This is a genomic window from Salinadaptatus halalkaliphilus (genome assembly GCF_006543045.1).
Classification (GTDB): domain Archaea; phylum Halobacteriota; class Halobacteria; order Halobacteriales; family Natrialbaceae; genus Salinadaptatus; species Salinadaptatus halalkaliphilus.
Window position 1 is genome coordinate 56,020 of sequence record NZ_RBZW01000011.1, and the last position, 55,517, is coordinate 111,536.

Sequence of the window (55,517 nt, forward strand, 5' to 3'; positions counted from 1 at the left end):
TTGGAGTCGACTGCGGACGAGCATCGCGCCGAAGTTGAACAGCCAGACGACGACGACCAGCATCAGGCCGACGAAGATCAGCGCCGACTGGGTCAGCGGCAAGCTCATCAGTTCGCCGAAGTCGTTGACGATCAGCGTCGGCAACGTCTGGCCCGTCGCGAACGGCGAGTCAGGCAGTTGGGTCTGGCCGCCGATAAGCATCGCCGGGACGATCGTTGCACCGAAGACCCGACCGAAGCCCAGCAAGATCGCCGAGAAGATCCCCGGGCCGGCCGCTCGCAGGAGCACGATCCTGATCGTCTCCCACTTCGTCGCGCCGACGCCGAGTGAGCTCTCCCGGAGTTCGTCGGGCAAGGCCTCGAGCGACTCTACTGACAACGAGATCATAAACGGCGTGACGACGATCGCCATCACCAGACTGACGGTAAAGATCCCGAGCCCGGTCGCACTCGAGCCGACCGCGGGCGCCAGATAGTCGCCGACGAATGGGACGACGACGATCAGCGCGACGAGTCCGAAGATGACGCTCGGAATCGCTGCGAGCACGTCGATAAACGAGCCGATGAGGGTCTTTGCCCGTCCCTCGGCGTACTCGGCGATGTAGATCGCGGCGAAGATTGCGATCGGCGTTCCCATCGCCATCGAGAGGACGGTGACGTAGATCGTGCCGACGATCGCCGGCATGAACCCGAACTCGTTCTGGGCCGGATCCCAGTTCGAGGAGGTCAGCATCTGGACGATGGAGTACTCCGACAGCAACGGTGCGGACTGATAGAGCAGTGTCAGGACGATCAGGACGAAGAGTGCGATCGCGAAGTAGCCGGCGCCGCCGAGCCAGTAACTACTCAGACGTTCGATACGAAGCCGACGACCGATCCGGGATCGCTTTGTGTTCGATTCCGTCGATTCTATCGATTCGCTCATCTGTCAGCTCAGGGGCCCTCCTCCAGGTTGTCCTGGGCTTCCTCGAGTCGATCGCCGTCGAGCGGGACGTAGCCGTTGTCGCGGACGTACTGCTGGCCGTCGGTGAGCACCCACTCGACGAATCCCTGTGCATCCGCCTCGAAGTCGCCGTTCGAAGCGAGGAACATCTCTCGAGCAGGCGGCGCGGGGTAGATCCCCGCCTCGACGGCCTCGAGGAACTCCGCTCGCGTCTCGTAGAAGTCCTCGTCCTCGGAGAGCCCGTCGCCATCGATGTCGAGTGGTACCGGACGAATGTTCCCCTCGAGTTCGCCGCTCGAGAGATCGTAGACGTAGTTGATGTTGTTCAGCGAGATGGCATTTTCGTTGCTGCCGACGGCTTCTGCGACCGGCTGGTCGCCGTTGTGGTTGCCGTCCGAGAGATTTTCGAGTTCGGTTTCGGTGTAGGCGTCGCCCTCGCCGGCGAGGAAGTCGCCCCACTGCTTGTACGCCGCGGAGGCGTCCGATCGGCCGTAGACGGTGATCTCCTCGTCGACATCGGCGTCGACGACCTCGCCCCAGTTCGTGATCTCTTTCGTGAAGATCGCTTCCATCTCCTCGCGGCTCAGGCCAGTTTCCTGCAGCTCCTCGAGGACGGGGTTGTCGACGTTGACCGTCGCGACCACGGTGTCGATGAGCATCGGGACGGCGAACAGGCCCTGCTCGATCTCTTCGTCTTCGGGTTCCCGGCCCATCATCGCGATGTCGACCTGGTCGTTGAGCACGTCAGAGACGCCGACGCCGGTCCCCCCGCCGGAGATGTCGAACGACACGTCGGCGTCGTCTTCGTACATGTCCGCCCAGACCTCGACCATCGGCAGCGGACCGACCCCACCGGAGATGCGAACGGTCTCACCGCCATTACTCGACATACAGCCCGCAAGCGAAGCCACAGCACCTGCTCCCGCAACTCCCAAGACAGAACGACGCGAATAGTTCCGTTCCATTATCGAACATCCCTAGACGCTAGACCCTTGTAACGGCTCGTTAGCCTGCAAGTCTCCGTGTTTCAACCTGGATCCGGCAAAACTCTCGTCATCGCGTGTGATAAGCACAATCAATGGACACGGGCGCTTCCCGAACTCGAGGATATCGCCAAAATATCCACTCTTGGCACCTGTATCGGCCGCTCTATCGATACGTTCTCGAGTCGGCCAACCGATGTCGAAGCGCTCGTCACGGTTGTCGAGCCGTCTGTGGCCGGCAAACCCGCCGTTTGGCCGATGAACAGTCGCGTCAACCCCGTACCAGCAATTGTTGCGCCTACCTGCGTTGTACATATCAGTCTCGAGAACGACGGCCGATCAGAAGAGTGCTGTGAGCACAGCAAGCGACAGTATGCTCGCCAACAGCAACGACAGCAAGACGACGACAGCGGGTGTGATGCCGGTGTTCCGTAATTCCGCTAGCTTGATCTCGGTTCCGAGCCCGACGAATGCCAGCACGAACAGCCAGTTGTAGGCGTTCTCGATACCAGCCTGCTGGGCCGGGGAGAGCACGCCGAGACTACCGATCCCAACGAGCACGAGAAAACCGAGGATAAATTTGGGAAACTCGTCCCACAGCGTTCGAACCGACAGTCGACCACCAGTGGCGCCGCGAGCGTAATAACTCGCGTAGACGAGCACGACGACGCCGATCAGCGCATTTCGCGCGAGTTTCGTCATCGTCGCCCACTGGCCGGCGCCCTCCGAGTGAGCGAATCCGACCGCGACGACCGGCCCCGTCGAGAACATGCTCACGCCGGCCCAGACACCGAAGACCAGCGCCGAGAGGTCGAGCACGTCACCGACGATCGGATAGACGACGATCGTTATCGCATCGAACAGGAGCACCGTCGCCGCCGCGTACGCGATGTGGTCTTCCCGTGCGCGGATCGCCCCGGCGACCGCAACGACCGCCGAGACGCCACAGATGCCGGCTCCAGCCGCCAACAACGAACCGAGTCTCTCGCCCAGATCGAAGACCGTACGCGAGAGCAACTCGACGACCAGGATGGTCGCGCCGGCGACCGCGACGACGACTACCAGCACAAGTCCCCCGACCTCGAGTATCGTCTCGAGGGTCAACGACGCGCCCATGAGGACGATGCCGGCGCCGAGCCAGAGCTTGTGGGTTGCGATACCGGGCTCGAGTCGGTCGGGGACGCCGAGCCCGTTGGTCAGTACGAACCCGAGTGCGATGGCGACGAGCAGGTGGTTCAATCCGACACCGACCGCCGTCGCTCGTGCGAGAACGGCGCCAAGACAGAGAACGACGAGCCCTGGCAACAGCCGCGTGAGGCCCATTCGTCACCAGGGAATCCGTATTTCGAAGGCGACGATCAGCGCGACGATCACTGCCCCGACCACGACACTTTGCCAGTCGCGTTCGAGTGCGTGCCACTGGGCCAACACGGCTCCGACACGAGTGTGCCATCGATCGATCGGCATGTGTCCTGACTCGGGAACGGCGTTCCTAATGCCTGTCGATCCCGTCGCCGATAGCGGAATATATTACTTCTATCTGCGACGGAAAAGCCGTGATGAAGACATATATTGCCGGGTATATCGATTGGTGAGTGCCCACGCGTGGCTCGAGATCGAGTGGGAAGCCACCCGGCGACCGCTAGCGATCGACGCTCCCGAGAACGATGTCGAGACTCCCAAGCGAGGCGATCAGGTCGGGAACGTATTCGTCTTCGGCCATCTCGGGTAACGCCGCAAGGTTGTGGAAACACGGGCTGCGTATCTTGAACCGGGCGGGCGAGTTCGAGCCGTCAGAGCGGACGTAGATCCCTAACTCGCCTTTCGCCGACTCGACCGCGCGGTAGGTCTCGACGTCTGCGTCGGGTTTGAGCGTTCGGGGCACGTTGCTCTGGACGGTTCGTTCGTCTTCGGGCCACTCCTCGAGCAGGTCGAGACACTGCTGGACGATCTTGGCAGACTCCTCGACCTCTTGCATTCGGACGAGGACGCGCGCGTGATTGTCGCAGGTATCCTCAGTGACGACATCCCACTCGAGTTCCTCGTAGTAGCCGTAGGGGTCGTCACGCCGGAGATCGTAGTCGACACCCGAGCCGCGTGCGACCGGCCCGGTACAGCCGTAGGATTTGGCGACCTCGGGCTCGAGAACGCCGGTATCGACTGTTCGCAGGCGGAAAATCTCGTTGGTGACGACGAGGTCGTGGTACTCGTCGAGTTTTGCGGGGAGCTCGTCGAGGAAGTCCCGGCACTGTTCGATGAACGCCTCGCGGGGTTCGGGCAGATCCCAGCAGACGCCACCCAGCCGGAAGTAGTAGAACATCATCCGCTGGCCGGTCAGTTCCTCGAGAATGTCCTGGACGACCTCGCGGTCGCGGAACGTGTACTGGAAGATCGCCGTGAACTCGCCGTAGACATCGAGTGCGAACGTCCCGAGCGCGAGAAAGTGGCCGAGCATGCGTCCGAGTTCGGTCACCATCGTTCGCAGCACCTGGGCGTACTCGGGGACTTCGAGGCCGGCGATATCCTCGATCGCGCGGGCGACGGCCCACTCGTTGGGCAGGTTCGCCGTGTAATCCCATCGGTTCGAGTAGGGAATGATCTGGTGGCGATACGTGCCGTTCTGGCACATCTGCTCCTCACACCGGTGGAGATAGCCGACGTCGGGTTCGACGTCGACGACCGTTTCGCCGTCCAGTATCGCCTTCAGGTGGAGTACGCCGTGGGTCGCCGGGTGGTGGGGACCGATGTTGAGTAACATCGTGTCCGATTCCGGATCGTGTTGATCCTCCTGGAGCGGGTTCGCGTGTTCGGCGTACCGGACAACCTGTGGTTTCGTCTGGTCGTACTCGAGGGAAAGCGGATGTCCCTGCCAGGACTCGGGTAGCAGAATCCGGCGCAGGTCGGGATGGTCGTCGTACTCGATACCGACGAGGTCGAAGGCCTCTCGTTCGTGCCAGTCGGCGGTTCGAAACACCGGTTCGGCGCTCTGGCAAACCGGTTCGTCCCGCGGCATCTGGACGACGAGCGAGACTTCGTGGGTTCGACGGTCGTACTTCGTCAGGTGGAGGATCGACTCGTACCGATCGTCGTACTCCTGGGACGTGAGACACGAGAGATGGTCGAACCCCGCCTCCGCACGGAGCAGTTCGAGCACTGCTTGGACATCGTCGGGACGGATGACGAACGCCGGCGCGTTCTCGTGGTCGTCTCTACGGAGCGTATACTCGTCGAGTAACTCTGCGAGTGTGCCCTCGTCGACGCCGTCATCCCGCCGATGGTCGTACTCGGGGTCGATGCTCGGTCGCGTTCGTTGGGGTGTTTCGCTCATAGATTCTGATGGACGGGTCGCCAGTGGTTACGGCGGCGATATATGCTAATACACCACACAGGCGTTCGAGGAAGCTACAGCCGTGACGAAAATGAGGATTTTCCCGGCCAACGGTGAGACTCTCGAGGAACGGAACGAATCGAGGCGACGACCGCATCGAACACACGACAAAATACGACTGATACGGATTACTGTCCCGATGTCCCGGCCCAGCCGCCGCCCGGGTCGCGGCTGGGCCGGAACTGACGGACAGGAAACCGTATCACAGATCGACGGCCATCATCACTTCGTCGACGTAGTGGCCGTTTAGCTTGTAGTGATCCTCGCGAATCGCTTCGGTCGCCCAGTCGTGTTCCTCGAGGAAGGCGATCGCTTCCTCGTTGGTCGAGGGAACGCTCTGGTAAACCCGCTCGTAGCCGTTGACACCGGCCCACTCGAGGCCGCGAGCGAGCAGGTGCGAACCGATGCCGTGTCCGCGATACTCCTCGAGGACGCCGACGGTCAGTTCGGCGGTGTGGCTCAGTTTCTCGAGTTCGGGCGCGTAGAGATGGACCCAGCCGACCACCTCGTCCTCGACGGTCGCGACGAAGAACATCCGCGACTCGAGTTCGTTGTGCCGAAGAAGAGTGTCCTGGTGGTCGATCTCGTCGGCGACGCTCTCGGCTTCGATGTAGGTCTTTTCGCTTGCGACCTGGCGGATCGCGCCGACGATGCCCGTAAGGTCTTCCTGTCTGGCTGGCCGGATGTGAAACTCGAGGGATTCGGAGACGTACTCCTCTTCGGCGCCGGCGTCGATCGTTACTCGCAGCGTCCCCTCGCGCTCCTCGAGCTGACCGTCCCGTTTCAGAATCGCGACGTGATGTCTGAACCCGCTCGGATTGATTCCCAGGTGGTCTTGGGCGTCGTCCGGCTCGACCGCGCCGTGGCGCTCGACGTACTCGTAGATCGCCTGCCGATCCTCGTGACCGAACTCGAGCGTATCGGTGGACTCCATGGGACGACATACCATCCCACACTACTTAAGCGTTCGCTGAGATGTATGCTCGTCGCCACCGGCGGTCTCGAACAGCGCGACTCACCGACTGTCGACGCCGGCGACGGCCGTTCGCATCGGTTCACAGTCCGCTCGCCTTTGTTCGGCAGTCTGACCGACCCCTCTTCATAGCACGATACGTGAATCCGGCACGTCTCCCGTATCGGTCCGCTCGAGTCGGATGCGTTCGCAGAGATCGGCCGCGGACTGATACGGTTTACTGTAAGTCATTTCCGGCGCAACCGCGACCCGGACGGCGGTTGCGCCGGTAAATCGTTACAGCAATCCGTATGACCGACTGCGAAACGCCGAATCGGGTATGATCGGGATGGACGTGGTGGTTGCTGGTTGCGGGCTCGTGCTGGCCGTCGCGGTGGGATTGGTGGCACACGAGTGGTCACACGCCGTCGTACTTCGACTCGCCGGGATCGAGTATACGATCTCGTTCGCACCAGGACACGCCGGTGGGGTCGGCGGACTGCTCGCGAGCTATCCGTGGGCCGTCGTTCGACCGTATCCGACCGGCGAAGAGTCGCCGTGGGTGTTACGTGTGGGGGCGCTTGCACCCTTCGTTCTCGCGGTGCCGGTCTGGTGGGGGATCGGCGTCGGCGTCGTCACGACGGACGCCCCGCTGACGATGGCGATTGCGATAGGGTGGCTGGCCTGTTCGATTCCGAGTCCACAGGACTTTTCGGTCGCCTTCTATGCAGATCGACAGCTCACAGAATAGACAAGCGGATCGAGGCCATAGCAGGCCTCGAGAGCGGTCGGACAATGGCGGAGCGGTCACACAGCCACGAGTAACCGCAGACGCCTGTTGAGCACGAGTGATCCACCGGCACTCTTCGTAATTGTTCCAGCGTCGATACGTCGTCGAGTCGGTGTCACGACGACAGTTGATAGTCGGTACGTTCAATAATAAAAGTAACTGTGTCCGCAAATAGATCTATATTGACCATATACGGCTACATTTGGTCACCAATATGCGTTGATAATGCATTATAATTAAATCCATAAACGCCTGCCAGTCAATTTCGTGACAGTCGTCAGTTTGAGGGTGCTACTGATACGGATTGCTGTAACGATTTACCGGCGAAACCGCAGACGGGTCGCGGTTTCGGCGGTAACGACTTACAGTAAACCGTATGAGAGAGCAGTGGCGGACCGGTCGAACCAGCGACTGCGTAGCCGCCGTCGGGAGCGGAGAGTAACCCTTTTGCGGGACCCCCACACACGTCAGGGTATGAGCGACTGGCCACACGATCCCGACGGGGAGGAAGGCAGTGAAGGGATGCGTAAGTACGATATGCGGATCATCGCCGACAAAGTCGACGAGGAGGAGGACTTTCCGATGGATGTCGACGAGTTCGTTGGTGAACACGGCGACGACCCAATTCGGGTCAACCACCAGAAAGTCGTTGCCATGAGCGACATCTTTGAGTACGTCGACTCCGAGGAGTTCGAGACGATTCTGGACATGCACAAGGCCGTCGGCGCCGCGATGCGAGCGGGCGAGTTCTGGGACTACCACCCCAAAGGCGCAAACCCGGAAAAGAAACACGCCTGAGCTCGACTCTGTCGTTTCCCACTGTTTTTGCTGTGTGCGGATGAACAGCTAGCGGCAATACGAGGGTCCGACCGAGTCGCCAGCGTCCCGACGTGGACGGCCATCACGAATCTGGATTACGTATCACTTATACGACGGCGTTCGAAAGAGGCGGCTACCGTGACTACTACGCAGGTAACGCTCGTGCAGATCGACAACTACGGGCCATGGACGGTGACACCCGAACCGCGACGGGAAGCCGATCTCCAGACGATGCAATCTCGACTCTTCGCCGACATCTCTCAGTTCGTCGGCAATCACGGCGGCTACACCTTCTTTACACGGTTCGACAACATGATCGCCGTGACGAACGGTCTCACGCTCGAGGATCACGAACTCTTACAGGAGTCGGTTGGGAATCGCTATCCCGTCACGCTCAGTCTCGGCGTCGCAACCGACGCCAGTCCCGTACAGGCACTCGCCGACGCGACGACAGGAGTCCAGAACGCCGGAAGCGCCCAGGACGAGAACCGACGTGAGTGTCTCACGGGCGTGACAGTCGACGACGCCGACCGAACCGCCGAAGACGTCCAGATCGCACACTTCGACGTCATCAACGCGACGGGAACCTACACCGACGAACTCAACGCCTTCGATACGTTCATCGAGATCGAACAGGGGTACGCCGAACTGATGCGTCACATGCGGTATGCCCACGACAGCCTCTCGTTTTTCGTCGGCGGCGACAACGTCATCGTCGTCTGTCCGGACCTCGAAGCGGGCGACTACGAGGAAGCGATCTACCACGTCGAAGAGACCGTCGATGTCGAGCTACAGGTCGGCGTCGGTCGCGGGAAGACGGCTCACGACGCCGGCTACGACGCGAAACACGCGCTCGAGACCTGTCGCGCCGACGGCACGAGAGTCGAACTCGAGTGGTAACGGCTCCGAAAACTCGAAGTGGAAACATTCGCTACGGACTCGCTTAAGCATGGTGGGAGTAGTTTTTAGCCCGTCCGTGGGTATTGTTCACATATGGAATCAGAACTGTCGGTCAGGGACGTCCTGACGACCGAATACGTCGGTGTCAGTGAGTCAGACACCGTCCTCGACACCGTAGAGTTGATGCGCGAGGAACGGGCGAGTTGCGTCCTCGTCGTTCGAGGGTCGTCCCCCGTCGGAATCATGACCGAGTGGGATGTCCTCGGTGTCGTCGCCGAGGAAGCGGATCCGGCCGAAACGACCGTCGAATCGGTGATGACGACCCCAGTGATCACGGTCGAACCGAGTCGCTCGCTGACCGATGTCGCAACGACGATGTCTCGAGAGGCGATCCGCAACGTCGTCGTCGAGATCGACGACGAACTGGTTGGGGTGGTCACCCAGCGAGACATCATCGCTGCGGCCGGCTCGTTCCAGGCTGCGGTGAACCCCAATCGCGCGGATGAGCAACCGAGGAATCCGGAGCCGGCCGCCGGTGATGCCCTCTCGATGTCGACCGAACCTGTCGGGGATGCACGGTTGGTCACAAACGGGGGCGACGAGTACACCGCACAAGGTGTCTGTGAAACCTGTGGGTCACTCGCAGAGGAACTCCGGGACGCAAACGGTCAGCTGGTCTGTTCGGATTGTCGAACCGTCTAACCTCGAGTCCTGGGAGACCGTACTTTGCAGTCGGTCATCTCGTGTACCTGTGGCGTGCCAACAGCCAGCAGCCAGTATTCGTCCGATAGAAAGACCTTTCGGGTGTCGCGGTGGACTGACCGACAATGATCGAGACCCTCGACGATCTCGACGTCGACGGAGCGACCGTCGGTGTCCGCGTCGACGTCAACAGTCCGATCGCCGACGACGGGTCACTCGCCGACGACGCTCGATTGCGCGCTCACGTCGACACCCTCTCCGAACTCTGTGAACGTGGTGCTCGAGTCGCCGTCCTCGCCCATCAGGGCCGCCCCGGTGGCGACGAATTCGTCTCTCTCGAGTCTCACGCAGCCCGGCTCGCCGAGCTACTCGATCGGCCAGTCGACCACGTCGACGCAACGTTCAGCGACGCCGCTCGAGACGCCGTCCGGTCGCTCGAAGACGGCGACTGTGTCGTCCTCGAGAACACCCGCTTCTACAGCGAGGAGTACATGGAGTTCGACCCCGACCGGGCCGCACGAACCCACCTCGTCACCGGGCTCGCGCCGGTACTGGACGCCTACGTCAACGATGCCTTCGCCGCGGCACATCGGTCGCAGCCGTCTCTCGTGGGCTTTCCACGCGTCGTGCCGGGCTATGCAGGCCGTGTCATGGAGGCCGAACTCGACGTCCTCGGGTCGATCGAGGAGACCCCCGAACCGCGGATCTACGCCCTCGGCGGTGCGAAAGTATCGGACTCGATCGACGTCGCCTGGTCCGTCCTCGAGAAAGGGTTGGCCGATCAGATCCTCACGACTGGCGTCGTCGGCAACGTCTTTCTCATCGCCGACGGCGTCGATCTCGGCGACGACAGCTCCGACTTCATCTACGACCAGGGCTACTGGGACGAGATCGACCGCGCCGCCGACTTGCTCGACGCCTACGGCGAACAGATCGCACTCCCCCGTGATGTCGCCGTCTCACGTGACGGTGATCGCCACGAGATCGGTATCAACACCTTGCCGCCACAGGACGGCGAGGCTGCCATGGATATCGGAACCTCGACGCTCGAGTACTACCGGCGACTCCTCGAGGACGCTGGGACGGTTATTCTCAACGGCCCGGCTGGCGTCTTCGAGGACGACACGTTCGCACACGGGACGCGGGAGTTGTACGAAGCAGCTACCGCGGTTCCGACGAGCATCGTCGGTGGCGGAGACACCGCCTCGGCGCTTCGCCACCTCGGCGTCGATGGATTCACACACATCTCCACGGGCGGCGGCGCAGCGTTGCGAATGCTAACCGCCGAACCGCTGCCAGCGGTCACCGTACTCGACGATGAGTCCGACACTAACGGTTGAACACGCCACGAGCGAGGACATCCCCACGATAACCGATCTCTGGGTCGACCTCGCTCGGGGCCAGCGAGCCCACGGATCGGTCGTCAAGCCCGAGTACAATCGGGAGACGATGAGCGAGACGCTTGGGGCCTATCAGGTTGCCGACGGACTCCTTGTCGCACGACTCGACGACACCATCGTCGGCTTTGCGTCCGTCTCGATCGAACGCGGCTCGCTGGAACTCGAGACGACGCGTGGGACACTCACCAATTTGTACGTCGTGCCGGACGCACGAAACGCTGGTGTCGGATCCGCCCTCCTCGAGACAGCCGAACGAACGCTGGCACGGAAGGGTGCCGAGACGATGGTGCTCGAGGTGATGGCAGCCAACGAGGCTGCCAGGCGGTTTTATCGCCGCCACGGGTACGAGACCCACCGGGTGACGATGGACCGCTCGCTCGCGGATCGATCGGAAAACGACACACACTCAAAGGAGGACCGGTAACGGTCTACACGCGCCAGGGGAGCATGGGTGGTTCATGCACTCGACTTGTAATCGGGATTTCGTGGGTTCAAATCCCACCCCTGGCTCTGCTGTTTTGAGGACGTGGATCGGAGACGGTGCGCTCCCCCACCCACTACCGGATTTTGTTGCCGTAATCTATCGTTCGACTACGTACAACAATACCTTTCGCCGAGAACGTCCTGCTTGAATTGATAAATTCCCGTTTTACTACTATAATACTACCATATATTTGCGACAACATAGCCACTAGTGGACGATAGTGGTCATTGTAGTACACAAACAATCTACAAGCACGGGTTGGGGCCAGAGGATTTATATCTGGCCGAAGAAACGGTCCGGCCAATGCTACTCTCAGCCGATCAGTCGGATGCAAATTCACTGGACTCACTCAGTTTCGAAGTAATTGCGGCCATCGCGGAAAAAGAAGGTGTGGACCCAACCGATATCGAACCGCCAAACTACGAAGCGCTGTACGACGTTATCAATCCCGAAGCACTCGATACACTCTTTGCGCCCCGAGAAGACGGCTCACCGCGAGCAACTGGCGAAGTCGAATTCGTCTACTGTGGCTATCAGGTCCTCGTCTCGAGCGAGGGCGATGTCGACGTAACAGAGAACGTCGACGCGTGATATCGGCTCCGGCGCAGCCGGGGAAAACAGTGCCACAACAGTTTCGCGTAGCCCGACGGCGCCGGAACGTGCGACGGCAGTTTGACGAAGCAGGTTCGACAGGATAACGGTCACGCGTCCGGACACGCCGCTTCGAAGACCTGTTCGTGGAGGCGATCCGTCACAATGTCCAGCAGCGGCTCCATGTTTCGCGTATCGGCCCGGTTGTACTCGACGAGCGTCTCGAGCGAGCCTTCGTCGCCGCGTTCGTACTCGTGCCAGAGTCGCACGGCGTCGCGGCCGCTGATGTCGGGCATATCGCGGTCGATGCCGAGCTCGCGCTCGATCGCTTTCAACCCGCCGGATAGCCCCAGTTTCTTGCAGGGATACATGAGATCGAGGTGTGGCGTCGAAACCTCGAGGTCGAAACACGTCTCGAGAAACGGCACGTCGAACCGCTGGCCGTTGAACGTCACGAGCAACGACGCCGCCTCGAGTTCGGACTCGAGACGCCCCGCGGTGAGGTCACGGCCGGCGACGAACGTCGTCGTGTCGCCATTGCGGTGGAGGCTCACGGTCGTGACGTCGTTGTGCGTCGCGTCGAGGCCGGTCGTCTCGATGTCCAGAAAGCAGGTTGACTTGCGGACGTTCTCGTAGAGGCGCCAGCGACTCGAGGCCGGTAGTGCCTCGGCGAAGACGGTAACGTCGCCGCGCTCTAAGTGAGTCCAGCCGTCGTCGATGAACGTCTCGATGCGCTGGCCGACGGTGTCGCCGACGACGCTGCCGTCGAACTCCTCCCAGTGGGTGATCCCGTGCTCCCAGAGGCGGCGCTCGGTCGTTTCGCCGACCCCCCGGACGGGAATGAAGCTATTCTCGATTCGCATACGACCAGTAGCTGTCGCCGCCGGACAAAAACGCTTGGTTACTGACCCGGACGGATCCGCCTCAGCCGCGATTGGACGCCTTGCATCATTGGATACGCGAGGTTGTAGACGCTCGTCGGTGTGTTCCGGGCACCCGCACGGAGCACCCGGTGTGAAAGCGGCGGATCGGCGTCGGCGACGAGTCCCTCGAGGTCGGCGGCGAGCAACCACTCGAAGAAGGCTCGTTCCCGCGGCGAATCGGGCTCGGTCTCGCGAACGCGATTGCGGATATCCGCCCACATGTAGCGTTCGTCCTCGCCGAGGTCCCAGGCGCCGGCCTCGAGCGACCGTCGAATACGATCGTAGTCCGCGTCGGCGAACGGGTAGCCGTGTGCGGTCGGATTCAGTCCGGCGAGTCGAAGGCCGACGGCGGTCCGATAGCACTTCTCGCACTCGCCGCAGTTGCCGTCCATGCGAACGTTACAGGTCTGGAGCTCGAGGGTCGGTGCCTCGCTGTCGACGTAGTCGGCGATGGCGTCGATCCGTTCCTGTCTGGTCCGGTCGTAGCCGTCGTGGTGACACTGCGTCCCGCTCCAGCGGACGTGATCGTCGATGTCCGGTCGCGACCCCCACTCGAGGTCGATTCCCTCCCAGTGGGTCGCTGCGACGTAGAGATCCTCGATCCCTCGTGTGTAGGCCATCGGTGCGCACAACCCGAGCAAGCCAAGCCCGTGACCGACGGAGCTGTACCAGGCGCCGTCGACGTAGCGTTTGTAGTGGGCCAGCAACATCGCGTGATCGAGCGCCGACAGCGCGTTCGTCTCGATGAAGGCCGTCTCGAGGTCGTGATCGGCGGCGAACGACGAGACGCGCTCACAAAGGTGGGCCCATTTCTCGTCGTCGGCGTGGTCGGGCGTGATCGTCCAGCCGCGAATGCTCACGAGCGTCGGATTCTCCGTACGATGGCTCACGTAGGCGTACGTCGAATCGACGCCGCCGGTAAACAGAAGCGCACTATCGGACCCACCGTCCGCAGTCGCGCCAGGCCCGGCGGGTGTCGTCGTGGTGCTTCCGTCGGTTGCACCAGTACTGTCACCGGCTCCGTCGGCCACCGGGGCTGAAGGCGCGTTCTCAAGCGGATCGATCGTTCGCCGGGCGTACAGCGTTCCACCCTCGAGAAAGTCGTGTAGCTCGAGTAACGACGCTTTGACGTCCTCGAGGGCGTGGGCGAACGTCCGGTCGACTTCGTCGACGTAGACATCGGCACCGTTGGCCCAGGCGACCGGACAGACGTTCGCGAGGACGGGAATCGCGAGGATACCGTCGGGAACGGCCTCGATCGAACGGTCGTACTCGACCCGAAACGGGGTGTTGGTCACGAAACGTCGAAGCTCGCGAGAGGGGCGCAGGTCACACTCGAGTGTCGATCCGTCGGCGGTGAGTCGGTCGATGGCGATCCAGGACATGAGAGACAACGGCGACGCCGTCGTGTGAGCGACCACGAACGACGATAAAAACGGGGCGAATCGTTGAACGGTCAACAACGGCGAAATCAGAGCATACAGGCGCGGTATGTCGGAAATAGACGATAGGAAATAGCGTCGCGAACACGGTCTCGTGACGGTACCGAACTAGGCTCTCTATAACAAACCCGACCATCGACGACGAATCGCCAAGAGATGCGTATCGACTCGCAATCGAACGGATTCGCGGCCACGACACCATGAAACGGGCGACACTGGAAGTAACGGCCGCTGTCGGGTATCTCGCCGTTGCGTTCGGACTCGCCATCGCGCGTGCGACCCCCGCGACCACCTACGAAGCGTCCGTCTATACCGGGACGCCGGCGGTCGTGTGGCTCGCGTTCGCCCTCGCGTTAGCGATCGCCGTCGGCACGACGCTCGCTGCGAGTGGCCGCCAACAGGGGTTCGCTATCGCGCTCGGCGCGATGGTCGTCACCTCGATCGTCAGTCTCCCCGTGGTCAGGAACTATCGGTTTTCGGGGATGGGCGACGCCTTGACCCACCTGGGCTGGACACAAGACCTGGTCTACGGTGAGTTACTGCCCCACGAGTTGTTCTATCCGGCCGTCCACTCGTTCGGCGCCGTCTTTCACTATCTCGGTGGTATCCCGATCGAACGCGCGCTGCTGGTGACGCTTCTCGCGTTGTTCGTCCCGTTTTTGGTGTTCGTGCCGCTGATCGTTCGGGACATGACCGGCAGTGCAACGGCAGTTGGGCTCGCGGCGATCGTCTCCTGGATGGTGTTGCCGGTCAACAACATCGCGACGCATATGGGTGTCCACACGAATTCGAACGCCCTGTTCGTCGTCCCGGCCGTGATCTTCGCCGTGGTCGCGTATCTCAGGCGACGACCGACGGGTGATCGACTCCCCCTCGGTCTCTCGCCCTTTAGCATACTCATTTATCTCACCAGCATACTCCTGTTGCTGATCCATCCTCAACAGATGATCAACGTCGTCGTCCTCGTCGGCGTCCTCGCCGGCGTGCAGTTGCTCGCTCGATTTCGATTCGACGACCATCCGATCGTCGACCATCCAACGACGTACACCCACGCCGTCGTCCTCGGTGCGCTGTTTACGCTCTGGGCAGCGAGTAACGCCCGATTTAGAGACGCCGTTTCCGGACTCGTCTACGGGTTGCTCACCGAAGATATCGGTGCCTCCGCCGAGGTCGACCAGCGCGGGGCGTCGCTCGCCGAAATTGGGGGCAGCCTCGGCGAACTGTTCGTCACGATGTTCCTCGAGGCGGCGATCATCGGGCTGATCGTCGGCCTGTTCGTGCTCGTAACGTGGCTCGGCTGGAGCAGCGTAACTCCGGAGACGAGTGCGTTCGTGACGTACTTCGGACTCGCGTTGGTGCCACTCGGTGGGATATTCCTCGTCTACTTCGTCGGGACACCGACGATGGCGTTTCGCCAGGTCGGGTTCATCTACGTCATCCTGACGATTCTCGCAGGCGTTGCGCTCGCACAACTGCTTGGCGGACTCTCGAGGGCTATTACCGTCCCCGGAGCGACTGCGGTACTGTCGTTGCTACTCGGCGTGTTGCTCGTTCTCGGGTTGGTCACGGTCTATGCGTCGCCGGTGATCTACAATCCGAGCCAGCACGTAACCGACCAACAACTGAGCGGCTACGAATCCAGCTTCGAGTACGAGAGCGGCGACCATCCCCACGTCGGCCTCGGGTACGACCCCTTCCGGTTCGATCACGGCCTCTACGGTCTCGAGGGCGAAGAGACGCTGAGCGGTGCCAGTGCCGCAAGCGGTGAAGTCGACCACGAAGCGTTCGAGGCGGGCAACTACAGCGGCGCGTACAACGATGTCGACCACTACCTCATCGTCACCGCCTTCGACGTCACCAGGGAGGTCGACGTCTACCAGGAACTGTACTACAGCCAAGCGGGCCTCGAGGGGCTCGAGTACGACCCTGCAGTGAACAAAGTTATCTCGAACGACGAGTTCCGGTTGTATGCTATCGATAGCGACAGGTGACGGGCAACCGTCGCTATCGCTACGGTGGGCTGTAGGTCCGTACGAAACGGCGGAAATTCGCGTTCGAGCGACCGTCAGGCCAGTCCGAGCGTCTCCTCGGCTTCCAGCAGTTCGTGATAGCGGTTCCGAATGGTGACTTCGGAGATGTCGGCGACGTCGGAGACGGCGGCCTGCGTGGTTTTTTCGTTGGTCAGCAGTGCAGCGGCGTAGACGGCCGCGGCGGCGAGGCCGACCGGCGACTTGCCGCTGTGAACGCCCTTTTCCTTGGCGTTTTGCAGCAGGCTCCGGGCGCGGTGTTCAGCTTCGTCGGAGAGTTCGAGGCCCGACGCGAAGCGTGGCACGTAGCTCTCGGGGTCGGCGGGCTGGACCTCGAGTCCCAGTTCCCGGACGACGTAGCGGTATGTGCGGGCGATCTCGTTTTTCTCGACGCGGGAGACGTCGGCGATCTCGTCGAGGCTGCGCGGGACGCCAGCCTGACGGGCGGCGGCGTAGACACAGGACGTCGAGACGCCTTCGATCGAGCGGCCGGGCAGGAGGTCTTCCTCGAGTGCACGGCGGTAGATGACGGAGGCGGTCTCGCGGACGTTGGTCGGGAGGCCGAGTGCGGAGGCCATCCGGTCGATCTCGCCGAGTGCCTGTTTCAGGTTGCGTTCCTTGGAGTCACGGGTGCGAAAGCGCTCGTTCCACTTGCGCAGGCGCTGCATCTTCTCGCGCTGTCGGGAGCCAAGCGAGTTGCCGTAGGCGTCTTTGTTGCGCCAGTCGATGTTCGTCGACAGCCCCTTGTCGTGCATCGTGTTCGTCGTCGGGGCACCGACGCGGGACTTCTCGTTTTTCTCGGCGGCGTCGAAGGCGCGCCACTCGGGGCCGCGGTCGACGGAGTCTTCCTCGACGACCAGTCCGCAGTCCTCACAGACCGTCTCGCCGTGTTCGTCGTCGACGACCAGATTCCCCGTACATTCGGGACAGGCCAGATCGTCGTGTTCGCGCTCGCTCGTTTCCTCGTCGGTCGTTTCGTGTTCGCTACGCCGTACTCTCGTGTTCGATGTTGCGTTGGTCATACGATGGCGAGTACTGCCCGGACAGGGTGGGTGAAAAGCCCGGACGGAGTCGTTACCTACTCCGTTCTGAGACACGAGGTTTAAAAGTTTCGGAATCCACATCACTCACCGTTCGAAAGCCGATAATTCGTCGGATCTGGTATGAAAAATCGGAACATTAAAGGATAGAATTCGGGCCCGAAACCGGGATATCCAAATAGAAACCAACTCAACGGCGGCTATGCACGTTGCAGTCGGGAGTACGAACCCGGTCAAACGCGAGGCCGTCGAACGAACGCTCGCGCAGTTTGAGCCCACGGTCACGGTCGTCGATGTCGATTCCGGCGTCCCCGAACAGCCCTGGTCCGTCGACGAAACCGTCGAGGGTGCGCGAAATCGAGCCCGTCGAGCCCTCGAGGAGACCGAAGCGGCCTACGGCGTCGGTCTCGAGGGTGGCGTCGCTGACTTCGACGGCGTCCCGGGACTGTCGTTGATCATGTGGGCTGCTGTGACCGACGGGACCCGAACGGAGTGTGGGGGCGGTCCGGCGATTCGACTCCCCGACCACGTCGCCGGTCGGCTCGAGGACGGTGGGGAGCTCGGGCCGATACTGGACGACCTGCTCGATACCGACGGGATCGCAGAAGACGATGGGGCGGCAGGGGTTTTCTCGGCTGGGTTGACGGACCGAACGCGAGCACTCGGCGAGGCACTCGCGTGTGCGTTCGGTCCGTTTCGGGTCCCTCACTACGAATCCGAGGGTGAGACCGAATCAGTAAACTGACCGAGACAGTCAGTCAACTGTGCGTGTAGCGCGCCCTTACCGACGACAATAGTCACGCTCGAGTGAGCGTCACCGACCCTGATGAATTAACCGGCCGTACCAACGATCCCTTTCCGACCGGGTATTGGTCTCTTACCAAGCGGAAAAACCGCAAGCAGGAGGCGGGTTAACTCGACGTACCAAACCCCCTAAGAGTATCCCTGGTGTCGTGTTCAGTATGAGCACTGCAATGGCCCCCGACCTCACGAGCAAACAACAGCAGATCCTCCAGTATCTTCGGTCCAACGCCGCGACGAAGACCTACTTCAAGTCGCGACTCATCGGCCAGGAGCTAGGGATGACGGCCAAAGAGGTTGGCTCGAACATCACCGCCCTGCAGGAGGGCGACTACGACATCGAGATCGAGAAGTGGGGCTACTCCTCGAGTACGACCTGGAAAGTCGACATATAGTGCCTTCCCAAGCGTCGGCACTCGAGCGGGAGCGACGCTCCTGTCGCCAGTACGGCCACCGACAAACGAGATTTCCGAGACGGTAGTTCTCTTGTGCGGGCAGGTGTAACACAGCGTCGATGAAGCCAGTGGTATTCGACATGGACGGCATCGTCCTCGAGGGGCCCGGAACCGACCCGCAGGTGTACGCCGACGCGGCCGACGCCGTGCTCGCAGAATTCGATGCCGACCCGACGCCGACACAGCGACGCGAGTTACGGCGACACGGCCTCGAGGGTGTCGTCGGTCGCTGTACCGAACTCGGTATCGATCCCGAGGAATTCTGGAAGCGCAAGGAACGCCACGCTTCAGCGGGCACCCACAAGCGCATCCGGGACGGCGAGCGAGGACGCTACGCCGACGCCGACGCCATCGCGACCCTCTCGGCACGGACGACGACGGCGCTCGTGAGCAACAACCGTCACGAAACCGCGACGTTCGTCGCCGACTACTACGATCTCGGATTCGAGTACGCCCGCGGTCGCGACCCGACGCTCGAGGGCTATCGTCGGCGAAAACCGGATCCGTACTACCTCGAGGATGCTCTCGAGGCGCTCGATATCGACGACGGCTACTACGTCGGTGACTCGCCGAAAGACATCGTCGCCGCCCGCGAGGCCGGTCTCGAGCCCGTCTTCGTTCGGCGGTCGCACAATCGGGACCTCGCGCGGCCGGACGGCGTCAGTGCCGAGGTCGACTCTCTCAGCGCGCTGGAGGCGATCCTCGAGGGCTAGCTAATCGTTTTGGTGCCGGACGAGCAGCGGTAATGCCGGTCTACACGGCGAAAATGGGTGCCTGCCAGCGAGGCTAGCGCTCCTCGGAGGACGAGCCGCTGTACTCGAGCAACTGATCCGCGTTACGAGCCAGCGCCGTCGCGCGCTCGCCGAACGAATCGGCGTGGCGCGCGACCAACAAGAGGACGGTTTCGGGGCGCTCGACCGTGTAGCCGTCCTCTCGGGAGAGCAGACCGGCGTCCTCGAGTTCGCCGGCGTACTTGCTCACCGTCGGTGCCGAGACCCCGAGTACGTCCGCGAGGTCGCCGCCGCTCGCGTCGGGGGTACGAAGGAGTTCGATCAACATCCCGCGTGGCGTCTCGCGTCGGAGATAGCCAAGCGCCTGTTTTTCGAACTCGTCGAAGCGATCGGCGGGAACGAACCGTTTGTAGTCGCCGTCGCGATAGCGTTCGATCCCCTCGAGCTCCTCGAGACGCCGCAGGTGGTGCTGAGTCTCGCCGGTACCGAGTTGGAGATCGTCTCGGATCTTCGAGAAGTGCGCGCCCGGCGTCGTCGAGAGGTAGCCCGCGATCGCGTCGCGAGCGTCGCTGTCGCCCGTTTCGGCCGCTGCCGATCCCGCGAACCCGGCGAGTGGAGACGCGGTCCCGAGGGCGGCAAAGCGACGCAGGGTCGATCGTTTGTCGTCGTCGACCCCGTCGGCCCCTGTCATGACTGTCTACAACCCGAAAGGAGACGGATGGTAAAACAGGTTTCGCTCCGATTCGAGTGTCGAATACCCCGACAGTTCGGGGCCAGTACTGTCGTCGTCTCGAGAACGGTATCCCGACGGGTTCATACGGATTGCTGTCCGTCGTCCCCGGAGACCGCAGGATCACCCCCGCTCACTCCATTGACATCCTCCTCCGCGTTCACGCGGAGGAATCCCGAGCGGACGGAAATAAATCGGTACAGTAACCCGTATCAGGCCTGCTCGAGGTCCTCGCGATAGTTTTCGGTCGCCTCGAGCGCCCGTTCGACGCGCTCTTTGGTGTCGCCCTCGATATCCTCGCGAACCTGTCGAAGCGTGTTCAGGTGTTCGTCGAGGATCGCGTGGTCGGGGTTGTGGTCGCCAACGACGTAGTCCCGGAACGCATCGCCCGTCTCGCGTATTTCCTCGCGGATATCGTCGTCGTCGGCTGTCTTCTCCGCCTGTGCGAGATCGTCGTGAGCCTGTTTGAGCGGGTCGGTCATAGAGAGGGTAACGACGACCGATCGGATAAGGATTGACCGGACATTGTCCACCTCGTGGCGTCCGGCGCGTTCGTCGCCCGTACGGGATCGATGGGTCCCGCTGTCGAGGGCCGGTTCGCGTGTAGTCCGTTCGTTCGTTCGGTATGGATCCTGTACGCAGTATCGACAGACAGAAATCCCAACAAAACCATCGCTACTGACTATCCAGTTTAAGTGGAACTACTCCTGGCTCACAGTCGCACTATGCCACTCTCACGACGCACGGCGATGAAGGCGATCGGTGCAGCGGGTGGGCTCACCGCGGCCAGCGGGACCGTCCTTGCAGTGGGTGACCACGAGGACGACGACCGAACGAAACCGGCGGACGACGCACACGATGACACCGCGCCGGATGGACCGACCGTCCCGGACGCTGCGATTCGCGTCGCTCACTTCGCGCCGGACGCGCCGGCCGTCGACGTCTTCGTCGACGGCGATCGAGTCCTGTCGGAATTTGCTTACGCCGACATCTCGCCGTACCTCGAGATCGCACCCGGCACGTACAGAATCACGATTACCGCCGCCGGAGACCCGCAGACCGTCGCGTTCGACGGAGACATCTCCGTTGGCAGCGGATTTTACACCGTCGCTGCTATCGGCGAACTCGGCGCGGATACCTTCCGACCGACGGTCCTCGTCGACGCCGGCTCCGCGTTGGTTCGTGTCGCTCACTTCGCGCCGGACGCGCCGGCCGTCGACGTGCTCGCCGACGGCGAGCCCCTGTTCGAAAACGTCGCGTTCGAGGAGTCGACGGACTACGTCGCAGTGCCCGCCGGGAGCTACGAACTGTCGATCACACCCGCCGGTGATCCCGAAACCGTCGTCGAATCCACGACGCTCGAGCTCGAGCTCGGGACGGCCTACACGGCGACTGCGATCGGCTACCTCGAGCCACCCCAGGGACTGGAGACTCGTCCCTTCGGCATCTTCCCGACGGTCGACGGCGAATTCGAGGCAGACGGCGACTGATACCGACTGCTGTCCGTCAGTGCCGGCGCACCCGCGAGTCGTCCTACGGTCGCGCCGGGACCGATGGACAGCACCCCGTTCGACGGGCCGTCCCCAAGCGTGTCGGTCAAGTGCTTGCAGTTCCTCACCGATGGTACTGTGAGCGATACGCGAGGCCCCCTTCAACCGGACCGTCCCGACGTCGATCGACCGTTCGCGGTCGACGCGCCCTTCGATCCCGCGGGCGACCAGCCCGAGGCGATCGAGCAATTGGCCGACGGGTTCGTGTCGGGTGCGGACAAACAGACGCTGCTGGGCGTGACGGGGTCGGGCAAGACCAACACCGTCTCCTGGACGATCGAGGAAATCCAGAAGCCGACGCTGGTGATCGCCCACAACAAGACCCTCGCGGCCCAACTCTACGAGGAGTTTCGCAACCTCTTTCCCGACAACGCCGTCGAGTACTTCGTCTCCTACTACGACTACTACCAACCCGAGGCCTACGTCGAACAGACCGACACCTACATCGACAAGGACGCCTCGATCAACGACGAGATCGATCGCCTGCGCCACTCCGCGACGCGCTCGCTGCTGACTCGCGAGGATGTCATCGTCGTCGCCTCGGTCTCTGCGATCTACGGCCTCGGTGACCCGCGTAACTACGTCGACATGTCGCTGCGACTCGAGGTCGGCGAGGAGGTCGGTCGCGACGAGTTACTCGCCCAGCTGGTCGACCTGAACTACGAGCGCAACGATGTCGACTTCACGCAGGGCACCTTCCGCGTGCGCGGTGACACGATCGAGATCTACCCGATGTACGGCCGCTACGCCGTCCGCGTCGAACTCTGGGGCGACGAGATCGATCGCATGGTCAAAGTCGATCCGCTCGAGGGGACGACCCAAGGCGAGCAGCAGGCGGTTCTCGTCCACCCCGCAGAGCACTACTCGATTCCCGAGACGAAACTCGAGCGTGCGATGGACGAGATTCGCGACGACCTCGACAGCCGGATCTCGTACTTCGAGCGGGCGGGCGACATGATCGCCGCCCAGCGCATCGAGGAGCGCACGACGTTCGACCTCGAGATGATGGCCGAGACGGGCTACTGTTCGGGGATCGAGAACTACTCCGTCTACCTTTCGGATCGCGAGTCCGGCGAGGCGCCCTACACCCTGCTGGATTACTTCCCCGAGGACTTTCTCACCGTCGTCGACGAGTCCCACCAGACGCTGCCCCAGATCAAGGGCCAGTACGAGGGCGACAAATCGCGCAAGGACTCGCTGGTCGAGAACGGCTTTCGGCTGCCGACGGCCTACGACAACCGGCCGCTGACCTTCGAGGAGTTCGAGGCAAAGACCGACCAGACGCTGTACGTATCCGCGACCCCAGCAGACTACGAACGCGAGGAAAGCGACCGGATCGTCGAACAGATCGTTCGCCCGACCCACCTCGTCGACCCCGAGGTCGACGTCTCGCCGGCGACCGGCCAGATCGACGATCTGATGGATCGGATCGACGCTCGTATCGGGCGCGACGAGCGCACGCTCGTGACGACGCTGACGAAACGGATGGCCGAAGACCTCACGGAGTATCTCGAGGAGGCTGGCGTCGACGTCGCCTATATGCACGACGAGACCGATACCTTAGAGCGCCACGAGATCATCCGCTCGCTGCGACTAGGCGAGATCGACGTCCTGGTCGGGATCAACCTCCTGCGAGAGGGGTTGGACATCCCCGAGGTTTCGCTCGTGGCGATCCTCGACGCCGACCAGGAGGGATTCCTCCGGAGCGAAACGACGCTCGTCCAGACGATGGGACGGGCGGCCCGCAACGTCAACGGCGAGGTCGTCCTCTACGCCGACGACCCCTCGAACGCCATGGAGTCGGCCATCGAGGAGACCCAGCGCCGCCGGCGTATCCAGCAGGCCTACAACGAGGAACACGGCTTCGAGCCGACGACCATCGAGAAGGCGGTCGGCGAGATGAACCTCCCCGGCTCCAAAACCGACACCAGCGAGGTCTCCGGCCGCGATCTCGAGGACGAAGAGGAGGCCGCTCGCTACCTCGAGGAACTCGAGGATCGGATGCAGGAAGCGGCGAACAACCTCGAGTTCGAACTCGCGGCGGACATCCGCGATCGGATCCGCGAGCTGCGCGAGGAGTTCGACCTCGCAGGCGACGAGGACGAGGGGGTCGCGCCGCCGGCAGAAGAGTTCTGAGCGCCGTCACGCGTCGCTCGACCGTCGATTCTGAGCGCCGTCACGCATCACTTTACCGCCGAGACTGGGCTGTCGTAGCTGGACGTATCGCTGCGGTGAGGTGGGATTATGAGGGAGCATCGCAATGCTGGAGGTATGACAGACGATACCGATGGCCGATCGCACGTGGAGCGCTACCGCGACCGAACGGAAACGTCCAGGCGACACCACGAGACGGCGCTCGAGTACCTCCCCGGCGGGAACACGCGGGAGGCTCTTCACTACTCGCCGTATCCGGCGTACCTCGAGGACGGCGACGGGGCCGTCGTCACCGACGTCGACGGCAACGAGTACCTCGATTTTCTCAACAACTACACGTCGCTGATCCACGGCCACGCGCCGACGGGGATCGTCGAGGCCGCGACCGACGCGGTTCGACGGGGGAGCGCTCCGGGTGGACCGACCACCGACGAAATCGAGTTGGCACGCCACCTCGTCGACCGAGCGCCGGCGCTCGAGCTGATTCGGTTCACCAACTCGGGGACGGAGGCGACGATGAACGCCATCCGGGCGGCTCGAGCCTATACGGGCAACGACATCGTCGCCAAGTTCGAAGGCGCCTACCACGGCACCCACGACGACGCGCAGGTGAGCATCCATCCGCCGGCGCACCTCTCGGGCCCTGCCGACGACCCGACGAGCGTTCCCGACTCGGCCGGTGTCCCCGACTCCAAGCGCGAGGAGGTACTGTCGCTCCCGTTCAACGACGCCGACGCGACCGTCGAGAAACTCGAACGCCACCGCGACGAGCTGGCCTGTGTCCTGCTCGCACCGTACATGGGGTCTGCCGTCGTCCCGCCAGAGCCGGACTTCCTCGAGACACTCGCCGACTGGACCGATCGCACGGACGTCCCGTTGATATTCGACGAAGTGATCTCGTTGCGGGTCGCCTACGGCGGTGCTCACGCGACACTGGACGTCGAACCGGACCTGATCACGTATGGAAAAATCGTCGGCGGCGGGTTTCCGGTGGGTGCCTTCGGCGGTCGCGAGGAGTTACTGGACCCGTACGACCCGCGTGGCGGCGCCAGCGTCGTCCACTCCGGCACGTTCAACGCGAACCCGGTCACCGCGTCGGCGGGCCTGGCCGCGCTCGAGGCGTTCGACGAAGCCGCCGTCGAGCGACTCGACGGGCTAGCGGACACCCTTGCGAGTGCGAGTCGTGACGTGATCGCCGATCGCGGACTGTCGATCCAGTTCAATCGTGCCGGGTCGCTGTTCACCCTCTATCTGTCGCCAGATCCCGTTCGGACCTATCGGGACAAGCCCCACCGAAAAGCGCTCGAACGGCGGCTGTTCCACGAACTGCAGTCCGAAGGGGTTCGACTCGCACCGAAGCTCATGGGCTGTCTCTCGACGCCGATGGACGAGGCCGAGGTCGACCAGTTCGTCGCGGCGCTCGATACGGCGCTCGGTCGGCTGGCCCCGACGATTGCCGCACGGGCACCGGAGATGGTCGACTAGTGACATCCTACGCCTGCAATGCGGGTCGAATCCGGTGTGTGGGTCGATTCGACTGATGAGCAGAACCCGGTGCGGTCGTTCGGTTCTGCTCATCAGTCGACGCTTGGAACGGTACTAGAGCTCGAGCGTGTAGACCGCCTCCGTATACTCCTCGTCGCCGAGTTCGACCGTCGCCTCGTCGGTCCGTTCGAACCCCTGGCCCTCGTAGAACTCGCGGCTCGCCTCGTTCGACTCGAGGTCGATCGCGCGCATTCGGTTCATGTTGAAGTCCTCCAAGTCCTCGCGCAGACGCTCGTGGAGGGCAGTTCCGATTCCCTCGTCCTGGTGGTCGGGGTGGACGTACATTCGAAGAATGTCGCCTTCGTCGTCGTGGACGACGCCGTGAGCGAAACCGACGACCTCGTCGTCGCGTTCGGCGACGAGGACGGCGGTACCGGGTTGCTCGAGGACGCTCTCGAAGGACTCGTCGCCGTACCAGTCGTCGATGGTCGCATCGATCGTCTCGCCCTCGATGTCGTCGTATGTGTCGTGCCAGGCCGCTCGGGCGACTGTTCGGATCGCCTCGCGGTCGTCGGGCGTGGCTGGTCGGAGTCCCATACGCGCGCTACGTGTTCGAGTGACAAAGACGTACTACCTTCCCGTGTCGGCCCTCGGCGTCCGATTCGTCGTATCGTACGGACCATTGGCAATCGCAACCGATGCAACCGCGACTGTCCTGCGGTTGTATCGGTAAATAGTTACAGCAATCCGTCTCAGAGCTCGGTCGCGTACACCGCTTCGTCGTAGTGTTCGCCTTCGATTTCGACCTCCCCGGTGTCGGTTTGTTCGAATCCCATGCTCTCGTAGAACCGGCGGCTCACGTCGTTGAACGCGAAGTCGAAGGCACGAACTCCTTCGACATCGTGGGCCTCGAGTTCCACGAGCAAGCGCTCGTGAAGCGTGGTTCCGATACCCTGGCCCTGGGCCGCCGGTACGACGTACATCCGCAGGATATCGGCGGTCTCGCCCTGGGCGACAGCATGGGTAAAGCCGACGATGTCGTTCGTGCCTGCCGTCTCGTCGGCCAGGTCGCTCTCTTCGACGACGAGGACGACCGTTCCCGGTGCCTCGAGTGGCATCGTGTCGTCGGTGTACCAGGCGTCGACGGTGCGATCGATCAGCGCCTCGTCGAGTTCGTCGTAGGTGTCGTGCCAGGCCTCGCGTGCGACGGCTTTGATCGCTGCGAAGTCGTCGCCTGTCGCCGGTCGAATGTTCATGGTTGTAGTTGATAGAACGAGCATAAAGTGACTTCGGCACCGATATCGACTGCCACCGACCGTTCAGCGCTCGTCGGACGGAATCGCGGCGGGGGCGACCAGATCACGTTCCTGTTCGTACTCGAGCAAATCGGCGTCGACCAGCCGCGGGAGGTGATCGTGATAGAGCGAAATATAGACGTTCGCGACCAGCTCGGCCGACAGCTCCGGAACGGGACGACCAGTCTCTCGGACGGCGACCTCCTCGGCGGCGTCGGCGAGGGTAAGCGATTCGTTGTAAGTTCGTATGACCTCGAGGAGGCGTCGACGCCGGCTGTTGGCGAGCAACTCGAGTGCCTCGTCGACCGAATCCGTCGCAGCCTCGTGACCGTCGAGCCAGTCGAGAATTGCCGAGACGAACTCGGTACGGTCGAACTCGGAGTGTGATTTACTAGTCATCTGTATGTCGTCGGTTGGCTTCGAGTGGCAGCAACTGTCGACGTGAGAGACGAGTTGTGTCAAGTATCGATTGGTCGCCGACAGCTGCTCGCCCGCGGCTTCTACCGAATTCTCTCCTGCACAGTAAATATGCGTGTCGAAACGACCTCGATTCGTTCCGCGCTACCAGAGTGTAACGAAAAGCTGAGTCTCCGGTCCTCACCGATCACTCGACGGTGTAGGTGGGCTCGTCGACCGATTCGCTCTTGCAGTCCGGACAGCGCGACGGGAGGTTGACCAAATCGTCGAAGTCCTCGAAGCCGCAGTCGCGACACGTCGGGGGTGCGACGAGCAGTTGTTCGTCGGTTCCCTCGAGCGAGCGAGCGACGTGGTCGACGTGGTCGACCACCGCGTGTGGCGTTACGTCGAGGCGGGCCGCGAGTTCGCTCGGCGTTCCTGCCTGCTCGCGCAACGTGGCGGCGAGTCGCTGGCGGGTGGTTTCGTCGGCCTCTCGCATAGATCTGGCAACGCGATTCGTTGCCTTACCCTTTCGCATTCGGTGTTGTCGGTGGGTTCGAGTGGGATCAAAAAGCGGCGTTCGGTGAAAGGGTAACTGACTTACATCACGGCGCTGAAGCTGAAATTATGAAAGCCGTCGTCCTTGCTGGCGGATACGCGACCCGGCTGTGGCCGATTACGAAACACCGGCCGAAGATGTTCCTCCCGATCGGTGACTCGACGGTTATCGATCACATCTTTCGCGAGCTCGAGGCAGACGACCGGATCGACGAGGTCTACGTGAGCACGAACGAGCGCTTCGCACCCGAGTTCGAGGCCCACCTCGCCGACAGCGAGTTCGACAAACCACAGCTTTCGATCGAGGAAACGAGCGAAGAAGCAGACAAGTTCGGCGTCGTGGGCGCGCTCGCGCAGCTGATCGATCGCGAGGGCGTCGACGACGACTTGCTCGTGATCGCCGGCGACAACCTCATCAGTTTCGACGTTTCGACCTTTCTCGACTACTTTCAGGAGCGTGACGCCCCGACGCTTGCTGCCTACGACGTTGGCTCTCTCGAGAAGGCAAAGTCCTACGGCCTCGTCGAACTCGAGGACGACCGCGTCGTCGACTTTCAGGAGAAACCCGACGACCCCAACTCGACGCTGGTCTCGATCGCCTGTTATGCCTTCCCCGGCGAGTCGCTCTCGCTGTTGCCGACCTATCTCGAGGAGGGAAACAACCCCGACGAACCCGGCTGGTTCGTCCAGTGGCTCCAGGATCGTGAGCCGACCTACGCCTACACGTTCGAAGGTGCCTGGTTCGACATCGGCACTCCCGAGAGCTATCTCGACGCCGTCGCCTGGCATCTGGGCGGCGACTCCCTGATCGACGACTCCGCAACCCTCGAGAACACGACCATCGGCGACAACGTCCACGTTATGGCCGACGTCAGCCTCGAGGACACCACCCTCGATCACGCGGTCGTCTTCCCGGACGCGACGGTCCGCAACGGCGACATCCGCCGCTCGATCATCGACGAGGGAACCCGCCTCGAGGACCTCGATCTCGCGGGCGCACTCATCGGCGCCCACACGACGATCACGAACGGCTCCCCGTAGCGTCGCGAACCACGCTCGTCACTCATACGGATTGCTGTAACGATTTACCGGCGAAACCGCAGACGGGTCGCGGTTTCGGCGGTAACGACTTACAGTAAACCGTATCAGTCGGCGGTCGTTCGTTGCGTTACAGATTCCTGGAGGATGGCGACGAGTTCGAGGTATCCAAGCGTCGCAAGGGCGACGACCGCGAGGACGAGAACGAACGGAACGAGGATTTGCATGCGCTCGCGGAGCTGAACGCACGTTCGACCGCCTACCGGCCGGACCAGTCGAAGCATCGTCACCAGGATCGGTATCGCGATCCGTATCGACATCGTCATCGTGTCCTTGGCCGCGTGGTTGTCCGTCGCTGCTTGCGGGGCTGTCGGTCGCGATCACGAGCGGACGCTTCGAGTACCATACCGACGACGGCCACCCCGTCGCACTTGAAACTCAGTCAGACAATCGATAGTTGAAACTCCGTCAGACGGCCGTCTGACGGCCGTTAGACGACTTTTCGAAGGGAGAACGAGCGAGCTACCGCCACCGCGAGGAGAGTACTCGAGCCAGTTCCCGCGGACCGTCGACGGAGCCGATCGACGAACGATAGCCGACGCCGACGGTCCGTTTCAGGAGTTTCGCTGGCTTTCCCGTCACGACGGACGACCCGACCTGCGCGACGGCGTCGTCGCCGACGCTGACGACCCAGCCGGGCGACTCGAAGGAAACGGACTCGAGTGCTGGCTCGGCTGTGTCGTCGCTGTCAGCCTCGACAACGGCAGCAACGTTTTCGGCGGCCGTCCGCGCCTCGCGGACGGCAGCCTGTGCGCTCGCGGGCACCGGTTCGTCGTCGGCGTCGACGACTCGAGCGGCGTCGCCGACGACGAACGTCCGGTCGTCGAGTCGGAGATCGGCCGGAACCGTCACGCGCTCGCCGTCGACGGCGCCGGCGCCGCGGATGCCGCCGGTCCAGACGAACAGGTCGGCCGGGAGTTCGGCGCCCGACTCGAGGACGATTCGGTCGTCGTCGGCATCGCTGACGGTTGCGTCGGTCCGAATTTCGACGCCCTGAGACTCGAGCGTGGTCGCGACTGCCCGCTGGAACGACTCGGAAAACTGTGGTGCGACGGCGTCGAACTGTTCGACGATCGTCACCGTCGCATCGCTGTTGTACTCCCGTGCGAGCGCGGCCAGTTCGCCGGCGACTTGTACCCCCGAAAGACCTGCGCCACCGACGACGATCCGCGGATCGCCAACGGCGAACAGTTCGCGTGCCCGCGAGCGAATGCGGGTCGCGTGCGAGAGTCGTTTCAACGGAAGTGCGTGTTCGCGGACGCCCTCGAGGCCGTAGTAGGCCGTCCGGGCGCCGAGACAGATCGCAGCGATGTCGTAAGACAGGGTTCCGTCCGAGAGCTCGACGACCCGTTCGTCGCGGTCGATCGATTCGACGCGGGCCACGCGGACGGTCGCCCGCTCGAGGACGGCCGGTAGCGAGACGGTGATCGCCGACGCGAATTCCGGCCGGCGAATAATTCGATGGAGTTCGTGCTGGACGAGGTGGTCGGGAGAATCGTTGACGAGCGTGATGTCGGCAGCCGACGGCAGCGTCTCCTCGAGCAATCGCGTCAGGGTCAGGCCGGCGTATCCGCCACCGAGGACGACGACGTGCATGACGTGGGGTACGGCCTCGAGCTGTATAGCGGTTGATGTCGGTCCACGCCTCGAGCAGCGCGGTTAGAACAGGTGGTCGTCGTCCTCGAGCAATCGAGCGGGGCCGCCGACCTCCCAGGTGGTCGTCGAGACGCCGCAGTCGGCGATCTCTTCTTCGACGTACTCGGCGTGTTCGTCGGTGGTGTTGACGTAGACGCTGGCGCCGGTGTCGGTCGAGAAGTAGACGGGGATGTCCTCTTGCTCGCGCAGTTTGCGGACGCGGTTGAAGATCGCGAGCGTGGCCGGCTGCCAGTAGACCCAGCCTTCGGGGCCGGTCATCGTCGTCGCGGCGAGCGAGAGCGAGTCGTGCTCGGCGAGTTCGAAGACGCCCTCGAAGTCGTTGTTGCGCAGCGAATCGCGCATCTCGGCGATCTGGCCGTGAATGTGGGCGTTTCGGGCCTGGAACATGTGGCTGTCAGCGGCCTCCTCGTGGGCGTCTTCGGTCTCCTTGTGATACGGCACCAGGCCGACGATGATCTTGAGATTCTCGTGGAGGTCGGTCGGGATCCGCTCGGAGCGACAATCCTCGTCGTTCAGTCCGGTGTTGAGCTGGGAGAACGCACCCGTCACCGCGCGGGCGGCCGATGAGGAGCCGACTCGCGCGATAGTCGAGATCTCGGGCAGCGAACAGTCGAGGTCCGCGGCCTCGGCGAGTGCCATCGCCGCCGCAGCGAAGCCCGACGACGAGGAGCCGAGTCCGACGTTCGAGGGGAAGCTGTTCTCGCTCTCGAGGCGAACCGGGTACACTGTGTGTGCGGCGTCGGATTTGGAGCGAGCTTTCTCGACGACGGCTTCGACCCGTTCGTGGGCCCGTCCCTCGAGTTCTTCGCCGTCGACGACGAAGGTGTCCTCGTCGTAGTCCATCGAGAACTCGACGGTCGTGCGGGTGTGACTCGGGGCCGTACAGAGGCTGATGCTGTCGTGGTAGGGCAGGCGCTCGATCTCGTCGCGCATCCCGTGATACTTGACCAGCCCCTGGATTGGGTGGGCCATCGCGGTTGCTTTCATACCCTCACACGGACGTGACGATCGCTTAAAGCTCACGGCATCTCGCCGACATCGCGTCGGCCGGACGACTCAACGTGGACACGCAGGACGTGACACGGTCGGACAGAACTCGTGTGGTTCGTGGTGACGCATCACGTGCGGTTCGTGGTGATCCATCTCGAGTGGAGGCGGCTGTGTTCGAGTGGTGGCAGAAACTGGTACTTAGAGGGAGTGACTTGCCTCGTAGGCGTCCTCGACGTTCTCGAGGAGTTGGTGGATCGGGAGGGTGATCCCGGCCTGGCGGGCAGTGATTGCGAGTGGCATCGCGACGATTCCGATCACGATGCACAGTTGGTACAGTGCGAACAGCGTCGCGCGGTACACGCGGGTTATCATCGGCGTTCACCCGTCCCCAGACGGAGGTGGTATATAAGCTTTCTTGAAACTCGCAATCTATACCGATCGATCACTCGCAACCGGGTCGACGCCCGCATGCGATTCAAGCTGACTGGCACAGCGTCCAACTAAAGGTGTGCTCGAGCCGACATCGGTGTATCCAGGCCCCAATCGATAGGGGGAATTCTCGTAACTTATGTGGATTATCGAATTGACGTGCGCGGCGTGGCCAACAGCCGCAGCCGAACCGCAAGACAGGAAACCCCCCGGCACGACCACGTCGTATGAGCAATTATCTCGTCGCGATGGAGGCTGCGTGGTTGGTTCGTGACGTCGAAGAGATCGACGATGCGATCGGCGTCGCGGTCAGCGAAGCTGGGAAGCGACTCAACAACGAAAACATGGACTACGTCGAGGTCGAAGTCGGCGCGACGGGTTGTCCCGCCTGCGGCGAGCCGTTCGACTCTGCGTTCATTGCCGCCGATACCGCACTCGTCGGCCTCGGTCTCGAGATGGAAGTCTTCAACGCCGACAGCGAGGAACACGCCTCCCGGATCGCCAAAAGCGAGGTCGGCGGTGCGCTGCGTGACGTCCCGCTGTCGGTCGCCGACATCGTCGAAACCGAGGAAGACGAGTAGCCACCGACCGCTCGAGTCGCAAACTACTTTTGATAACCCGTAGTTATTGGCTCGTATGGAACTCCCGACACCCGAAGACCTGCGCCAGCGCCGGACCGATCTCGGGTTGACCCAGAGCGAACTCGCCGAGACGGCCGAGGTGTCCCAGCCGCTGATCGCCCGCATCGAGGGCGGTGATGTCGATCCGCGGCTCTCGACGCTTCGGCGAATCGTCAACGCCTTAGAGAAAGCCGAAAGCGATGTCGTCCGGGCCGATGATCTGATGAACGAAGCGGTCGTCAGCGTCGCGCCGGAGGAGCCGGTCAGCGAGGCCGCCAAGAGTATGGAAGAAGAGGCCTACTCCCAACTCGCGGTCATCCAGGACGGCATCCCGGTCGGCTCGATCAGCCAGAGCGACCTCGTCCACCTCGACTCCGAATCGCGAGACGAACCGATCGAGCAACACATGAGCGAAAGCTTCCCAACGGTCTCGAAAGACGCGACCTTGGACGAGATCAGCAACCTGCTCGAGCACTACAAAGCCGTCATGATCACCGAAGCCGGCGAAACCGTCGGCATCATCACTGAAGCCGACATCGCTGCACGGCTTTCCTGAGACGGATTGCTGTACCGATGTGCCGGCCCAACCGCCACCGGGCTCGCGGTTGCACCGGACACGACGTACGGTAAACCGTAGAAGACAGTCGGCGGCCCAAGGGGTGGATGTTCGTCCGCGTCGGTCGCTCGAAAATAGACTGTATGCTCGAGTACGCGCCGTTCAGACCGCGAGATACTCGGTGACGGCCTCGCGTTCCTGCATTCGGTCCGGCCCGAGTTCGTCGACGATCGTTCCCTTGTCGATGGCGTAACAGCGCTCCGCCAGGTGCTGAACGACGTGGAGATTCTGCTCGACGAAGAGGATCGTCGTTCCCAGATCGCGGTTGACCTGCTGGAGGTCCCGCGTGATATCCTGGACGATCGACGGCTGAACACCCTCGGACGGTTCGTCGAGCAGGAGGAGATCGGGGTTGCCGATCAACGCGCGGCCGATCGCGAGCATCTGCTGTTGGCCGCCACTGAGCGTGCCCGCCTCCTGTGAGCGCCGTTCCTCGAGGATCGGGAAGTAATCGTAGACATCTTCGTAGCGGACCTCGTCGTCGTCCTCGTTGATGGACTCGCCCATCTTGAGGTTCTCTCGAACCGTGAGTTCGGGGAAGACATCACGGCCCTGTGGGATGTAGCCCATGCCGCGACGGGCGCGCTCGTCGGCGCTGACCCACGTCCCTGCAGTCGAACCGAGGCCGAGTGCCGTCGCGAGGTGGCCGGTGACGCCGTTGGACGCGTCGTCGGCCGACGCCTCCGTTGCGTCGACGACGACGTCGCCGTCGAAGACGATGCGACCGTCCGAGGCCTCGAGCAGGCCCATGACGGCTTTGACCAGGGTCGTCTTGCCGACACCGTTTTTCCCCATGATACCGACGATCTCGCCGTCGTCGACGGTGATGTCGATGTCTCTGAGAATCGGGGTCTTGCCGTACGATACGCCGAGGGATTCGATCTCGAGCATTATTCTTCCTCACCCAGGTAGATGCGTTTGACCGCGGGGTCGTTTCGAACGTCCTCGATCGATCCCTCCCTGAAGATGGCGCCGTCGTGTAAGACCGTGACCTGATCGGCGATCGTCTCCACGAAGTCGATGTCGTGTTCGATGACGACAAACGCGACGTCGTCTTCGGCGTTGATCGTCCGCAGCAAGTCGGCAACTTCGGCCGTCTCCTCGACGGAGAGTCCGGCGACGGGTTCGTCGAGCAGCATGAGCGTCGGCTCGAGCGTCATCGCCATCGCGATCTCGAGACGCTGTTGCTGGCCGTGGGAGAGGTTCGCCGCCGTCTCGTCGGCGGTTCCCTCGAGGTGGAAGCGCTCGAGGGTTTCTCGTGTTCGTTGCTCGAACGTGTCGGGGTCTGCGATCCGCTGGAGCGGAATGCGCAGATTCTCGCGCACGCTCAGGTCCGGATAGATGCTCGGCACCTGGAACTTCATGCTGATACCGCGTGAAACCCGTTCGTGGGAAGGGAGATGACCGATCTCGTCGCCATCGTAGTAGATCGAGCCCGCCGTGGGTTCGAGGCGGCCGGTCAGGAGTTTGAGGAACGTACTCTTGCCGGCGCCGTTGGGACCGATCAGACAGCGGAGTTCCCCCTCGTCGATCCCGAAGTCGACGTCGTCGGTGGCGGTCAGCCCACCGAACTGTTTGCGAAGGCCTCGCGTCTGCAAGATCGTGTCCGTCTCGACGCCCGTCTCGTCGACGGCCGCCGTCGTCTTGACCGTCGGATCGCTCGTCGCCATCAGTCGCTCACCTCCTCAGTCGGCGCGGGTGAGTCCGAAGCTGGCTCCTGTCTGCGCGTCTGCAGGGCGACGATCAGATCGCGGATTCCCGGCGCGATCCCTTTCGGAATCGCGAGCATGACGATAATGAGCAACGAGCCGACGATGACCAGCGCCCACTCGCCGGTGAGCTGGAGCTCGAGCCACTGGATGGCGATGGCGGCGGCGATCGTTCCGAAGATGGATTCGCGGCCGCCGATGCTGGCCCAGATGACCGGCATCGCGGCGGCCGTGATCGCGAACTCGCTCGGGTCGATGTAGTTGCCCCAGGTAACGAAGAGGACGCCGCTGAGCCCGGCCAGCGCGCCGCCGATCGTGAACGTGACGAACTTGATGAACGTCGTGTTGTAGCCGAACATCTCGGTGCGGGCTTCGTCCTCGCGGGTCGCAACCATCGCATAGCCGAACTGGCTGTTGACCAGCACGCGCAACCCGAGGTAGGTCGCGATCAGCGCGGCCAGTGCAGCGTAGTAGTGCATCGCGCCGTCTAACGTGATCCCGACGTCGCCGACGCCGACGCCGAGGTCGGGGATGCCGACCATGCCGTTGAAGCCGCCGAGTGCGGCCTCGCCGACCGCCCACTCGCTGCCGGCGGTCTGGCCGAGGAAGGTGTGTAAGACCAGCGCGACGACGAGCGTGATGATCGTCACGTAGACGTCCCGGACCCCGCCGTAGAACATGAAGTAGCCAAGCAGGGCGGCAAACAGCGTCGCGACGGCGATACCGGCGACGATACCGAGCGTGACGCCGGTGTACGACGAGAGGTTGATCGCGACGATACCGAACGTGTAACCCGCGACGCCGAAGAAGGCGACCTGGCCGAAGCTGAGGATGCCACAGAAGCCCCAGATGAAACAGAGGCTCACCCCGAGCAGCGCGTAGACGAGAAACACCGAACTCGTCGCGGCGGCGTAGGGTCCGAAGAGGACGGGGTAGATCGCCAACAGCAGAACGGCAACCCCGAAACTCGCCCAGAACCCGTTCGAGTTGCCGATCGTGTTCGGCCCCTCGAACGGGGCGCGAAGCCGCGCCGCGAGCGACGCGGACGAGTCCGAACTCATTGGGCTTCCCTCCGTTTCGCGCGGATGTCTTCGAGCAGTCCGGTGATCCCATCTGGCAGGAACCGGATGGCGAAGATCGCCGCCGTGAGCAAGGCGACCTGGCCGATGAAGGTGCCGCCGACGTAGGTGAAGATCGCGTCGATCGTCCCGAGGAAGCCGCCGGCCAGCGACGTGCCGATCAGCACGGACGGGCCGCCGACGACGACGGCGACGAACGCCTCGACGAGGAAGTTCGCGCCGAGATCGGGCGACATCGTGATCGTCGGCGCGTAGAGCGCGCCGGTTAGCCCGGCCAGTGCGGATCCGATCGCGAACGTCGAGAGATACATTCGATCGGTATCGACACCCATGCTCCGGGCCGTCTCCTCGTCCTGAATGGTCGCCCGCGCCTTGATCCCGAACGTGGTTCGCGTAAAGACGACGTAGAGCGCGGCGAGCGTGAGTATCGCCGCACCCGCAAGCATGATTCGGTACGCCGAGTACGAGTAGACGCCGTAGCTGATGCCGCCAAAGGGCGTCCCGATCTGATCGAGGGAGTTCCCGAAGACGATGCGGGTGAGCTGGATCATCACCAGACTGATGCCGAACGTGACGACCATCGAGTCGAGCAACCGCCCGTAGAGACGGTGGATGATGAGCCGCTCGAGGATGATACCATAGACCGTCGTCGCGATAATCCCGACGAGCATCGCGAGCACGAGAGGGACACCCAGAAGGTTGAACGACAGCGTCGTCGCGTAGGCACCCACGAGGATGAACTCGCCGTGAGCGAGGTTGATGATCCCCATCATCCCGAAGATGATCGCCAGTCCCACGGTCGCGAGCACGATGAACGCGAAGCTATCGAGGAACTGGAACGTGAGGTTCAGCAGTTCGTACAGGGCCATCTTAGATCGCGTCGTAGAACTCCTCGGGTTCGTACTGGGTCTGCTCTGATTCGCTGGTCAGATCACAGCCCACTTCGTGGAGGAAGGATGGTTCGATGTACTGTTCTTCGTCGAAGGTAACCTCGTGGTTCTCGTCAGCGTGGCCGATCCGCATGTGGTGTGTCATGTGGTGGGTCGCCGGATCGAGTTCGATCGTGCCTTCGGGCGCGTCGACCTCGATACCGCTCTCGAGTTCCGCGATGACTTCCTCCTGGTCGAAGGTTCCGGCGCGTTCGACCGCGTCGGCCCACATGTGGACCGAGAAGTAGTTGTTCTGGGCTTCCTGATTCAGGTAGTCTGCATCCGGGAACATCTCGTAGAACGAATCGACGAACTCCTGGCTCGACTCCGTCTCGATCTCCTGCATGTAGTTGACGCCGACGTACATATCCTCGAGGGCCGGCGGTTCGACGCGCAGGTGTTCGTACCCCTGTGCCATCGTCGTCGAGGACGCCATCGGAATGTCGAGTCCGGTATCGGCGCGCTGTTCGTAGAAGTTCGTGTGACTGTCGCCGACGAGCATCGAGGCGATGAAGTCCGGATCCTCGCCCTGGATGTTGTTGATCGTCGATCCGAAGTCGGTCTCGCCCAGCGGAATGTACTCCTCGTCGAGCACCTCTGCGCCGTGTTCCTCGGCGAGAATGCGGACCCAGTCGCCCGAGATCTGTCCGAAGTTGTAGTCCGCGGCGATCGTGTAGATTCGTGGGCCGTACTCCTCGATCATGTAGGGGATAACCGCACCGAGTTGCTGGCGTGCGGTCGCCCCCATCGCGAAGGTCGTCCGGTCACAGACGCCGCCTTCGTACTGGGTCGTGTAAAAGTACAGCTGCTCCTCGTCGTTGATGATCGGGCGAATCGCCTCTCGGGTCGCACTCGAGTAGCCCGCCCAGAGCGCGTCGACGTCCTCGCTGTTGATCGCCTCGCGCGTGAGTTCCTGGTAGCGCTGGTTGTCCGACTGCGGGTCAGGATCGTAGACCTCGATTTCCTCGCCGAGGACCCCGCCGTTCTCGTTGATCTCCTCGACGGCCAGCAGCGACGACTGCCACTTCGAGGTACCGTTGAGCGCGAACTCACCGGAGCGATCCTCGAGAATGCCGATCGTCGGACCGTCGTCGCCGTTCCCGTTTCCGCCGCCGACGACGCCGCCTTCCTCGAGGCAGCCACCGAGTGCTGCAAGTGCACCCGCGGTACCGCCTGCGAGGACGCGTCTGCGGGAGATCGATGGGTAACTCATCAGTTCGAGCCTCCGAATTTGACGGTCGATGAATCTTTGGCTTTGTAACCTATTTCCCCACTATCACTCCATGTGTGTCCGCTCATTGTCTACAACTTGTGGAAAGAGAAGAAGTATAAAAGGTTTACCTCAAATGGCTACTGGTTGTATGTACGTGATCCGGGGTAACTAATCAACAGTAATGGCGTTTCATTCCCTAATATTGTGGACGTTCGTTTCTATTACACGGGATATATAGAGATCGTAAACCTATTTTTGGCGGTTGGACCGACCGACGTTGCCGAGAGTCAATATATCGGCTCGTTGCCGATCTACCGATGTCGGATCTAACTAGAAAACACCGACCACAACCCCATTGGCTGCCCTAATACTTACTTTTGGAAAATGTAACACGCACCTGTCGTTCCGTGATTTCGACGTTCGATACGTTACGCGGCGATTATCGCGCGACATTTTTTGGACAATCACAACTATTCGTCCGCGAGGTTCGCTCCCAGTTCGATCGAGATGCGAAAATCGGGGAACCATATCTGTAATATATACAATTATGTCCGCATTAGAACGCCATATGTAATCGTCGAGGCGAAGGATATATCGGTGCCACCCCAAGAGCAATACACTGATGAGCTATTCGCGGCGTGACGTACTGGTAACGACGGCTGCGCTTTCGGCAGGTAGCCTCGCAGGCTGTCTCGACGGTTTCGGGGGGGACACCGACCAGTGGGCGACCGCGTCGTTCTTTACGCTCGCTGAGTTTACGCGGGCAGTAACCGGTGACACGCGGTCGGTCGACAACGCCGTCCCGTCGGGACAACACGGCCACGGCTGGCAGCCGTCAGCCCATATGCTGCCGACGATCGTCGAATCCGACGTCTTCGTCTACCTCGGTAGCGAGGGGTTCCAACCCTGGGTCGACGACGCCGTCTCCCAGATCGAGCACGATCACGCCGACGACGTCGTCCTCGTCGACGCCCTCGAGGGAATCGAGTTGCTCGAGTACGGCGACGATCACGGCCACGAGCACGAAGACGACGCTCACGACGGCCACGCGAACGGTCCCGACGCGGAATCGGCCCTCGACGTGCGCGCCATCGACCTGCTCGAACCGGCAAGCGGCGAGGTCGTCGTCGACGCACACGGCGACCACTGGCACGGTGTGCCCCTCGAGGTACCGACCGACGATTCTCGTACGCTCGAGGCCGCCGTCGAGACCGCAGACGGCGTCGTCGACGGCAGCGAAGACGCCTACGATCTCACGGTACGGGTCGAAGACGGCTCGTCCGGCCTCGCGGTCGACGGCCACGGTGACCACCTCCACGTCCGCGGGGAAGCCCTCGAGACGGCGACGATCGTCGTCGGACTCGAACGGGATGGCGACCTCGTCTGGGAAGCGCCGCCGCTTGCGGTTCGGGGGCGTGACCGATCCGCTGGCGACGACACCGATTACGGCGATTCCGAGCGGGGTCACGACGACGACCACGGTCACAGCCACGACGGTGGAGGACACGGCCACGGCGACGACGGCCACGACTACGGTCACAGCCACGACGGTCACGGTCACGACCATAGCCACGGCGACGACGGTCACGGTCACGACCACAGCCACGGCGAGTACGACGCGAAGTTCTTCTCGGATCCCGTCCTCGCCCAACGAGGCGTCGAAACTATCCGCGACGCGTTGATCGAGATCGATCCGGGCAACGAGTCGGTCTATGCGGAGAATGCGTCGGCCTATCTCGAGGAGCTACGGACGCTCCACGAGGCGTTCGAGTCGGCGCTTGCCGACCGTGAGCACGATCACGTCGTGCTCGCGGGCCACGACTCGTTCCAGTATCTCGGCGAGCGGTACGGATTCGAGATCCACACGCCGGTCGGCCTCTCGCCGGACGATTCGCCATCGGGACGAGAGATCGCCGCCGCCGTCGAGTTCCTCGAGGAACACGGTATCGAGTACGTGCTCTGGGATTACTTCGACGGCGAGGAGCTGGCCGCCGAACTCGCGGCCGAAGCCGATACCGTGACCGACACGGTGATGGTGTCGCCGGCGGAAAGTGTCGTCGAAGAATGGGTCGAGGACGGCTACGGCGACTACATCGGCCAGATGCGCGAAATCAACCTCCCGGCCTTCGAACGAGCACTGGGCGCGCCGTGACTCGAGTGGGTGTGCCCGGCCGTCGGGAGTCTCCCGGACGTAAGCCACGCCGATGAGACGCTCGTTTCGACTGCCGGTGCGAGCCGCACTCGCAACGACAGCCGTCGCTGTCGCCGTCGTCTTCCTCCCGATCGCGTTTGGGTTGATGCCCGCCCGATTCTTCGAGGCTAGCTGTACGGCGGGCCGAACGATCGGCACCGAGGTAGCCTGTTACCGGTTCATGTGGAACACGATCACGGTCGGCGTCTTCGTCGGGATCGTCGGGCCCACGATCGGCGTGTTTCTCGTCCATCGCGAGATGGCGTTGATCGGCGAGACGCTCGCTCACACCGCGTTCGCGGGCGTCGCCTTCGGGACGCTTCTGTTTGCGGCCTCCGGCTGGGACGCCCGGTTGTTGCTCGTCGCGCTCGCGGCGGCAGTCGTCGGCGCGGTCGGCGTTCAACGACTCGCCCAGCGAACCGGTGCCTACGGCGACGTCCCGATCGCGATTATGCTGACCGGCAGCTTCGCGCTGGGAACGCTGTTTATCGACGTCGGTGGGGGGTTCGCGTTCGTCGACATCAACAGCTACCTGTTCGGGAACATCTCGGTTACCGACGAGCACAGCGTCACCGTGATGGCGCTGTTGAGCCTCGTCGTCGTCGGCGTCGTCGCGGCGACGTACAACCAGCTGCTGTTTATTACGTTCGACGAACGCGCCGCGCGGGTCGCGAGCATCCCCGTCTCGACGTACAACACCGTGTTGATCGTGCTCACGCCGCTGGTCGTCGTCGGCGCGATGCAGATTCTCGGCGTGATCCTCGTTGCCGCCATGCTCGTCGTTCCGGTCGCTGCCGCCTCGCTCGTCGCCGACAGTTTCCGCGAGACGTTGTATACGTCGATCGTCGTCGGCGAACTCGCCGTCCTCGCAGGCATCGCCACCTCGTGGCTGTTCGGTCTCAGACCCGGTGCAACGATCGTCGTGATCGCGATCGCATGCTATCTCGTGGCGGTCGTTCGCACCGACCGAAGTCACTCTACGGCGACACGTCGGTGATCCAACGCCGCCACCGATCACCGCCGGAATGTGGCCGACTCGAGTTGGATGTGTGGTTTGTCCAATCTCAATACGCCATCTCACGTCATTATATCATGGCAAAGAATAATTTGGCGCAAATAACAGTATTTGACCAATTGGTGTGCAAATATTGTTGTACGAACGTAGGTTTACATCAGTCGTACTCATTTTGGCACGTATGGGACCAAACACGCGTACAATCCCCACTGGTCGGGACGGAGTGATCGGCGGATGAGCGAGTTCGTCCCGGGCGAACTTCGGCCGGCCGACCAACCGGTTTCGATCAACGAGGGCCGGGAGACAGCGACGGTTACCGTCGAGAACACCGGTGATCGACCAGTCCAGGTCGGCTCGCACTTTCACTTTTTCGAGGTTAACCCCGGGCTGGCGTTCGACCGGGAGACCGCCTACGGCATGCGACTGAATATTCCGGCGGGCACTGCGGTCCGGTTCGAACCGGGCTGTGACCGCGAGGTCGACCTCGTCGCTATCGGCGGGGATCGCGTCGTCCACGGAATGGGTGGACTCGTCGGCGGCGAACTCGACGACGACGATGTCAAAGCGCGCGCGATGGAACGCGCTCGAGAACGGGGATACATCGACGACGAGGGCGACCGATGAGTCGGGAGCTTTCGCGACGCGAGTATACGGATCTGTTCGGGGCGACCGAGGGCGACCGGATTCGCCTCGGCGATACCGACCTCTTCGCGACGATCGAGACCGACCACGGCGTCCCCGGCGAGGAGGCCGTCTTCGGCGGCGGGAAGACGATGCGCGACGGGATGGGGATGCAGTCGGGGACGACCCGGGCAGACGGCGCCCTCGACTGGGTGTTCACGAACGTCGTGACGATCGATCCCGTCCTGGGCGTCCGTAAGGGCGACATCGGCGTCCGGAACGGCGAGATCGTCGGCGTCGGCAAGGCCGGCAACCCCGACACGATGGACGACGTCGATATGGTGATCGGCTCGAGTACGGATACGATTCCGGCGGACGGCCTGATCGCGACGCCCGGCGCGCTCGACATTCACGTCCACTTCAACAGCCCGCAACTCGTCGATCACGCGCTCGGATCGGGCGTCACGACGATGTTCGGCGGCGGCTTCGGCGGCGGGGCCACGACCTGTACGCCCGGCCCCGAAAACATCAAACGCTTCCTCCAGGCTGCCGAGGAGTGGCCGGTCAACGTCGGCTTCTACGGCAAGGGCAACAGCAGCCAGCCTGAGACGCTGTACGAACAGATCGACGCCGGCGCGGTTGGACTCAAACTCCACGAGGACTGGGGCTCGACGCCCGCGGCGATCGACACCTGTCTCGAGGTCGCCGACGAGGAAGACGTGCAGGTCTGTATCCACACGGATACGCTCAACGAGTCGGGCTTCGTCGAGGACACCTTCAACGCCATCGACGGGCGGGCGATCCACACCTTCCACATCGAGGGTGCCGGCGGCGGCCACGCGCCGGACGTCCTCGAGTTGATCGGCCACGAGCACATGCTGCCGTCCTCGACGAATCCGTCGATGCCCTACACCGAGAACACGTTCGACGAGCATCTCGATATGGTGATGGTCTGTCATCACCTCAATCCCGACGTGCCCGAAGACGTGGCCTTTGCCGAGTCTCGCATCCGTGCGGAGACGATCGGTGCGGAGGATGTCCTCCACGACACCGGTGCCATCTCGATGATGACCTCCGACTCTCAGGCGATGGGCCGGATGGCCGAAGTCATCAGCCGCACCTGGCAGACCGCCCACAAGATGAAGAATCAACGCGGTCCCCTCGAGGCCGACGAGGACACCGGCGCGGACAACGCTCGCATCGAACGCTACGTCGCCAAATATACGATCAACCCCGCGATCACGGCCGGTATCGACGACTACGTCGGCTCGCTCGAGCCCGGCAAGCTGGCGGATATCGCGCTGTGGGAGCCCGCCTTCTTCGGGATCAAGCCAAAGACAGTGATCAAGGGCGGCTTCCCCGTCTGGTCGGAGATGGGCGAGGCAAACGGCTCGCTGATGACCTGCGAGCCGGTAATCGGGCGCGAACGCGCCGGGGCACAGGGGAAGGCGAAACACGGGCTCTCGATCTCGTTCGTCAGCGAGGCCGCCGCCGAGAACGAGGTCGGCGAGGCCTACGGCCTCGAGACCCCCGTTCGACCGATCGCCGAAACGCGCTCGGTGCGCAAGTCGGACATGGTCCACAACGACCACTGCCCGGACGATATCGAGATCGACGCCCAGACGTTCGAGGTCGAGGTCGACGGCGAACACGTCACCTGCGAACCGGCCGACGAAATCCCGCTCGCACAGCGATACCTGCTCTAAATCGATGCTCCACACCACACAACCGACGCCGGCGACAGTACCGTCACGAACTGCAGCCTCGAGTCCCGCGACGGGGGTGAGTCGATGAAGCTCTCGCCAAAGGAGATGGAGCGGTTGACGGTGTTCATGGCCGCCGAACTCGCCCGCCGACGGAAAGAACGCGGCGTGAAGCTAAACCATCCCGAGACGGTCGCCTACATCTCGGACTGGGCCTGCGAAGCGGCCCGCGAGGGCAAGTCCGTCTCGCAGATTCGATCGGAAGCGACCCAGCTCCTGACTCGCGAGGATGTCATGGACGGCGTTCCCTCCATGGTCGACATGATCCAGGTCGAACCCGTTTTTCCCGACGGCACCAAGCTCGTGACGATTCACGAACCCATCCGGGCCGACAGCCGCGAGCAACTCGAGGTGGTCGATCCCGGGCCGGGCGAGGAGTTCGACCGCGAGGCAACTGGAACGGAACCGAACGACGCAGACGAGACCGACGCGGAGGCCGAATAATGGGGTACAGAGACGTCGCGAAAGTCGGTCTCGGCGGCCCGGTTGGCTCGGGCAAGACCGCGATGGTCAAGTGCCTCGTGCCGAGACTCGTCGAGAAGGGTTACGAGGTGGGCGTCATCGCCAACGACATCATGACTCAGGAGGACGCCGACGTCTTCCGAGAGTCCTTCGCGGATCTGTTGCCCGAAGATCTCGTCGAGGGCGTCGAGACGGGGGCCTGTCCCCACACGGGCATCCGCGAGGACCCCTCGATGAACCTCGCGGCGATCGACGAGTTCACCGAACGCCACCCCGAACTCGACGTCGTGCTCGTCGAGAGCGGCGGCGACAACCTCGCGGCCACCTTCAACCCCGAACTCGCCGACTACTTCCTGTTCGTCATCTCGGTCGCGGAGGGCGAGGACATCCCGCGCAAGCGCGGGCCGGGTGTCACGCAAGCCGACCTCCTCGTGGTCAACAAGACCGATCTCGCCCCCCACGTCGACGCCGATCTGGACGTGATCGAAGCCGACGCGAGCGAGGTCCGAGGCGAGGACCCGTTCGTCTTCACCAACTGCAAGAACGGCGACGGCGTCGACGAGACGCTCGATCACATCGAGCGAGAGGTGCTGTTCGCGTGACCGTCGGATCGACCGACTCGAGCGGGCGTTCCGAACTCCCGCTACCCCCGGCGTTCGAATCCTACGCCGACGAATCGCTCGCACAGGCGCCCGCCGGCGGCCCGGGAAAGAACGGGCTGCTCGAGGCCACGTTCGCCCGTTCGGGCGAGAATCCGACGCGGCTGCTCCGCGACCGCGTCGAGGTTCCCTATCACCTGACCGGTACCCTCGAGACCGACCCAGCGCCCGGATTGACGACGCTGGTCGCCCAGGAGCCGACCGGCGGCGTCGCTCAAGGTGATCGCCACCGGCTGCGACTCGAGGCTCGGACCGGCGCTCGCGCCCACGTCACGACCCAGAGCGCGACGAAAGTCCACAGCATGGATGCGAACTACGCCCACCTCGACGCGACGCTGCGGGTCGAGGACGGCGGATTTCTCGAGTACGTGCCGGGCCCGACGATCGTCAACGAGGACGCCCGCTGCCTGCAGACGGTCTCGATCGATCTCGCGGACGACGCCGTCGCCATCGTCGCGGACGTGCTCGTCCCCGACGGGTTGAGCGACCACGAGGCGTTCGGCTTCGATCACTACCACTCGCGCGTCGAGGCCGAACACGACGGTCGGCTGGTCTGTGCCGACGCCGTCGATTTGCGGCCGGACGAGCGCGATCCACGGGATCCGGCGAGCGTCGGTGCGTACGGCGTCGTTGGCTCGCTGTACGTCTTCGCGCCCGGCGGTGTGGCGGATGGAAAACCCGCGTTCGACCCCGCCCTCGAGAGCCTGATCGAACACGTCTCAGAGCGACTCGAGAGCGACGACGACACACAGGCCGGCGTCTCGAGACTCCCTCACGAATCGGGCGTCGTCGTTCGGTTGCTCGGCCATCGCGAGACGGACGTGACCGACGCGCTCCGGCAGGCCTGGGACGAGACGAGACGCGAGCTACTGGGGGTCGGCGCACCCGCCGACCGGCGATACTGATGGAGCGAATCGACGGGATCGTCGGCAACGTCCACGCCGACGACGAGCTCGCGGCCCGGCGGGACGACCACGCCGCGGCCGGCACGCTCGAGCGGGTCGTCCTCGAGGCCGACAACCGTCGCCGATCGCGCTTCCGGGCGACGACCGACGCGGGGACGGACATCGGTGTCGTACTCGATCGGGCTGCGGTGTCTGCCGGGGATGTCCTCGTCTGCGAAGCCGACCGGATGATCGTCGTCGCGTTCGAGCCGCTGGAGGCCCTCGCAGTAACGCTCCCCGAAGCGACCGACGACGCCCTCGAGGCCGCGGTCGAACTCGGGCACCGAATCGGCAACCAGCACTGGGATCTGGCCGTCGAGGACGGCGTCGTCTACGTTCCCCTCGAGGCCGACCGCCACATCGTCGAGCGAGTGGTCGCCAACGTCGTGGCGAATTCGACCGTCAGCGAGACGACTGTCGACGCCGATCTGTTCGTGACCGACCTCGAGGACGAACCTGGATACGATGGCTCTCACGCTGATCACGAGCACGGCCACGACGACCACGATCACGGCCATACCCACGCCGATCACTCCCACGACCATGACCACTAACGCCGACGCGTTTCTCGCGGCGCTTCGCCTCTCGGACTCGTTTCTCCCGGTCGGCGGCTACACTGCCTCCTACGGCCTCGAGCAGTACGTCAACGAGGATCGAATCGAAGACGGCGACGCCCTGCAGGAGTTGATCGCCGCCTACCTCCGGCGCGTGGTCGGTCCCTGCGAAACGGTAGCGCTGGCGAACGCCCACGAGGCGAGTGCGACCGACGATCTCGAGGCGCTGCTCGCGGTCGACGAGCGCCTGCACGCCGTGACGATGCCCCGGGAGTTTCGCGAGAGTTCGACGAAAGCGGGTGCGAAGCTCTGTGAATTGCTCGAGCAAACCGACTCACGGCGGACAGCCGGCGACCCAACGGGTAATAGCGGCGGGAAAGTCGCCGGTGACGGCGGAGCAGGTTGTGGCGAACCTGTCGATCTCGAGTCTACATTCGCCGATGCGATCGCGGCCGACGAGACGCCTGGGCACTACCCGGTCGTCTTCGGCGTCGTTGCACAGGCTCGAGGCGTCTCGCGACTCGAGGCCTGTCTCGCCCACGCACACGCGTTCGTAACGGGATTGCTCGGGGCCGCCCAGCGACTCGGTCGGTTCGGCCACACGGCGATCCAGACCGTGCTCGCCGACCTTCGACCGACGATTCGGACCGTCTGCGAGCGCCACGTCGACGACGAGCCGCGGGCGATGGCGTCGTTTGCACCGCTGGCGGAGATCATGGGAATGCGACACGAACGAGCAGAGCGGCGGCTGTTCATGAGCTAATCGCACGGCTCGAGGCGGAAACGGACGACCGCCGATTCTTTTCCGGCGATCGCTCGAGGGAACCGGCCCTGTTCTGTAAAGAGAGTCGCGTCCGCTCGCCGCTCGCGTCGATCAGCCGTCGGCTTCGGTTCCCGGCCCGGCAAGCTCGAGTTCGAGCAGTTCCTGGTACCGATTCCGAATCGTCACCTTGCTGATGTCGGCTGCCGTCGACACGGTGCCTTGTGTAAGCTCCTCGTCGGTGAGTCGACTCGCCGCGTAGATGGCGGCAGCGGCGAGGCCGACGGGGTGTTTTCCGCTGTGGAGTCCCTCCTCGATTGCGGCCTCGAGCAATTCGTGCGCACGACGTCGAGTCTCGGTCGAGATATCGAGTTTCGAGCCATACCGCGGAAGGTACTCGAGGGGGTCCGGGGGCGCCATCGGCAGTTCGAGTTCCCTGACGAGATAGCGGTAGGAACGGGTGGCCTCGAGGTAGTCGATCCGGCTGACGGCTGCGAGTTCGTCGATCGACCGCGGGACGCCGGCCTGACGGAGCGCCGCGTGCAGCGCGGCCGTCGCCATCCCTTCGATCGATCGACCGGGGAGGAGTTCGTCCTCGAGCGCGCGCCGGTAGATGACGCTTGCGGTCTCGCAGGTCGGTTCCGGGATTCCGAGAGCCGCTCCCATGCGTTCGATCTCGCCGAGGGCGTGTTGCAGGTTGCGGTCGCTGGCGTCGGTCGTCCGGAATCGCTCGTCCCATCGGCGGAGCCGCTGGAATTGCTGACGCCGCTCGTCCGAAAGCGCTGCACCGTATCCGTCCTTGTCGCGCCAGTCGATGGTCGTCGACAGACCTCGGTCGTGGAGCATTACCGTGGTCGGCGCGCCGACGCGGGACTTCTCGTCTCGTTCGGCCGCGTCGAATGCCCGCCACTCCGGACCGTGGTCGATCCGCTCGTCGTCGACGACGAGACCACATTCCACACAGTAGGCCTGATCATCCCTGGTTCGTATTCGACCGTCGCACTCGGGACACGACTCAGTCCGACTGACACGGTCCGTCGTCGGGTCTCCGTGATCGGTTTCGGTGTGACTCGCCGTCCGCTGTCGTTTCGATTCGGTTTTCGTCATCGGCATTGTTTGAAACTGATCTGGTCCGGTTCGGCGTCGTCGTGGGGCCGGCAGCCCGCTCCGCTGATACCGATCGATCCGGTTTCGGTGATCTATCGTTGTGAACGAGAGTTAATTACTCTTGTCCACAAAAAACACCTCACGAAACCAAAATGGGTTTCATAAACGCGAAGGAGTCCTCGCGTTGACTCGAGGCTACCCGACCGGCCAAACGAACGCACACCACGCGTGTCGACGACTGTCGATTCTACGCGTCGCCGACGATCACGCGTGACCCGACACGGGCACAGGTTCGTATGGTTCCTCGAGGTAGGCCATATCCGACGCCGACAGCGAAATTTCGAGGGCTTCGACCGCCTGTTCTAGGTGTTCGACGCTCGTGGTGCCAACGATCGGTGCGTCGACCCAGTCTTTGTGTAGGAGCCAGGCGAGCGCGATCTGAGCCATCGTCACACCCTTGTCGGCGGCCAGTTCCGCGACACGTTCGTTGATCTCCTGACCGCCGCCGTCGCGGTAGGGGTGTTCGTACATGTACTCTTCCGTCTCGCCGCGAGTCGTCGCGTCGATCTCCTCGTGGGGACGGGTGAGATAGCCTCGAGCCAGCGGTGACCACGGGAGGACGCCGACGTTCTCCTGTTGGCAGTAGGGCAGCATCTCGCGTTCTTCCTCGCGGTAGACGAGGTTGTAGTGGTTTTGCATCGTGAGAAACCGCTCGAGACCACGTTCGTCGCTCGTGTGCCGGGCGGTGACGAACTGGTTGGCCCACATCGACGAGGCACCGACGTAGCGGACATCCCCGCGCCGGACAGCGTCGTCGAGCGCGCGCATCGTCTGCTCGATCGGCGTGTCGTAGTCCCAGCGGTGGATCTGGTAGAGGTCGATCGTGTCCATCCCCAGTCGGTCCTTGCTCGCCGCGAGTTCCTGTTCGATCGTCTTCCGGGAGAGTCCCTGGGAGTTCGGATCGTCCTCGCGCATCGGGTGAAACACCTTCGTCGCGACGACCGACTCTTCGCGACGGCCCTCGAGTGCCTCGCCGAGTATGCGTTCGGACTCACCTTTTGAGTACATGTTCGCGGTATCGAAGAAGTTGATGCCGAGATCGATCGCCCGATCGATGATTTTCTTGCTCTCCTCGTCTTCTAAGACCCACTCGCGCCAGTCTGTCGACCCGAAACTCATACAGCCCAGACAGAGGCGGCTGACTTCCATGCCGGTCGAACCGAGTGTCGTATACTCCATGGCTAGGGATACGCACACCAAACAAAAAACAGTATGTAGGGCGGCAATCTATCCGTCGTAACTTTCGATTCGGGTACCGACGTAACGCGACAGTAATTTTTAGTGTTCTCGGTCCATCAGTGCCGACCGTCCATGACGGACGAACAACCCGACCGAGATGAGAACCGCAACGACGACGGCATCGTCTCGCGGATCAAGAACGTGTTCGACCGATAACTGAACCGTTCGCTCGGCCGCTTTCGACCGTCATCCGTCGTTTTTTGCGTGCGTTCGCCCGGTAGCTGCCGGTGTCCCGACTCGGTTCCGGCCGCCCGAACTCGGCACCGATCGAATTACTCGTAGCCGTCGTCGCTGCGGACGAACGTCGCCGGGCAGGGTGCAGAGAGCAACACTTCCTGTGCCGTCGAGCCGAACACCGCTTTACCGGTCGGCGACCGGCGCCGGCCACCGACGACGACGCGGTCGGCATCGGCCTCGTTCGCGAGGTCCACGATCGCCGTTCCGTGATCGCCGACCGCGCCTCTGATTTCGTAGTCAAGATCGTGCTCGTCGAATGATCCCTCCAGGTCGCGGATCGTCGAGTGTCTGGCTGCGACTTCGTCCGGTTCGATCTCGTCGTCCGCGTCAAATTCGAGACGTGCGATGACGTCGTCGTATTCGTCGTCGGTAAAGACGTGTGCGAGGATCACGGTGGCATCTGCGGGCGACGCGACCTCGAGAACGGCCTCGGCGAGTTCGTCGCTACGATCGGCGTCACTGGGCCCAACGGCGAGCAACACGGTGTCGAGCGTCATACTGACCTGTAGGAATCCGAACCACCGTAAATCTACGGCAATTAGATCGATGGGACTGATACGGTTTACTGTACGTCAGTTCCGGCCCAGCCGCGACCCGGGCGGCGGCTGGGCCGGTACATCGGTACAGGAATCCGTATGACTGGCAGTCCGACTCGAGACGGACTTCCGACGGCGACAGCGACGATCGGTAGTCGGTTAGGGCTCCATCGCATTGGGTCGCCCATGGACGACCCAAACCTCTCGGGCCAGACGGCACTGGTAACGGGAAGCGGACGCGGCGTCGGTCGGGCGTTTGCACTCGCACTCGCCGACTGCGGGGCGGCGGTCGCCGTCCACTACCACACGAGCGCTGACGCAGCCGCTGACGTTGCCGCCGCGGCGAGCGAGCGCGGCGCGAGCGAGACGACGACGGTCCAGGGCGACGTCACCGATCCCGAAAGCGTCGACGGCATCTTCTCGACCGTCGAAACCGATCTCGGAAGCGTCGACGTACTGGTCAACAACGTCGGCGATTTCGCCCCCAACCACTGGGAGACCCTCGAGATCGAGGCTTGGAACCGGGTGCTCGAGACGAACGTCAACGGTACGTACCTCTGTTCGAAGCGGGCCTTGCCGTCGATGCGTGAGGCAGCGTACGGCCGCATCGTCAACGTCGGCTACGCCTCCGCCGAAAAGGGCCTCGTGAGTCCCAAGAACTTCCCGTATTTCGTCGCGAAAGCGGGCGTCCTGCAGTTTACGCGGATGCTCGCCGCCGACACACAGGACGATGGAATCACGGTCAACGCAATCTCGCCGTACGTCGTCGAGAACTCCGACGAGTTCCCCGCGGACCTCCCCCGGGACCGCCCGGCGAGTTTCGACGACCTGATCCAGCCGCTGTATCTCTTCGTCGATCCCGACAGCGACTACATCAGCGGCGAGAACGTCGAAGTCGACGGCGGCTGGCTTCCCGAGACGGTGTAAATCCACACCCGCAGACGCCTCTCGCGAACCGACCCGCGTTTCGACGACCGAACCTCAATCTACATTTAGGTCGCCACGAACACGTTTCTATGAACGAGTCTGGCATCCAGTCACTGCTGGATCAGGAGACGCTCGAACGCCGCGTCCGGCGTGGCGAGGCTCCCGAGTGGGTCGGTGCCCACTGGGAATCGTTTCAGGATGGACTGCTGGGCGAGCGAAACGACGCGCCGTTTCCGTGTTATTTCGGCGTCGAATCGGTCGCTGCGGGCGAACCGCTCTACACGGCGGTCCCCTCGATGCGCGAGGCCGACGCCCTGATCGGACTCCGCGACGTGATCCTCGAGTATCTCGAGCGCTACGAGGACCACGCCGACCGTGCGTCGCTGGTCACGTTCTTCAAGCCGCCGGCACAGCCCCTCACAGAGCGCGAGTATCACGACGCGCTGTGGCACGTTCTCCAGACGTTACACTGTCACGACCCCGAGCCCTGGCCCGAGGATATCCCGACCGATCCCGACGATCCCTACTGGGAATTCTGTCTCGGCGGCGAGCCCATGTTTCCGACCTGCAGAGCGCCCTTTTACGACCAGCGCAAGAGTCGCTACTGCCCCATCGGTCTCGAGATCACGTTCCAGCCGCGGGCGCTTTTCGAAGCGCTCGGCGTTACCGCCGATACCGACGCGGGCGAGCGCGCTCGAGACATCATTCAGGATCGCATCGAAGACTACGACGGCATCTGTCCCCACCCCGATATCGGCGACTGGGGCGTCGACGGCGACCGCGAGTGGCACCAGTACATGCTCTCGAGCGACGACGAGCGAGCTCCCTCGACGTGTCCGATGACGGTCACGCGAACCCATCCGAAACCCGGCGCGAGACTGCCGTGAGCACTGCCAGTGACCCGCTCGCGGAGAGCGTCCTGCTGTTGATCGATTTCCAGCAGGGGTTCGACGAGCCGTCCTGGGGACCGCGAAACAACCCCGAGGCCGAAGCCCGTGTCGCGGAGCTACTCACACGTTGGCGCGACACCGATCGTCCGATCGTTCACGTCCGTCACGACTCGAGCGAACCGGACTCGCCGCTACGGAGCGATCGGCCGGGATTTGCGTTCAAGCCGAGCCTCGAGCCCCGCCCGGACGAGCGGACCGTCGTCAAATCGGTCAACGGCGCGTTCGTCGACACCGACCTCGAGTCCTGGCTTCGCAGGCAGGGCTACGACCGACTGCTGATCGCCGGGTTGACGACCGATCACTGCGTCTCGACGACGACGCGGATGGCCGAGAATCGCGGCTTCGACGTGACCCTCCTCGCCGACGCCACGGCGACCTTCGAACGCTCGTTCGACGGCGAATCCTTCGACGCCGAGATGGTCCACCGGACGGCGCTCGCTCACCTCGAGGGCGAGTTCGCGACCGTGACGACGACCGCGTCGGTACTCGAACGATAAACCTCTCATTTCACACATATTTGGAATCCATATATGATCAGATTATGTAATGTCTGTGTCTCCGGTCGTCGGCCACCAGCCTGCGGGCTTTCCGTCGCCGTCGTCCTCGAGCCGATCAGGGAAGCGATACGGGGAAGGAGGGTCGCCCTGAGATCGTGGCGAGGGATGCGAGTTACGGCTCGAAACCGGTTGCTCTTTTGGCGGAGTGTATCGGCGAACGGAACGACCGTAAGCAGTCGCCGTCCGTCCAGCGACTGCCTTCATCGACCGCTATCTGCCGGTACGAAAGGCCGAAGCGGGGTCGCGAGTGTTCGGGTGGCACAATCCGAATACAGGGAAGATGTCTCCCCGACTACCTGCGAGCTCACTGCGGGCTTTTAAAATATGATATATTGCACATAATACAATAATTACCAGTAAAATTATGTGGTGTGTGATTAAATCGTCAGGGTACAGTAGTCGTTTCGAGCACGGAAGCCGACCGGGAACGAGGGGAATCGGTGGCGTATTCAGGCCGAATCGGTATCTTTCGGAGGGGCTAGAAGACGAGTATGTTAGAACTCGCATTGCTGTTTTTCGTCATCGCAATCGTCGCCGGTGCGCTCGGCGCGACCGGCGTTGCAGGACTGACCATGTCGATCGCCAAGTGGCTCGTGCTGGCGTTTCTGGTGCTAGCTGTGCTGTCACTGCTGCTGTAAGTACTGCCCACGAACCGCACGGCACTGCTCGATCGACGCGAGCCGACGGCAAGACCGGGCTGACTCGAGCAGACCGAGACAATGTCGGCGGATTCGTGAGCGACGAGCGAACTGAACGCTACGCTGATGAGTTCCACATCAGCACGAGAGCGCCGCGAGTACCGGATCATTTATGCGCTCGCCTCGTGTGAACTACTGACATGGAGTTTCAACTCAGTCAGGAACAGCGACTCATCCGCGACGAGATCCGGACGCTGTGCAGTGACTTCGGTGACGAGTACTGGCGCGAGAAGAATCGCAACCACGAGTTCGCCTGGGAGTTCTTCGAGGCGTTCGCCGACGGCGGCTGGTGTGGGATCACGGTCCCCGAGGCGTACGGGGGGCAGGGCTATGGCGTCCAGGAGGCTTCGATCGTCCAGCAGGAAATCGCCCGTTCGGGGGCGGCGATGGCGGGAACGTCGATCACGTCCCACCACGTCTTCAGCGTCGCGCCGCTGGTCGAGTTCGGCGACGAAGCACACAAAGAACGCTACCTCCCACAGATCGCCGACGGCGATGTCATGGTCTGTACGGGCGTCACCGAACCCAACGCCGGGACCGACACCTCGCGGATCGAGACGACTGCAGACCGCCAGGGCGACGAGTACGTCATCAACGGGCAGAAAATCTGGACCTCGAAGGCCCAGGAAGCCGACGTTATCATGCTGCTCGCCCGGACCAAGCCGCGAGAAGATGCCGACCGGTTCGGCGGCCTCTCGCTGTTTTTCACCGAATTTTCACCCGAAAAAGACGGCGTCGACGTCCAGGAGATTCCGAAGGCTGGCCGGGGTGCAGCCGATTCTAACGAAGTGTGGTTCGACGATGTCCGTATCCCCGCCGAAGACCGAATCGGCGAGGAAGGTGAGGGCTTTACGTACCTGCTCTCGTTTGCGAACTCCGAGCGAATCAGCATCGCCGCAAACGCCGTCGGCATCGGCCAGGCGGCGATCGACAAAGCCGCCGACTACGCTCGAGAACGGCAGGTGTTCGACGATGTCATCGGCTCATACCAGGCGATCCAACACCCCCTCGCCGACTCCTGGAGCAAACTCGAGCAAGACGAACTGATGGTCCGGAAGGCGGCGTGGTGTTACGACGAGGGCAAAGACGCCGGGGCACCATCGAACGCCGTCAAACTCAGGGCCAGCGAAGACGCTATCGAAGCCTGCGAACGTGCCGTCCGCGTCCACGGCGGGATGGGCTACGCCCAGGAGTACGACGTCGAACGCTACTGGCGCGAGGCGATGATCAACGTCATCGCACCCATCTCGAACGAGATGGTCAAAAACTACATCGCCCAGCACGTCCTCGAGTTGCCGCGGTCCTACTAATCCGGGATCGGTTTCGACACCGACGGTTTTTCCCACCGTTTTTCTTCCGCGTGAAAACCAATCATGGTACGGCTACGCACAAGTATTATTAGCACGTGGCGAATCGAACAGGATATGGGAGCGCAAGGGCCCGATCAGGGTCACGTAGACGATGGTAGTGTCAACGATCTAGATGATCTACCCGAAATTATCCCGCGTTCGGCCGACGATCTCTCACTCGAGCGACTCGTTCGTATCGCACTCTATACACTCGGTGTCGTAACGGTCATCTGGCACCTCTACTACGCCTCGAGCGGTCGGATGCCACGGTCACAACACGCGAACATACATCTGGGGCTGATGCTCACGGCGTTCTATCTCGCCGCACTCAATTTCTCCCCGGACGACATCCGCGAGCGCCTCGACAACGTCGTTTCGGCCGGCTTACTCGTGACGATCGTCGCGTGTACGGCCTACGTTCACATTCACTACTGGCGGTGGCTCAGACAAGCCCGCGAGCAGTACATCTACACGAACGTCGATCTGCTGGTCGGGGCAGTGATCATGGTCATCACCATTCACGCGACCTGGAAGGCCTACGGCAAACTGCTTGGACTCGTCACCGTCGCGGCGATCGGCTACGGCTACTTTGGGCCGATGTTCCCCGGGATACTGAACCACGGCGGGTTCGACCTCGAGACGATCATCTACAGTAATTCGGTCGCGCTCAACGGTGTCTATGGCTTCTTGCTGGGGGTCGGTGCGACCTGGGTGGTGATCTTTATCCTCTTTGCGGGGATCATCGAGTCCTACGGGGGGATGGACTACGTCATCAAACTCGGGCGAACGATCGGGAGTCGGATCAGTTCCGGGATTCCCCAGGTCGCCGTCGTCTCGAGTATGTTGATGGGATCGATCACCGGTAGTTCGGCGGCCAACGTCGCCACGACGGGTTCCTTTACGATCCCGTTGATGCAAGACAACAAGATCGAGGACAAGTACGCCGCCTCGATCGAGTCGATCGCGAGCACTGGCGGCCAGATACTGCCGCCGGTGATGGGATCGGCCGCG

59 protein-coding genes and 1 tRNA gene (2 of these 60 only partly in view) are annotated in these 55,517 nt (G+C 62.8%); 33 read left to right on the plus strand and 27 right to left on the minus strand.

Annotated features, from left to right (window positions below):
• The 6 genes from pstC to D8Y22_RS03075 all read right to left on the minus strand — a co-directional run.
• Positions 1-924, minus strand: the 5' portion of a protein-coding gene (gene pstC / locus D8Y22_RS03055) for a phosphate ABC transporter permease subunit PstC (RefSeq protein WP_141463246.1). The gene continues 18 nt to the left of window position 1, outside the view; the window shows 924 of its 942 coding nt (coding positions 1-924); the start codon lies at positions 922-924; its stop codon lies off the left edge, out of view.
• An 8-nt stretch (positions 925-932) separates the two neighbouring features.
• Positions 933-1,907, minus strand: a complete 975-nt coding sequence (locus D8Y22_RS03060) for a PstS family phosphate ABC transporter substrate-binding protein (protein WP_174811734.1) — start codon at positions 1,905-1,907, stop codon at positions 933-935.
• Between the two features lie 357 nt (positions 1,908-2,264).
• Positions 2,265-3,248 carry a YeiH family protein gene (locus D8Y22_RS03065; protein ID WP_141463248.1) on the minus strand — a complete coding sequence of 328 codons (984 nt, stop codon included), beginning with the start codon at positions 3,246-3,248 and terminating at the stop codon, positions 2,265-2,267.
• A gap of 3 nt (positions 3,249-3,251) precedes the next feature.
• Complete coding sequence (locus D8Y22_RS22195; RefSeq protein WP_174811735.1) at positions 3,252-3,392, minus strand: hypothetical protein; 141 nt, start codon at positions 3,390-3,392, stop codon at positions 3,252-3,254.
• Between the two features lie 175 nt (positions 3,393-3,567).
• Positions 3,568-5,253 (minus strand): NADH-quinone oxidoreductase subunit D, encoded by a 1,686-nt coding sequence (locus D8Y22_RS03070; RefSeq protein WP_141463249.1) that lies wholly within the window; start codon positions 5,251-5,253, stop codon positions 3,568-3,570.
• Between the two features lie 262 nt (positions 5,254-5,515).
• Positions 5,516-6,247 (minus strand): GNAT family N-acetyltransferase, encoded by a 732-nt coding sequence (locus D8Y22_RS03075; RefSeq protein WP_141463250.1) that lies wholly within the window; start codon positions 6,245-6,247, stop codon positions 5,516-5,518.
• A 358-nt stretch (positions 6,248-6,605) separates the two neighbouring features.
• Between D8Y22_RS03075 and D8Y22_RS03080 the strand changes: the two genes are divergently transcribed.
• The 8 genes from D8Y22_RS03080 (at position 6,606) to D8Y22_RS03115 (ending at position 11,951) form a co-directional block, all read left to right on the plus strand.
• Positions 6,606-7,016, plus strand: a complete 411-nt coding sequence (locus D8Y22_RS03080; RefSeq protein WP_141463251.1) for a hypothetical protein — start codon at positions 6,606-6,608, stop codon at positions 7,014-7,016.
• A 513-nt stretch (positions 7,017-7,529) separates the two neighbouring features.
• A complete protein-coding gene (locus tag D8Y22_RS03085; protein ID WP_141463252.1) occupies positions 7,530-7,853 on the plus strand; it encodes a DUF5785 family protein in 324 nt (107 codons plus the stop codon).
• Positions 7,854-8,012: 159 nt separating this feature from the next.
• Positions 8,013-8,774, plus strand: a complete 762-nt coding sequence (locus D8Y22_RS03090) for a GTP cyclohydrolase III (protein ID WP_141463253.1) — start codon at positions 8,013-8,015, stop codon at positions 8,772-8,774.
• Positions 8,775-8,867: 93 nt separating this feature from the next.
• Positions 8,868-9,476: a CBS domain-containing protein gene (locus D8Y22_RS03095; protein ID WP_141463254.1), complete on the plus strand. Its 609-nt coding sequence runs from the start codon at positions 8,868-8,870 to the stop codon at positions 9,474-9,476.
• 125 nt (positions 9,477-9,601) lie between these two features.
• A complete protein-coding gene (locus D8Y22_RS03100; RefSeq protein ID WP_141463255.1) occupies positions 9,602-10,816 on the plus strand; it encodes a phosphoglycerate kinase in 1,215 nt (404 codons plus the stop codon).
• Positions 10,794-11,300 (plus strand): GNAT family N-acetyltransferase, encoded by a 507-nt coding sequence (locus tag D8Y22_RS03105; protein WP_141463256.1) that lies wholly within the window; start codon positions 10,794-10,796, stop codon positions 11,298-11,300. Before D8Y22_RS03100 ends, D8Y22_RS03105 begins: the two co-directional genes overlap by 23 nt.
• 12 nt (positions 11,301-11,312) lie before the next feature.
• A tRNA-Thr gene (locus D8Y22_RS03110) sits at positions 11,313-11,386 on the plus strand.
• Positions 11,387-11,663: 277 nt separating this feature from the next.
• Positions 11,664-11,951, plus strand: coding sequence for a HalOD1 output domain-containing protein (locus D8Y22_RS03115; RefSeq protein ID WP_141463257.1), 288 nt, complete (start codon positions 11,664-11,666; stop codon positions 11,949-11,951).
• Positions 11,952-12,061: 110 nt separating this feature from the next.
• Here D8Y22_RS03115 and D8Y22_RS03120 read toward each other — a convergent pair whose 3' ends face one another.
• Both D8Y22_RS03120 and D8Y22_RS03125 read right to left on the minus strand, forming a co-directional pair.
• Positions 12,062-12,814, minus strand: coding sequence for a ribonuclease H-like domain-containing protein (locus tag D8Y22_RS03120; protein WP_141463258.1), 753 nt, complete (start codon positions 12,812-12,814; stop codon positions 12,062-12,064).
• Positions 12,815-12,852: 38 nt separating this feature from the next.
• Positions 12,853-14,259, minus strand: a complete 1,407-nt coding sequence (locus D8Y22_RS03125) for a hypothetical protein (protein ID WP_141463259.1) — start codon at positions 14,257-14,259, stop codon at positions 12,853-12,855.
• Positions 14,260-14,516: 257 nt separating this feature from the next.
• Here D8Y22_RS03125 and D8Y22_RS03130 point away from each other — a divergent pair, with 257 nt between their 5' ends.
• Positions 14,517-16,307 carry a hypothetical protein gene (locus tag D8Y22_RS03130; RefSeq protein ID WP_141463260.1) on the plus strand — a complete coding sequence of 597 codons (1,791 nt, stop codon included), beginning with the start codon at positions 14,517-14,519 and terminating at the stop codon, positions 16,305-16,307.
• Positions 16,308-16,381: 74 nt separating this feature from the next.
• On the opposite strand, the gene D8Y22_RS03135 is transcribed toward D8Y22_RS03130, so the two are convergent.
• Entirely contained in the window at positions 16,382-17,365 is a 984-nt protein-coding gene (locus D8Y22_RS03135) for a transcription initiation factor IIB (protein ID WP_141463261.1), read from the minus strand.
• A gap of 220 nt (positions 17,366-17,585) precedes the next feature.
• Between D8Y22_RS03135 and D8Y22_RS03140 the strand changes: the two genes are divergently transcribed.
• From D8Y22_RS03140 to D8Y22_RS03150, 3 genes are all read left to right on the plus strand, one after another.
• Entirely contained in the window at positions 17,586-18,128 is a 543-nt protein-coding gene (locus tag D8Y22_RS03140) for a DUF84 family protein (protein WP_141463262.1), read from the plus strand.
• Positions 18,129-18,357: 229 nt separating this feature from the next.
• On the plus strand, positions 18,358-18,579 hold the full coding sequence (locus D8Y22_RS03145) for a DUF7123 family protein (protein ID WP_141463342.1): 222 nt from the start codon (positions 18,358-18,360) through the stop codon (positions 18,577-18,579).
• A gap of 119 nt (positions 18,580-18,698) precedes the next feature.
• Positions 18,699-19,352 (plus strand): HAD family hydrolase, encoded by a 654-nt coding sequence (locus D8Y22_RS03150; protein ID WP_141463263.1) that lies wholly within the window; start codon positions 18,699-18,701, stop codon positions 19,350-19,352.
• Positions 19,353-19,425: 73 nt separating this feature from the next.
• Here D8Y22_RS03150 and D8Y22_RS03155 read toward each other — a convergent pair whose 3' ends face one another.
• Both D8Y22_RS03155 and D8Y22_RS03160 read right to left on the minus strand, forming a co-directional pair.
• Complete coding sequence (locus D8Y22_RS03155; protein WP_141463264.1) at positions 19,426-20,061, minus strand: winged helix-turn-helix transcriptional regulator; 636 nt, start codon at positions 20,059-20,061, stop codon at positions 19,426-19,428.
• Positions 20,062-20,312: 251 nt separating this feature from the next.
• Complete coding sequence (locus tag D8Y22_RS03160) at positions 20,313-20,582, minus strand: DUF7553 family protein (RefSeq protein ID WP_141463265.1); 270 nt, start codon at positions 20,580-20,582, stop codon at positions 20,313-20,315.
• 243 nt (positions 20,583-20,825) lie between these two features.
• Between D8Y22_RS03160 and D8Y22_RS03165 the strand changes: the two genes are divergently transcribed.
• From D8Y22_RS03165 to D8Y22_RS03175, 3 genes are all read left to right on the plus strand, one after another.
• Positions 20,826-21,590, plus strand: coding sequence for a DUF4397 domain-containing protein (locus D8Y22_RS03165; protein ID WP_174811736.1), 765 nt, complete (start codon positions 20,826-20,828; stop codon positions 21,588-21,590).
• A gap of 138 nt (positions 21,591-21,728) precedes the next feature.
• Complete coding sequence (gene uvrB, locus D8Y22_RS03170; protein ID WP_141463266.1) at positions 21,729-23,786, plus strand: excinuclease ABC subunit UvrB; 2,058 nt, start codon at positions 21,729-21,731, stop codon at positions 23,784-23,786.
• A 135-nt stretch (positions 23,787-23,921) separates the two neighbouring features.
• Positions 23,922-25,289: an aspartate aminotransferase family protein gene (locus tag D8Y22_RS03175; RefSeq protein WP_174811737.1), complete on the plus strand. Its 1,368-nt coding sequence runs from the start codon at positions 23,922-23,924 to the stop codon at positions 25,287-25,289.
• 114 nt (positions 25,290-25,403) lie between these two features.
• Here the strand turns inward: D8Y22_RS03175 and D8Y22_RS03180 are convergent, their stop codons facing one another.
• The 4 genes from D8Y22_RS03180 to D8Y22_RS03195 form a co-directional block, all read right to left on the minus strand.
• Entirely contained in the window at positions 25,404-25,886 is a 483-nt protein-coding gene (locus tag D8Y22_RS03180) for a GNAT family N-acetyltransferase (protein WP_141463268.1), read from the minus strand.
• Between the two features lie 155 nt (positions 25,887-26,041).
• Entirely contained in the window at positions 26,042-26,545 is a 504-nt protein-coding gene (locus tag D8Y22_RS03185; RefSeq protein ID WP_141463269.1) for a GNAT family N-acetyltransferase, read from the minus strand.
• Positions 26,546-26,608: 63 nt separating this feature from the next.
• Positions 26,609-26,983 (minus strand): DUF7344 domain-containing protein, encoded by a 375-nt coding sequence (locus tag D8Y22_RS03190; RefSeq protein ID WP_141463270.1) that lies wholly within the window; start codon positions 26,981-26,983, stop codon positions 26,609-26,611.
• Positions 26,984-27,188: 205 nt separating this feature from the next.
• Positions 27,189-27,479 carry a transcriptional regulator gene (locus D8Y22_RS03195; RefSeq protein ID WP_141463271.1) on the minus strand — a complete coding sequence of 97 codons (291 nt, stop codon included), beginning with the start codon at positions 27,477-27,479 and terminating at the stop codon, positions 27,189-27,191.
• A gap of 128 nt (positions 27,480-27,607) precedes the next feature.
• On the opposite strand from D8Y22_RS03195, the gene D8Y22_RS03200 reads away from it, so the two are divergent.
• Positions 27,608-28,579, plus strand: coding sequence for a sugar phosphate nucleotidyltransferase (locus tag D8Y22_RS03200; protein ID WP_141463272.1), 972 nt, complete (start codon positions 27,608-27,610; stop codon positions 28,577-28,579).
• A 104-nt stretch (positions 28,580-28,683) separates the two neighbouring features.
• On the opposite strand, the gene D8Y22_RS03205 is transcribed toward D8Y22_RS03200, so the two are convergent.
• The 4 genes from D8Y22_RS03205 to D8Y22_RS22200 all read right to left on the minus strand — a co-directional run bounded on the left by D8Y22_RS03205 (position 28,684) and on the right by D8Y22_RS22200 (position 31,654).
• Positions 28,684-28,896, minus strand: a complete 213-nt coding sequence (locus D8Y22_RS03205; RefSeq protein ID WP_141463273.1) for a hypothetical protein — start codon at positions 28,894-28,896, stop codon at positions 28,684-28,686.
• 202 nt (positions 28,897-29,098) lie between these two features.
• Positions 29,099-30,232 carry an NAD(P)/FAD-dependent oxidoreductase gene (locus D8Y22_RS03210; RefSeq protein WP_141463274.1) on the minus strand — a complete coding sequence of 378 codons (1,134 nt, stop codon included), beginning with the start codon at positions 30,230-30,232 and terminating at the stop codon, positions 29,099-29,101.
• 63 nt (positions 30,233-30,295) lie between these two features.
• Positions 30,296-31,279 carry a phosphomevalonate decarboxylase MvaD gene (gene mvaD / locus D8Y22_RS03215; RefSeq protein WP_141463275.1) on the minus strand — a complete coding sequence of 328 codons (984 nt, stop codon included), beginning with the start codon at positions 31,277-31,279 and terminating at the stop codon, positions 30,296-30,298.
• A gap of 201 nt (positions 31,280-31,480) precedes the next feature.
• A complete protein-coding gene (locus D8Y22_RS22200; protein ID WP_174811738.1) occupies positions 31,481-31,654 on the minus strand; it encodes a hypothetical protein in 174 nt (57 codons plus the stop codon).
• A 284-nt stretch (positions 31,655-31,938) separates the two neighbouring features.
• Here D8Y22_RS22200 and D8Y22_RS03220 point away from each other — a divergent pair, with 284 nt between their 5' ends.
• Both D8Y22_RS03220 and D8Y22_RS03225 read left to right on the plus strand, forming a co-directional pair.
• Positions 31,939-32,292, plus strand: coding sequence for a DUF555 domain-containing protein (locus tag D8Y22_RS03220; protein WP_141463276.1), 354 nt, complete (start codon positions 31,939-31,941; stop codon positions 32,290-32,292).
• A 55-nt stretch (positions 32,293-32,347) separates the two neighbouring features.
• On the plus strand, positions 32,348-32,887 hold the full coding sequence (locus tag D8Y22_RS03225) for a CBS domain-containing protein (RefSeq protein WP_141463277.1): 540 nt from the start codon (positions 32,348-32,350) through the stop codon (positions 32,885-32,887).
• 162 nt (positions 32,888-33,049) lie between these two features.
• Here D8Y22_RS03225 and D8Y22_RS03230 read toward each other — a convergent pair whose 3' ends face one another.
• The 5 genes from D8Y22_RS03230 to D8Y22_RS03250 are packed head-to-tail and all read right to left on the minus strand — an operon-like array spanning position 33,050 to position 37,877.
• Positions 33,050-33,838, minus strand: coding sequence for an ABC transporter ATP-binding protein (locus D8Y22_RS03230; protein WP_141463278.1), 789 nt, complete (start codon positions 33,836-33,838; stop codon positions 33,050-33,052).
• Positions 33,838-34,617, minus strand: coding sequence for an ABC transporter ATP-binding protein (locus tag D8Y22_RS03235; protein WP_141463279.1), 780 nt, complete (start codon positions 34,615-34,617; stop codon positions 33,838-33,840). Before D8Y22_RS03235 ends, D8Y22_RS03230 begins: the two co-directional genes overlap by 1 nt.
• On the minus strand, positions 34,617-35,717 hold the full coding sequence (locus D8Y22_RS03240; RefSeq protein ID WP_141463280.1) for an ABC transporter permease subunit: 1,101 nt from the start codon (positions 35,715-35,717) through the stop codon (positions 34,617-34,619). Before D8Y22_RS03240 ends, D8Y22_RS03235 begins: the two co-directional genes overlap by 1 nt.
• Positions 35,714-36,604: an urea ABC transporter, permease protein UrtB gene (gene urtB / locus D8Y22_RS03245; protein WP_141463281.1), complete on the minus strand. Its 891-nt coding sequence runs from the start codon at positions 36,602-36,604 to the stop codon at positions 35,714-35,716. Before urtB ends, D8Y22_RS03240 begins: the two co-directional genes overlap by 4 nt.
• Position 36,605: 1 nt before the next feature.
• The gene (locus tag D8Y22_RS03250) at positions 36,606-37,877 is read right to left on the minus strand and encodes an urea ABC transporter substrate-binding protein (protein ID WP_141463282.1); all 1,272 of its coding nucleotides are present in this window, start codon (positions 37,875-37,877) and stop codon (positions 36,606-36,608) included.
• A gap of 622 nt (positions 37,878-38,499) precedes the next feature.
• On the opposite strand from D8Y22_RS03250, the gene D8Y22_RS03255 reads away from it, so the two are divergent.
• The 9 genes from D8Y22_RS03255 (at position 38,500) to D8Y22_RS03295 (ending at position 46,849) form a co-directional block, all read left to right on the plus strand.
• Positions 38,500-40,029 carry a metal ABC transporter solute-binding protein, Zn/Mn family gene (locus D8Y22_RS03255; RefSeq protein WP_141463283.1) on the plus strand — a complete coding sequence of 510 codons (1,530 nt, stop codon included), beginning with the start codon at positions 38,500-38,502 and terminating at the stop codon, positions 40,027-40,029.
• 52 nt (positions 40,030-40,081) lie between these two features.
• Complete coding sequence (locus tag D8Y22_RS03260) at positions 40,082-41,065, plus strand: metal ABC transporter permease (RefSeq protein ID WP_141463284.1); 984 nt, start codon at positions 40,082-40,084, stop codon at positions 41,063-41,065.
• Between the two features lie 252 nt (positions 41,066-41,317).
• Complete coding sequence (locus D8Y22_RS03265) at positions 41,318-41,707, plus strand: urease subunit beta (protein WP_141463285.1); 390 nt, start codon at positions 41,318-41,320, stop codon at positions 41,705-41,707.
• Positions 41,704-43,410 carry an urease subunit alpha gene (ureC, locus tag D8Y22_RS03270; RefSeq protein WP_141463286.1) on the plus strand — a complete coding sequence of 569 codons (1,707 nt, stop codon included), beginning with the start codon at positions 41,704-41,706 and terminating at the stop codon, positions 43,408-43,410. The genes D8Y22_RS03265 and ureC overlap by 4 nt, the downstream gene beginning before the upstream one ends.
• Before the next feature lie 84 nt (positions 43,411-43,494).
• Positions 43,495-43,911: an urease subunit gamma gene (locus tag D8Y22_RS03275; protein ID WP_141463287.1), complete on the plus strand. Its 417-nt coding sequence runs from the start codon at positions 43,495-43,497 to the stop codon at positions 43,909-43,911.
• Positions 43,911-44,531 carry an urease accessory protein UreG gene (ureG, locus tag D8Y22_RS03280; RefSeq protein ID WP_141463288.1) on the plus strand — a complete coding sequence of 207 codons (621 nt, stop codon included), beginning with the start codon at positions 43,911-43,913 and terminating at the stop codon, positions 44,529-44,531. Before D8Y22_RS03275 ends, ureG begins: the two co-directional genes overlap by 1 nt.
• The gene (locus D8Y22_RS03285; RefSeq protein WP_141463289.1) at positions 44,528-45,493 is read left to right on the plus strand and encodes an urease accessory protein UreD; all 966 of its coding nucleotides are present in this window, start codon (positions 44,528-44,530) and stop codon (positions 45,491-45,493) included. The genes ureG and D8Y22_RS03285 overlap by 4 nt, the downstream gene beginning before the upstream one ends.
• Positions 45,493-46,086, plus strand: a complete 594-nt coding sequence (gene ureE / locus D8Y22_RS03290) for an urease accessory protein UreE (RefSeq protein WP_141463290.1) — start codon at positions 45,493-45,495, stop codon at positions 46,084-46,086. Before D8Y22_RS03285 ends, ureE begins: the two co-directional genes overlap by 1 nt.
• Positions 46,076-46,849: an urease accessory protein UreF gene (locus D8Y22_RS03295; RefSeq protein WP_141463291.1), complete on the plus strand. Its 774-nt coding sequence runs from the start codon at positions 46,076-46,078 to the stop codon at positions 46,847-46,849. Before ureE ends, D8Y22_RS03295 begins: the two co-directional genes overlap by 11 nt.
• 111 nt (positions 46,850-46,960) lie before the next feature.
• Here the strand turns inward: D8Y22_RS03295 and D8Y22_RS03300 are convergent, their stop codons facing one another.
• The 3 genes from D8Y22_RS03300 to D8Y22_RS03310 all read right to left on the minus strand — a co-directional run bounded on the left by D8Y22_RS03300 (position 46,961) and on the right by D8Y22_RS03310 (position 49,986).
• Complete coding sequence (locus D8Y22_RS03300) at positions 46,961-47,953, minus strand: transcription initiation factor IIB (RefSeq protein ID WP_394348185.1); 993 nt, start codon at positions 47,951-47,953, stop codon at positions 46,961-46,963.
• Positions 47,954-48,217: 264 nt separating this feature from the next.
• Complete coding sequence (locus tag D8Y22_RS03305) at positions 48,218-49,192, minus strand: aldo/keto reductase (RefSeq protein WP_141463293.1); 975 nt, start codon at positions 49,190-49,192, stop codon at positions 48,218-48,220.
• Between the two features lie 332 nt (positions 49,193-49,524).
• A complete protein-coding gene (locus D8Y22_RS03310) occupies positions 49,525-49,986 on the minus strand; it encodes a universal stress protein (RefSeq protein ID WP_141463294.1) in 462 nt (153 codons plus the stop codon).
• A gap of 225 nt (positions 49,987-50,211) precedes the next feature.
• Here D8Y22_RS03310 and D8Y22_RS03315 point away from each other — a divergent pair, with 225 nt between their 5' ends.
• The 6 genes from D8Y22_RS03315 to D8Y22_RS03340 form a co-directional block, all read left to right on the plus strand.
• Positions 50,212-50,952 carry an SDR family NAD(P)-dependent oxidoreductase gene (locus D8Y22_RS03315; RefSeq protein ID WP_141463295.1) on the plus strand — a complete coding sequence of 247 codons (741 nt, stop codon included), beginning with the start codon at positions 50,212-50,214 and terminating at the stop codon, positions 50,950-50,952.
• Between the two features lie 89 nt (positions 50,953-51,041).
• Entirely contained in the window at positions 51,042-51,839 is a 798-nt protein-coding gene (locus tag D8Y22_RS03320; RefSeq protein WP_141463296.1) for a YqcI/YcgG family protein, read from the plus strand.
• Complete coding sequence (locus tag D8Y22_RS03325; protein WP_246084342.1) at positions 51,836-52,399, plus strand: cysteine hydrolase family protein; 564 nt, start codon at positions 51,836-51,838, stop codon at positions 52,397-52,399. Before D8Y22_RS03320 ends, D8Y22_RS03325 begins: the two co-directional genes overlap by 4 nt.
• A gap of 551 nt (positions 52,400-52,950) precedes the next feature.
• Complete coding sequence (locus D8Y22_RS03330; RefSeq protein ID WP_141463298.1) at positions 52,951-53,097, plus strand: DUF1328 domain-containing protein; 147 nt, start codon at positions 52,951-52,953, stop codon at positions 53,095-53,097.
• A 200-nt stretch (positions 53,098-53,297) separates the two neighbouring features.
• Complete coding sequence (locus D8Y22_RS03335; RefSeq protein ID WP_141463299.1) at positions 53,298-54,467, plus strand: acyl-CoA dehydrogenase family protein; 1,170 nt, start codon at positions 53,298-53,300, stop codon at positions 54,465-54,467.
• Between the two features lie 114 nt (positions 54,468-54,581).
• On the plus strand, positions 54,582-55,517 hold the start of the coding sequence (locus tag D8Y22_RS03340; protein WP_174811739.1) for a TRAP transporter permease. 1,101 nt of this gene lie beyond the right edge of the window; 936 of the gene's 2,037 nt are visible here — the first part of the coding sequence; its start codon is at positions 54,582-54,584; its stop codon lies off the right edge, out of view.

Excerpts from the sequence above, each read along its gene's own strand:
- D8Y22_RS03220 (WP_141463276.1), top strand. The coding sequence starts at position 31,939 with ATGAGCAATTATCTCGTCGCGATGGAGGCTGCGTGGTTGGTTCGTGAC.
- D8Y22_RS03295 (WP_141463291.1), top strand. The coding sequence starts at position 46,076 with ATGACCACTAACGCCGACGCGTTTCTCGCGGCGCTTCGCCTCTCGGAC.
- D8Y22_RS03070 (WP_141463249.1), bottom strand. The coding sequence starts at position 5,253 with ATGAGCGAAACACCCCAACGAACGCGACCGAGCATCGACCCCGAGTAC.
- D8Y22_RS22195 (WP_174811735.1), bottom strand. The coding sequence starts at position 3,392 with ATGCCGATCGATCGATGGCACACTCGTGTCGGAGCCGTGTTGGCCCAG.
- D8Y22_RS03310 (WP_141463294.1), bottom strand. The coding sequence starts at position 49,986 with ATGACGCTCGACACCGTGTTGCTCGCCGTTGGGCCCAGTGACGCCGAT.
- D8Y22_RS03085 (WP_141463252.1), top strand. The coding sequence starts at position 7,530 with ATGAGCGACTGGCCACACGATCCCGACGGGGAGGAAGGCAGTGAAGGG.
- ureE (WP_141463290.1), top strand. The coding sequence starts at position 45,493 with ATGGAGCGAATCGACGGGATCGTCGGCAACGTCCACGCCGACGACGAG.
- D8Y22_RS03230 (WP_141463278.1), bottom strand. The coding sequence starts at position 33,838 with ATGCTCGAGATCGAATCCCTCGGCGTATCGTACGGCAAGACCCCGATT.
- D8Y22_RS03260 (WP_141463284.1), top strand. The coding sequence starts at position 40,082 with ATGAGACGCTCGTTTCGACTGCCGGTGCGAGCCGCACTCGCAACGACA.
- D8Y22_RS03190 (WP_141463270.1), bottom strand. The coding sequence starts at position 26,983 with ATGACTAGTAAATCACACTCCGAGTTCGACCGTACCGAGTTCGTCTCG.
- D8Y22_RS03130 (WP_141463260.1), top strand. The coding sequence starts at position 14,517 with ATGAAACGGGCGACACTGGAAGTAACGGCCGCTGTCGGGTATCTCGCC.
- D8Y22_RS03155 (WP_141463264.1), bottom strand. The coding sequence starts at position 20,061 with ATGACAGGGGCCGACGGGGTCGACGACGACAAACGATCGACCCTGCGT.
- D8Y22_RS03185 (WP_141463269.1), bottom strand. The coding sequence starts at position 26,545 with ATGAACATTCGACCGGCGACAGGCGACGACTTCGCAGCGATCAAAGCC.
- D8Y22_RS03165 (WP_174811736.1), top strand. The coding sequence starts at position 20,826 with ATGCCACTCTCACGACGCACGGCGATGAAGGCGATCGGTGCAGCGGGT.
- D8Y22_RS03150 (WP_141463263.1), top strand. The coding sequence starts at position 18,699 with ATGAAGCCAGTGGTATTCGACATGGACGGCATCGTCCTCGAGGGGCCC.
- D8Y22_RS03095 (WP_141463254.1), top strand. The coding sequence starts at position 8,868 with ATGGAATCAGAACTGTCGGTCAGGGACGTCCTGACGACCGAATACGTC.
- D8Y22_RS22200 (WP_174811738.1), bottom strand. The coding sequence starts at position 31,654 with ATGATAACCCGCGTGTACCGCGCGACGCTGTTCGCACTGTACCAACTG.
- D8Y22_RS03225 (WP_141463277.1), top strand. The coding sequence starts at position 32,348 with ATGGAACTCCCGACACCCGAAGACCTGCGCCAGCGCCGGACCGATCTC.
- D8Y22_RS03145 (WP_141463342.1), top strand. The coding sequence starts at position 18,358 with ATGGCCCCCGACCTCACGAGCAAACAACAGCAGATCCTCCAGTATCTT.
- D8Y22_RS03275 (WP_141463287.1), top strand. The coding sequence starts at position 43,495 with ATGAAGCTCTCGCCAAAGGAGATGGAGCGGTTGACGGTGTTCATGGCC.
- D8Y22_RS03115 (WP_141463257.1), top strand. The coding sequence starts at position 11,664 with ATGCTACTCTCAGCCGATCAGTCGGATGCAAATTCACTGGACTCACTC.
- D8Y22_RS03175 (WP_174811737.1), top strand. The coding sequence starts at position 23,922 with ATGACAGACGATACCGATGGCCGATCGCACGTGGAGCGCTACCGCGAC.
- D8Y22_RS03135 (WP_141463261.1), bottom strand. The coding sequence starts at position 17,365 with ATGACCAACGCAACATCGAACACGAGAGTACGGCGTAGCGAACACGAA.
- D8Y22_RS03315 (WP_141463295.1), top strand. The coding sequence starts at position 50,212 with ATGGACGACCCAAACCTCTCGGGCCAGACGGCACTGGTAACGGGAAGC.
- D8Y22_RS03160 (WP_141463265.1), bottom strand. The coding sequence starts at position 20,582 with ATGACCGACCCGCTCAAACAGGCTCACGACGATCTCGCACAGGCGGAG.
- urtB (WP_141463281.1), bottom strand. The coding sequence starts at position 36,604 with ATGGCCCTGTACGAACTGCTGAACCTCACGTTCCAGTTCCTCGATAGC.
- D8Y22_RS03335 (WP_141463299.1), top strand. The coding sequence starts at position 53,298 with ATGGAGTTTCAACTCAGTCAGGAACAGCGACTCATCCGCGACGAGATC.
- D8Y22_RS03330 (WP_141463298.1), top strand. The coding sequence starts at position 52,951 with ATGTTAGAACTCGCATTGCTGTTTTTCGTCATCGCAATCGTCGCCGGT.
- D8Y22_RS03120 (WP_141463258.1), bottom strand. The coding sequence starts at position 12,814 with ATGCGAATCGAGAATAGCTTCATTCCCGTCCGGGGGGTCGGCGAAACG.
- D8Y22_RS03210 (WP_141463274.1), bottom strand. The coding sequence starts at position 30,232 with ATGCACGTCGTCGTCCTCGGTGGCGGATACGCCGGCCTGACCCTGACG.
- D8Y22_RS03300 (WP_394348185.1), bottom strand. The coding sequence starts at position 47,953 with ATGACGAAAACCGAATCGAAACGACAGCGGACGGCGAGTCACACCGAA.
- D8Y22_RS03180 (WP_141463268.1), bottom strand. The coding sequence starts at position 25,886 with ATGGGACTCCGACCAGCCACGCCCGACGACCGCGAGGCGATCCGAACA.
- D8Y22_RS03080 (WP_141463251.1), top strand. The coding sequence starts at position 6,606 with ATGATCGGGATGGACGTGGTGGTTGCTGGTTGCGGGCTCGTGCTGGCC.
- D8Y22_RS03265 (WP_141463285.1), top strand. The coding sequence starts at position 41,318 with ATGAGCGAGTTCGTCCCGGGCGAACTTCGGCCGGCCGACCAACCGGTT.
- D8Y22_RS03250 (WP_141463282.1), bottom strand. The coding sequence starts at position 37,877 with ATGAGTTACCCATCGATCTCCCGCAGACGCGTCCTCGCAGGCGGTACC.
- D8Y22_RS03205 (WP_141463273.1), bottom strand. The coding sequence starts at position 28,896 with ATGTCGATACGGATCGCGATACCGATCCTGGTGACGATGCTTCGACTG.
- D8Y22_RS03100 (WP_141463255.1), top strand. The coding sequence starts at position 9,602 with ATGATCGAGACCCTCGACGATCTCGACGTCGACGGAGCGACCGTCGGT.
- D8Y22_RS03140 (WP_141463262.1), top strand. The coding sequence starts at position 17,586 with ATGCACGTTGCAGTCGGGAGTACGAACCCGGTCAAACGCGAGGCCGTC.
- ureC (WP_141463286.1), top strand. The coding sequence starts at position 41,704 with ATGAGTCGGGAGCTTTCGCGACGCGAGTATACGGATCTGTTCGGGGCG.
- D8Y22_RS03125 (WP_141463259.1), bottom strand. The coding sequence starts at position 14,259 with ATGTCCTGGATCGCCATCGACCGACTCACCGCCGACGGATCGACACTC.
- D8Y22_RS03105 (WP_141463256.1), top strand. The coding sequence starts at position 10,794 with ATGAGTCCGACACTAACGGTTGAACACGCCACGAGCGAGGACATCCCC.
- D8Y22_RS03305 (WP_141463293.1), bottom strand. The coding sequence starts at position 49,192 with ATGGAGTATACGACACTCGGTTCGACCGGCATGGAAGTCAGCCGCCTC.
- D8Y22_RS03235 (WP_141463279.1), bottom strand. The coding sequence starts at position 34,617 with ATGGCGACGAGCGATCCGACGGTCAAGACGACGGCGGCCGTCGACGAG.
- D8Y22_RS03060 (WP_174811734.1), bottom strand. The coding sequence starts at position 1,907 with ATGGAACGGAACTATTCGCGTCGTTCTGTCTTGGGAGTTGCGGGAGCA.
- D8Y22_RS03065 (WP_141463248.1), bottom strand. The coding sequence starts at position 3,248 with ATGGGCCTCACGCGGCTGTTGCCAGGGCTCGTCGTTCTCTGTCTTGGC.
- D8Y22_RS03075 (WP_141463250.1), bottom strand. The coding sequence starts at position 6,247 with ATGGAGTCCACCGATACGCTCGAGTTCGGTCACGAGGATCGGCAGGCG.
- D8Y22_RS03200 (WP_141463272.1), top strand. The coding sequence starts at position 27,608 with ATGAAAGCCGTCGTCCTTGCTGGCGGATACGCGACCCGGCTGTGGCCG.
- D8Y22_RS03195 (WP_141463271.1), bottom strand. The coding sequence starts at position 27,479 with ATGCGAGAGGCCGACGAAACCACCCGCCAGCGACTCGCCGCCACGTTG.
- D8Y22_RS03240 (WP_141463280.1), bottom strand. The coding sequence starts at position 35,717 with ATGAGTTCGGACTCGTCCGCGTCGCTCGCGGCGCGGCTTCGCGCCCCG.
- ureG (WP_141463288.1), top strand. The coding sequence starts at position 43,911 with ATGGGGTACAGAGACGTCGCGAAAGTCGGTCTCGGCGGCCCGGTTGGC.
- D8Y22_RS03255 (WP_141463283.1), top strand. The coding sequence starts at position 38,500 with ATGAGCTATTCGCGGCGTGACGTACTGGTAACGACGGCTGCGCTTTCG.
- mvaD (WP_141463275.1), bottom strand. The coding sequence starts at position 31,279 with ATGAAAGCAACCGCGATGGCCCACCCAATCCAGGGGCTGGTCAAGTAT.
- D8Y22_RS03320 (WP_141463296.1), top strand. The coding sequence starts at position 51,042 with ATGAACGAGTCTGGCATCCAGTCACTGCTGGATCAGGAGACGCTCGAA.